The sequence below is a fragment of the Streptomyces sp. NPDC054796 genome, assembly GCF_053611545.1.
Genome location: NZ_JBSHAO010000002.1, coordinates 154,656 through 208,057 on the forward strand (window position 1 = coordinate 154,656; position 53,402 = coordinate 208,057).

General features: G+C 71.5%; 55 protein-coding genes and 4 pseudogenes (2 of these 59 cut by a window edge). 38 read left to right on the forward strand and 21 right to left on the reverse strand.

What is annotated here, in order from left to right; genetic code table 11:
• The 4 genes from ACWGJ2_RS02410 to ACWGJ2_RS02425 all read left to right on the forward strand — a co-directional run.
• Positions 1-1,271 carry the 3' portion of an ROK family protein gene (locus ACWGJ2_RS02410; protein ID WP_453344206.1) on the forward strand. The gene continues 82 nt to the left of window position 1, outside the view, so only the last 1,271 of its 1,353 coding nucleotides appear in the window; its start codon lies off the left edge, out of view; it ends in the stop codon at positions 1,269-1,271.
• A 16-nt stretch (positions 1,272-1,287) separates the two neighbouring features.
• Positions 1,288-2,112 (forward strand): ABC transporter permease, encoded by an 825-nt coding sequence (locus ACWGJ2_RS02415; protein ID WP_453344053.1) that lies wholly within the window; start codon positions 1,288-1,290, stop codon positions 2,110-2,112.
• Entirely contained in the window at positions 2,109-2,888 is a 780-nt protein-coding gene (locus tag ACWGJ2_RS02420; RefSeq protein WP_453344054.1) for an ABC transporter ATP-binding protein, read from the forward strand. The genes ACWGJ2_RS02415 and ACWGJ2_RS02420 overlap by 4 nt, the downstream gene beginning before the upstream one ends.
• Positions 2,889-3,040: 152 nt before the next feature.
• Positions 3,041-4,024 (forward strand): aliphatic sulfonate ABC transporter substrate-binding protein, encoded by a 984-nt coding sequence (locus ACWGJ2_RS02425; RefSeq protein WP_453344055.1) that lies wholly within the window; start codon positions 3,041-3,043, stop codon positions 4,022-4,024.
• An 18-nt stretch (positions 4,025-4,042) separates the two neighbouring features.
• Here the strand turns inward: ACWGJ2_RS02425 and ACWGJ2_RS02430 are convergent, their stop codons facing one another.
• Complete coding sequence (locus ACWGJ2_RS02430; protein WP_453344056.1) at positions 4,043-5,098, reverse strand: helix-turn-helix transcriptional regulator; 1,056 nt, start codon at positions 5,096-5,098, stop codon at positions 4,043-4,045.
• 170 nt (positions 5,099-5,268) lie between these two features.
• On the opposite strand from ACWGJ2_RS02430, the gene ACWGJ2_RS02435 reads away from it, so the two are divergent.
• Together ACWGJ2_RS02435 and ACWGJ2_RS02440 are read left to right on the forward strand one after the other, a co-directional pair.
• Positions 5,269-5,694, forward strand: a complete 426-nt coding sequence (locus ACWGJ2_RS02435) for a VOC family protein (protein WP_453344057.1) — start codon at positions 5,269-5,271, stop codon at positions 5,692-5,694.
• 235 nt (positions 5,695-5,929) lie between these two features.
• A complete protein-coding gene (locus ACWGJ2_RS02440) occupies positions 5,930-7,057 on the forward strand; it encodes a winged helix DNA-binding domain-containing protein (protein ID WP_453344058.1) in 1,128 nt (375 codons plus the stop codon).
• On the opposite strand, the gene ACWGJ2_RS02445 is transcribed toward ACWGJ2_RS02440, so the two are convergent.
• Positions 7,024-8,043 carry a LysR family transcriptional regulator gene (locus ACWGJ2_RS02445; protein ID WP_453344059.1) on the reverse strand — a complete coding sequence of 340 codons (1,020 nt, stop codon included), beginning with the start codon at positions 8,041-8,043 and terminating at the stop codon, positions 7,024-7,026. The genes ACWGJ2_RS02440 and ACWGJ2_RS02445 overlap by 34 nt on opposite strands.
• 122 nt (positions 8,044-8,165) lie before the next feature.
• Here ACWGJ2_RS02445 and ACWGJ2_RS02450 point away from each other — a divergent pair, with 122 nt between their 5' ends.
• The 5 genes from ACWGJ2_RS02450 (at position 8,166) to ACWGJ2_RS02470 (ending at position 14,106) form a co-directional block, all read left to right on the forward strand.
• Positions 8,166-9,410, forward strand: coding sequence for an MFS transporter (locus tag ACWGJ2_RS02450; RefSeq protein WP_453344060.1), 1,245 nt, complete (start codon positions 8,166-8,168; stop codon positions 9,408-9,410).
• A gap of 10 nt (positions 9,411-9,420) precedes the next feature.
• Positions 9,421-9,978 (forward strand): transcriptional regulator, encoded by a 558-nt coding sequence (locus ACWGJ2_RS02455; protein ID WP_453344061.1) that lies wholly within the window; start codon positions 9,421-9,423, stop codon positions 9,976-9,978.
• A 281-nt stretch (positions 9,979-10,259) separates the two neighbouring features.
• Positions 10,260-12,917, forward strand: a complete 2,658-nt coding sequence (locus ACWGJ2_RS02460) for a histidine kinase (RefSeq protein WP_453344062.1) — start codon at positions 10,260-10,262, stop codon at positions 12,915-12,917.
• Complete coding sequence (locus ACWGJ2_RS02465; RefSeq protein ID WP_453344063.1) at positions 12,914-13,597, forward strand: response regulator; 684 nt, start codon at positions 12,914-12,916, stop codon at positions 13,595-13,597. Before ACWGJ2_RS02460 ends, ACWGJ2_RS02465 begins: the two co-directional genes overlap by 4 nt.
• A gap of 95 nt (positions 13,598-13,692) precedes the next feature.
• On the forward strand, positions 13,693-14,106 hold the full coding sequence (locus ACWGJ2_RS02470; RefSeq protein ID WP_453344064.1) for an SCO4225 family membrane protein: 414 nt from the start codon (positions 13,693-13,695) through the stop codon (positions 14,104-14,106).
• A 17-nt stretch (positions 14,107-14,123) separates the two neighbouring features.
• Here ACWGJ2_RS02470 and ACWGJ2_RS02475 read toward each other — a convergent pair whose 3' ends face one another.
• Positions 14,124-15,101, reverse strand: a complete 978-nt coding sequence (locus ACWGJ2_RS02475) for an esterase/lipase family protein (protein WP_453344065.1) — start codon at positions 15,099-15,101, stop codon at positions 14,124-14,126.
• Between the two features lie 748 nt (positions 15,102-15,849).
• Between ACWGJ2_RS02475 and ACWGJ2_RS02480 the strand changes: the two genes are divergently transcribed.
• Both ACWGJ2_RS02480 and ACWGJ2_RS02485 read left to right on the forward strand, forming a co-directional pair.
• On the forward strand, positions 15,850-17,133 hold the full coding sequence (locus ACWGJ2_RS02480; RefSeq protein ID WP_453344066.1) for an extracellular catalytic domain type 1 short-chain-length polyhydroxyalkanoate depolymerase: 1,284 nt from the start codon (positions 15,850-15,852) through the stop codon (positions 17,131-17,133).
• 148 nt (positions 17,134-17,281) lie between these two features.
• The gene (locus ACWGJ2_RS02485) at positions 17,282-18,307 is read left to right on the forward strand and encodes an alpha/beta hydrolase (RefSeq protein WP_453344067.1); all 1,026 of its coding nucleotides are present in this window, start codon (positions 17,282-17,284) and stop codon (positions 18,305-18,307) included.
• A 32-nt stretch (positions 18,308-18,339) separates the two neighbouring features.
• Here the strand turns inward: ACWGJ2_RS02485 and ACWGJ2_RS02490 are convergent.
• Both ACWGJ2_RS02490 and ACWGJ2_RS02495 read right to left on the reverse strand, forming a co-directional pair.
• Positions 18,340-18,573, reverse strand: a pseudogene (locus ACWGJ2_RS02490) (leucine zipper domain-containing protein); the annotation flags it as partial.
• A complete protein-coding gene (locus ACWGJ2_RS02495; RefSeq protein WP_453344068.1) occupies positions 18,570-19,193 on the reverse strand; it encodes a TetR family transcriptional regulator in 624 nt (207 codons plus the stop codon). The gene ACWGJ2_RS02495 and the pseudogene ACWGJ2_RS02490, both read right to left, overlap by 4 nt.
• 125 nt (positions 19,194-19,318) lie before the next feature.
• Here ACWGJ2_RS02495 and ACWGJ2_RS02500 point away from each other — a divergent pair, with 125 nt between their 5' ends.
• Positions 19,319-20,311, forward strand: coding sequence for an aldo/keto reductase (locus ACWGJ2_RS02500; RefSeq protein WP_453344069.1), 993 nt, complete (start codon positions 19,319-19,321; stop codon positions 20,309-20,311).
• A gap of 54 nt (positions 20,312-20,365) precedes the next feature.
• On the opposite strand, the gene ACWGJ2_RS02505 is transcribed toward ACWGJ2_RS02500, so the two are convergent.
• On the reverse strand, positions 20,366-21,298 hold the full coding sequence (locus tag ACWGJ2_RS02505; protein WP_453344070.1) for a helix-turn-helix domain-containing protein: 933 nt from the start codon (positions 21,296-21,298) through the stop codon (positions 20,366-20,368).
• Between the two features lie 87 nt (positions 21,299-21,385).
• On the opposite strand from ACWGJ2_RS02505, the gene ACWGJ2_RS02510 reads away from it, so the two are divergent.
• Complete coding sequence (locus tag ACWGJ2_RS02510; RefSeq protein ID WP_453344071.1) at positions 21,386-21,751, forward strand: MmcQ/YjbR family DNA-binding protein; 366 nt, start codon at positions 21,386-21,388, stop codon at positions 21,749-21,751.
• A 41-nt stretch (positions 21,752-21,792) separates the two neighbouring features.
• Here ACWGJ2_RS02510 and ACWGJ2_RS02515 read toward each other — a convergent pair whose 3' ends face one another.
• Complete coding sequence (locus ACWGJ2_RS02515; RefSeq protein ID WP_453344072.1) at positions 21,793-21,972, reverse strand: hypothetical protein; 180 nt, start codon at positions 21,970-21,972, stop codon at positions 21,793-21,795.
• A 247-nt stretch (positions 21,973-22,219) separates the two neighbouring features.
• Between ACWGJ2_RS02515 and ACWGJ2_RS02520 the strand changes: the two genes are divergently transcribed.
• Entirely contained in the window at positions 22,220-23,074 is an 855-nt protein-coding gene (locus tag ACWGJ2_RS02520; protein ID WP_453344207.1) for a GNAT family N-acetyltransferase, read from the forward strand.
• Positions 23,075-23,169: 95 nt separating this feature from the next.
• Here ACWGJ2_RS02520 and ACWGJ2_RS02525 read toward each other — a convergent pair whose 3' ends face one another.
• On the reverse strand, positions 23,170-24,159 hold the full coding sequence (locus ACWGJ2_RS02525; RefSeq protein WP_453344073.1) for an NAD(P)-dependent alcohol dehydrogenase: 990 nt from the start codon (positions 24,157-24,159) through the stop codon (positions 23,170-23,172).
• A gap of 368 nt (positions 24,160-24,527) precedes the next feature.
• Here ACWGJ2_RS02525 and ACWGJ2_RS02530 point away from each other — a divergent pair, with 368 nt between their 5' ends.
• Positions 24,528-24,992, forward strand: coding sequence for a peptidoglycan-binding domain-containing protein (locus ACWGJ2_RS02530; RefSeq protein WP_453344074.1), 465 nt, complete (start codon positions 24,528-24,530; stop codon positions 24,990-24,992).
• A gap of 75 nt (positions 24,993-25,067) precedes the next feature.
• On the opposite strand, the gene ACWGJ2_RS02535 is transcribed toward ACWGJ2_RS02530, so the two are convergent.
• Positions 25,068-25,601 (reverse strand): DinB family protein, encoded by a 534-nt coding sequence (locus ACWGJ2_RS02535; protein WP_453344075.1) that lies wholly within the window; start codon positions 25,599-25,601, stop codon positions 25,068-25,070.
• A 4-nt stretch (positions 25,602-25,605) separates the two neighbouring features.
• Complete coding sequence (locus ACWGJ2_RS02540; RefSeq protein WP_453344076.1) at positions 25,606-26,313, reverse strand: class I SAM-dependent methyltransferase; 708 nt, start codon at positions 26,311-26,313, stop codon at positions 25,606-25,608.
• A 139-nt stretch (positions 26,314-26,452) separates the two neighbouring features.
• On the opposite strand from ACWGJ2_RS02540, the gene ACWGJ2_RS02545 reads away from it, so the two are divergent.
• From ACWGJ2_RS02545 to ACWGJ2_RS02555, 3 genes are all read left to right on the forward strand, one after another.
• On the forward strand, positions 26,453-27,040 hold the full coding sequence (locus ACWGJ2_RS02545) for a helix-turn-helix domain-containing protein (protein ID WP_453344077.1): 588 nt from the start codon (positions 26,453-26,455) through the stop codon (positions 27,038-27,040).
• An 88-nt stretch (positions 27,041-27,128) separates the two neighbouring features.
• A complete protein-coding gene (locus tag ACWGJ2_RS02550) occupies positions 27,129-27,902 on the forward strand; it encodes a DUF309 domain-containing protein (protein ID WP_453344078.1) in 774 nt (257 codons plus the stop codon).
• A gap of 121 nt (positions 27,903-28,023) precedes the next feature.
• Entirely contained in the window at positions 28,024-28,977 is a 954-nt protein-coding gene (locus ACWGJ2_RS02555; protein WP_453344079.1) for a bacteriocin fulvocin C-related protein, read from the forward strand.
• A 332-nt stretch (positions 28,978-29,309) separates the two neighbouring features.
• On the opposite strand, the gene ACWGJ2_RS02560 is transcribed toward ACWGJ2_RS02555, so the two are convergent.
• Together ACWGJ2_RS02560 and ACWGJ2_RS02565 are read right to left on the reverse strand one after the other, a co-directional pair.
• The gene (locus ACWGJ2_RS02560; protein WP_453344080.1) at positions 29,310-29,870 is read right to left on the reverse strand and encodes a flavin reductase; all 561 of its coding nucleotides are present in this window, start codon (positions 29,868-29,870) and stop codon (positions 29,310-29,312) included.
• Positions 29,867-30,325 (reverse strand): ester cyclase, encoded by a 459-nt coding sequence (locus ACWGJ2_RS02565; protein ID WP_453344081.1) that lies wholly within the window; start codon positions 30,323-30,325, stop codon positions 29,867-29,869. Before ACWGJ2_RS02565 ends, ACWGJ2_RS02560 begins: the two co-directional genes overlap by 4 nt.
• 253 nt (positions 30,326-30,578) lie before the next feature.
• Here ACWGJ2_RS02565 and ACWGJ2_RS02570 point away from each other — a divergent pair, with 253 nt between their 5' ends.
• The 5 genes from ACWGJ2_RS02570 to ACWGJ2_RS02590 are packed head-to-tail and all read left to right on the forward strand — an operon-like array spanning position 30,579 to position 35,235.
• Positions 30,579-31,718, forward strand: coding sequence for an LLM class flavin-dependent oxidoreductase (locus ACWGJ2_RS02570; protein WP_453344082.1), 1,140 nt, complete (start codon positions 30,579-30,581; stop codon positions 31,716-31,718).
• On the forward strand, positions 31,715-32,362 hold the full coding sequence (locus ACWGJ2_RS02575; protein ID WP_453344083.1) for an amino acid synthesis family protein: 648 nt from the start codon (positions 31,715-31,717) through the stop codon (positions 32,360-32,362). Before ACWGJ2_RS02570 ends, ACWGJ2_RS02575 begins: the two co-directional genes overlap by 4 nt.
• Positions 32,359-32,910: an amino acid synthesis family protein gene (locus tag ACWGJ2_RS02580; RefSeq protein ID WP_453344084.1), complete on the forward strand. Its 552-nt coding sequence runs from the start codon at positions 32,359-32,361 to the stop codon at positions 32,908-32,910. The genes ACWGJ2_RS02575 and ACWGJ2_RS02580 overlap by 4 nt, the downstream gene beginning before the upstream one ends.
• A complete protein-coding gene (locus tag ACWGJ2_RS02585; RefSeq protein WP_453344085.1) occupies positions 32,907-33,761 on the forward strand; it encodes an alpha/beta fold hydrolase in 855 nt (284 codons plus the stop codon). The genes ACWGJ2_RS02580 and ACWGJ2_RS02585 overlap by 4 nt, the downstream gene beginning before the upstream one ends.
• Positions 33,736-35,235 carry an aldehyde dehydrogenase gene (locus ACWGJ2_RS02590; RefSeq protein ID WP_453344086.1) on the forward strand — a complete coding sequence of 500 codons (1,500 nt, stop codon included), beginning with the start codon at positions 33,736-33,738 and terminating at the stop codon, positions 35,233-35,235. The genes ACWGJ2_RS02585 and ACWGJ2_RS02590 overlap by 26 nt, the downstream gene beginning before the upstream one ends.
• Before the next feature lie 55 nt (positions 35,236-35,290).
• Here the strand turns inward: ACWGJ2_RS02590 and ACWGJ2_RS02595 are convergent, their stop codons facing one another.
• Entirely contained in the window at positions 35,291-36,028 is a 738-nt protein-coding gene (locus ACWGJ2_RS02595; protein ID WP_453344087.1) for a GntR family transcriptional regulator, read from the reverse strand.
• Between the two features lie 193 nt (positions 36,029-36,221).
• On the opposite strand from ACWGJ2_RS02595, the gene ACWGJ2_RS02600 reads away from it, so the two are divergent.
• The 3 genes from ACWGJ2_RS02600 (at position 36,222) to ACWGJ2_RS02610 (ending at position 39,238) form a co-directional block, all read left to right on the forward strand.
• Positions 36,222-37,751: a purine-cytosine permease family protein gene (locus tag ACWGJ2_RS02600; RefSeq protein ID WP_453344088.1), complete on the forward strand. Its 1,530-nt coding sequence runs from the start codon at positions 36,222-36,224 to the stop codon at positions 37,749-37,751.
• A gap of 111 nt (positions 37,752-37,862) precedes the next feature.
• Positions 37,863-38,216 carry a 5-carboxymethyl-2-hydroxymuconate Delta-isomerase gene (locus ACWGJ2_RS02605; protein ID WP_453344089.1) on the forward strand — a complete coding sequence of 118 codons (354 nt, stop codon included), beginning with the start codon at positions 37,863-37,865 and terminating at the stop codon, positions 38,214-38,216.
• A 128-nt stretch (positions 38,217-38,344) separates the two neighbouring features.
• Positions 38,345-39,238 carry an alpha/beta fold hydrolase gene (locus ACWGJ2_RS02610; RefSeq protein WP_453344090.1) on the forward strand — a complete coding sequence of 298 codons (894 nt, stop codon included), beginning with the start codon at positions 38,345-38,347 and terminating at the stop codon, positions 39,236-39,238.
• Between the two features lie 72 nt (positions 39,239-39,310).
• Here ACWGJ2_RS02610 and ACWGJ2_RS02615 read toward each other — a convergent pair whose 3' ends face one another.
• On the reverse strand, positions 39,311-39,790 hold the full coding sequence (locus tag ACWGJ2_RS02615) for a DUF4231 domain-containing protein (protein WP_453344091.1): 480 nt from the start codon (positions 39,788-39,790) through the stop codon (positions 39,311-39,313).
• 184 nt (positions 39,791-39,974) lie between these two features.
• On the opposite strand from ACWGJ2_RS02615, the gene ACWGJ2_RS02620 reads away from it, so the two are divergent.
• Together ACWGJ2_RS02620 and ACWGJ2_RS02625 are read left to right on the forward strand one after the other, a co-directional pair.
• Complete coding sequence (locus ACWGJ2_RS02620) at positions 39,975-41,552, forward strand: hypothetical protein (protein ID WP_453344092.1); 1,578 nt, start codon at positions 39,975-39,977, stop codon at positions 41,550-41,552.
• Positions 41,553-41,667: 115 nt separating this feature from the next.
• Positions 41,668-42,870, forward strand: coding sequence for an epoxide hydrolase family protein (locus tag ACWGJ2_RS02625; protein WP_453344093.1), 1,203 nt, complete (start codon positions 41,668-41,670; stop codon positions 42,868-42,870).
• Positions 42,871-42,900: 30 nt separating this feature from the next.
• On the opposite strand, the gene ACWGJ2_RS02630 is transcribed toward ACWGJ2_RS02625, so the two are convergent.
• From ACWGJ2_RS02630 to ACWGJ2_RS02640, 3 genes are all read right to left on the reverse strand, one after another.
• Entirely contained in the window at positions 42,901-43,287 is a 387-nt protein-coding gene (locus ACWGJ2_RS02630) for a VOC family protein (RefSeq protein ID WP_453344094.1), read from the reverse strand.
• Positions 43,284-43,598 carry an ArsR/SmtB family transcription factor gene (locus tag ACWGJ2_RS02635; RefSeq protein WP_453344095.1) on the reverse strand — a complete coding sequence of 105 codons (315 nt, stop codon included), beginning with the start codon at positions 43,596-43,598 and terminating at the stop codon, positions 43,284-43,286. Before ACWGJ2_RS02635 ends, ACWGJ2_RS02630 begins: the two co-directional genes overlap by 4 nt.
• A gap of 71 nt (positions 43,599-43,669) precedes the next feature.
• Positions 43,670-44,131, reverse strand: a complete 462-nt coding sequence (locus ACWGJ2_RS02640) for a MarR family winged helix-turn-helix transcriptional regulator (RefSeq protein ID WP_453344096.1) — start codon at positions 44,129-44,131, stop codon at positions 43,670-43,672.
• Positions 44,132-44,232: 101 nt separating this feature from the next.
• On the opposite strand from ACWGJ2_RS02640, the gene ACWGJ2_RS02645 reads away from it, so the two are divergent.
• The 3 genes from ACWGJ2_RS02645 (at position 44,233) to ACWGJ2_RS02655 (ending at position 46,437) form a co-directional block, all read left to right on the forward strand.
• Complete coding sequence (locus ACWGJ2_RS02645; RefSeq protein ID WP_453344097.1) at positions 44,233-44,601, forward strand: VOC family protein; 369 nt, start codon at positions 44,233-44,235, stop codon at positions 44,599-44,601.
• A gap of 262 nt (positions 44,602-44,863) precedes the next feature.
• Complete coding sequence (locus ACWGJ2_RS02650; RefSeq protein ID WP_453344098.1) at positions 44,864-45,271, forward strand: YciI family protein; 408 nt, start codon at positions 44,864-44,866, stop codon at positions 45,269-45,271.
• Positions 45,272-45,279: 8 nt separating this feature from the next.
• The gene (locus ACWGJ2_RS02655; protein WP_453344208.1) at positions 45,280-46,437 is read left to right on the forward strand and encodes an RNA polymerase sigma factor; all 1,158 of its coding nucleotides are present in this window, start codon (positions 45,280-45,282) and stop codon (positions 46,435-46,437) included.
• Between the two features lie 53 nt (positions 46,438-46,490).
• Here the strand turns inward: ACWGJ2_RS02655 and ACWGJ2_RS02660 are convergent, their stop codons facing one another.
• Positions 46,491-47,111, reverse strand: coding sequence for a TetR/AcrR family transcriptional regulator (locus tag ACWGJ2_RS02660; RefSeq protein ID WP_453344099.1), 621 nt, complete (start codon positions 47,109-47,111; stop codon positions 46,491-46,493).
• A 100-nt stretch (positions 47,112-47,211) separates the two neighbouring features.
• On the opposite strand from ACWGJ2_RS02660, the gene ACWGJ2_RS02665 reads away from it, so the two are divergent.
• Positions 47,212-48,087, forward strand: a complete 876-nt coding sequence (locus ACWGJ2_RS02665) for an SDR family oxidoreductase (protein WP_453344100.1) — start codon at positions 47,212-47,214, stop codon at positions 48,085-48,087.
• Positions 48,088-48,130: 43 nt separating this feature from the next.
• On the opposite strand, the gene ACWGJ2_RS02670 is transcribed toward ACWGJ2_RS02665, so the two are convergent.
• On the reverse strand, positions 48,131-49,672 hold the full coding sequence (locus ACWGJ2_RS02670; protein WP_453344101.1) for a PQQ-dependent sugar dehydrogenase: 1,542 nt from the start codon (positions 49,670-49,672) through the stop codon (positions 48,131-48,133).
• 460 nt (positions 49,673-50,132) lie between these two features.
• On the opposite strand from ACWGJ2_RS02670, the pseudogene ACWGJ2_RS02675 reads away from it, so the two are divergent.
• The 3 genes and pseudogenes from ACWGJ2_RS02675 to ACWGJ2_RS02685 all read left to right on the forward strand — a co-directional run.
• Positions 50,133-50,254: pseudogene (locus tag ACWGJ2_RS02675) on the forward strand (transposase); the annotation flags it as partial.
• 128 nt (positions 50,255-50,382) lie between these two features.
• Complete coding sequence (locus ACWGJ2_RS02680; RefSeq protein WP_453344102.1) at positions 50,383-50,598, forward strand: hypothetical protein; 216 nt, start codon at positions 50,383-50,385, stop codon at positions 50,596-50,598.
• Positions 50,585-50,980 (forward strand): hypothetical protein, encoded by a 396-nt coding sequence (locus tag ACWGJ2_RS02685; protein WP_453344103.1) that lies wholly within the window; start codon positions 50,585-50,587, stop codon positions 50,978-50,980. Before ACWGJ2_RS02680 ends, ACWGJ2_RS02685 begins: the two co-directional genes overlap by 14 nt.
• 31 nt (positions 50,981-51,011) lie before the next feature.
• Here ACWGJ2_RS02685 and ACWGJ2_RS02690 read toward each other — a convergent pair.
• A pseudogene (locus tag ACWGJ2_RS02690) lies at positions 51,012-51,313 on the reverse strand (LysR family transcriptional regulator); the annotation flags it as partial.
• Positions 51,314-51,412: 99 nt separating this feature from the next.
• Here ACWGJ2_RS02690 and ACWGJ2_RS02695 point away from each other — a divergent pair.
• Positions 51,413-52,159, forward strand: coding sequence for an SDR family oxidoreductase (locus ACWGJ2_RS02695; protein WP_453344104.1), 747 nt, complete (start codon positions 51,413-51,415; stop codon positions 52,157-52,159).
• Positions 52,160-52,756: 597 nt separating this feature from the next.
• Here ACWGJ2_RS02695 and ACWGJ2_RS02700 read toward each other — a convergent pair.
• Positions 52,757-53,402, reverse strand: a pseudogene (locus tag ACWGJ2_RS02700) (pectate lyase family protein); its annotated part runs 452 nt beyond the window's last position; the annotation flags it as partial.

Below are 53,402 nucleotides of genomic sequence, written 5' to 3' on the forward strand. Positions count from 1 at the left end.
GTAAGCACGGCCCCCTCAGCCGGGCCGAACTGGGCGCGCACAGCGGCCTGTCCCGCACCACCCTGTACGACATCGTCGCCGGTCTCGTGGAGGGCGGAGCGGTGGTCGCCGCCACCCCTCCGGCCGAGGTGCGCAGGCGCGGGCGGCCGGTCGAGAAGCTCAGCCTCAACCCGGACGCCGGGGAGGCGATCGGCATCGACTTCGCCCGTCGCGCGGTCCATGTCTCGGCGATCAACGTCGCCCACGAGATGATCGGTTCGGCCAGCGAGGCGCACGCGCCGGGACTGACCTGGTCCCAGCGGGCCGACATCGCGGAACGTCTCCTCGGCTCGCTCGGCGGCGCTCCCCCGGACGACGAGGCGGAGCGCGGCACGTCAGGCGCGTCCAGTGCGTCGGGGGCGTCCGGCCGGAGGGCAGCCCGGCGCGGCACCCTCCGGCTCGGCGCGCTGAGCGCGATCGGGGTCGGCGTGGTCGGACCGATCGGCGACGTCGCAGATGCCGGGGATGCCAGGGATGCCGGGGATGCCGACGGCTCCGGTGCTGCTCCCTCCGGGGTGCAGGCCCGGTCGCCCGGAGCCGCCGAAGGGCCGAAGGGCCTGTCCGGTCTGCTCCGCGAGCGGTTCGGCGTCCCGGTGCTGATCGACAACAACACCAGGCTCGCCGCGCTCGCCGAGGCGGTGTGGGGCGCGGCCTCCGACGGCGGCGACGTCCTGTACCTGCGGCTGTCCCACGGCGTGGGCGGCGGCCTGGTCGTCGGCGGCTCGCTGCACCGGGGAACGCACGGCATGTCGGGCGAGTTCGGGCACATCACCGTCGACCCCGACGGCGCGCCCTGCGAGTGCGGCGGCACCGGTTGTCTGGAGACCGTCGCCTCGCTCGACGCCGTCCTGCACCGCTACCGCGAGGCCGGAGGCACGGCCGGGGACTTCCCCGCGTTCCTGGCCGCGGCCGAGTCGGGCGACCCGGTCGCGCTGACGGTGCTGGAGCGGGCGGGGACCGACATCGGTACCGTGCTCGCCGCCGTGTGCAACGCGGTCGGTCCGGGCGTCATCGTCATCGGCGGTGAACTCGCGGACGCCGGAGACGCCCTGCTCGAGCCCGTCAGGCGGGCCCTGCACACCCATGTGATGCCGCTGGTCAGGGATCGCGTACGCGTGCGGCGCGCCACCCTCGGCGAAGCCGGCAGCGCGCTGGGCGGCATCGCCCTCGTCCTCCACGAAACCCCCCTGCTCTCCCGCTATCCGCAGCCCGTCACCGAGGAGCACGCGTGAATCCAGTGAGGCACCCATGGCCGTGATCGTCCCTCCCGAGAAGACCACCGTGGCGCAGCCGCCGCAGCCCTCGCAGCGCGCCGCACGCTCCTCCCGGCGACGTCCGCTCGTCCTCAACGCCCTCGCGCTGGTGGCCGGTGTCCTCGTCTGGGCGGTCGTGGCCGCGCTGGGCCTGGTCGAGAACCTGCCCACACCGGCGGCCGTGGCGGGCAAGGCCGGGGACATGGTCGCCGACGGCACCCTCGCGACCGACGTGCTCGCCAGCCTGCGCCGGGTCTTCCTCGGCTACGCGCTCGGCGTGGTCGTCGCCGTGCCCGTGGGCTTCCTCATGGGCTGGTACCCGACGGTGCGTGCCGTGGTCGAGCCCTACATCCAGTTCTTCCGCACCATCCCGCCGCTCGCCCTCATCCCGCTCACGGTCGTGCTGCTCGGGATCGGCGAGGTGCCGAAGATCGCGGTGATCTACCTCGCCTCGTTCATGGCCTGCGTCGTCGCCTCCTTCCAGGGCGTGGTCGACGTGGACCGCACTCTCATCAACGCGGCCCGGGTCCTGGGCGCCTCGGACCGGGTCATCTTCGCCAAGGTGGTCGTCCCGGCCTCCACGCCGTTCATCCTCGTCGGCATGCGCATCGGGCTCGGCGCCTCGTGGGCCACGGTGGTCGCGGCGGAGCTGATCGGCGCCCAGGAGGGCCTGGGGTACCGGATGCAGAAGGCGTCCACCTGGTTCGAGATGGACACCATCTTCGTGTCCCTCATCACCATCGGCGTGCTCGGCCTCCTCATGGACCGGCTGCTGCTGCTCGCCGAACGACGGCTCACCGGCTGGCAGGAGCGACGATGAACAGCAAGATCAGCTTTCGGGACGTGGTGAAGACCTTCCCGCTCAAGGGCGCCGAGTTCACCGCGCTGGACGGGGTGTCCCTGGACATCGCGGACCAGGAGTTCGTCACCGTCGTCGGCCCGTCCGGGTGCGGCAAGAGCACGCTGCTGAGCATGGCCGCCGGGCTACAGGAACCCAGCTCGGGCCAGGTGCTGGTGGACGGGGAGCCGGTGACGGGGCCGGGCCCTGACCGGGGTGTGATCTTCCAGCAGTACGCCCTGTTCCCCTGGCTGACCGTGCGTCAGAACGTGGAGTTCGGACTCAAGCTCGCCGCCGTCTCCGCCGAGGAGCGGCACCGCAGGGCCGCCGACGCGATATCCCTCGTCGGGCTCGACGACTTCGCCGACGCACTCCCGAAGACACTGTCGGGCGGCATGAAGCAGCGCTGCGCCATCGCCCGCGCCTACGCGGTGGACCCGCGCGTCCTCCTCATGGACGAGCCGTTCGGCGCGCTCGACGCCCTCACGCGGGTGCAGTTGCAGGACCAGCTCCTGGCGACGTGGAGCCGCGAGAAGCGCACCGTCCTGTTCATCACCCACGACGTCGACGAGGCCGTGTATCTGGCCAGCCGGGTGGTGGTCATGGCCGCCAGGCCGGGGCGTGTCCACCGCGTCATCGACGTGGACCTGCCCTACCCACGTACCGAGGAGATCCGCCTCTCCGCCGAGTTCCGGCAGATCCGGAACGCGGTGTGGACGTCCGTCTACCACCAGGAGGACGCCGCGCCCGCCGCGTGAGCGCCTCACCTCACAGCGCCTCACCGCACACCACACCACCGGCCTCGCCGGGCACTGCCTCGTCCCTCTCCGGGGCACGCCCACGCCCGCACCCACGCCCACGCCCACGCCTCCGCCCCGTCACCTCCCCTCCCTGATAGGACACCTCCGCCATGCCCGGAAGCACCCTCCGCCGCACGTTGTCGGCGCTCTTCTCCGTCACGGTCCTGACCCTCGCCATGAACGCCTGCTCGACGGGGGCCGCCGAGGACGACAACACCGTCGACTTCGGCTACATAGGCGACTACAACGGCGCCTCCCTGCTGGCCATCGCCCAGGAGCAGGGGATGTGGAAGAAGCAGGGCCTCACCGCGAAGACGAAGGTGTTCAACAACGGTCCAGTGCAGATCCAGGCGCTCGGCTCCGGTGACCTCGACTACGGCTACATCGGCCCCGGCGCGATGTGGCTCCCCGCCTCCGGCAAGGCCAAAGTGGTGGGGGTCAACACGTTCACGTATGCCGACCGCGTCATCGCCCAGCCCGGCATCACGTCGATGAAGGAACTCAAGGGCAAGCGGGTCGGTGTGCCCGAGGGCACCTCGGGCGACATGATCCTCAACATGGCACTGGAGAAGGCCGGGATGACCACGAAGGACATCCAGAAGGTCGCCATGGACCCGTCCACCGTCGTCTCCTCCTTCACCTCCGGGAAGATCGACGGCGCGGGCATCTTCTACCCCTCCATCGACACCATGCGGAAGAAGGTCCCGAAGCTGGAGGAGGTGGCCAGCACCAAGGACACCGGTGACATCTTCCCCACGGCCTTCGTCGCCGGGAACAAGGTGCCGGAGTCGAAGAACACCAAGGTCGTCAAGGTGTTGCAGCAGGCCAACGACTGGCGCAAGAAGCACCCCGAGGAGACCATCGCGCTCACCGCCAAGATGCTGGACGTGAGCAAGGCGCAGGCGACGGCCGACGCCTCGCACGTGGAGACGCTCTCCACCGAAGAGCTGGCGGCGAAGACGAAGAACGGCGAGCTGGACCGCTGGCTGAAGAAGCTCGGGGACTTCTTCGTCCACAACAAGCAGCTCGCGGAAAACCCCGACCCCTCCGATTACTACCTGGGTGACCTCTACCAGAAGGTGCACTCCGGCTGACCGGCCCCGCAGGCCCCGTCACCCCCGTGACGGGGTGGCGGCAGCCGCGTAACGGCGCGCCAGGTGCGCGAAGGCGTCCCTCAGCTCGGCGGGTCCGACGACCTCGATGCCGGCGTCGAACCTGCCGAGGGACGCGGCCAGTCCGGGCCACGACCACGAGCCCATGACGAGCCGGCAGCGGTCGGGGCCGAGTGCCTCGACGACACCGTCGGGCGTGTAGCGGGACACCTCGGCGGCCGGCAGGCCGAGGATCACCTCGCCGCGGCAGGGCCAGTCGCCGCTGCCGTCGGCGCCCCGGAACCTGTTGGCCACAAACGTGGCCACCTCCCCTCCGGGCACGACGCGTGGGGTGAAGCGGGGCCCCGTGGGGGTGCGCGGGGTGATGCGGTCCGCGCGGAAGGTGCGCCAGTCCTCGCGGTCGAGGTCCCAGGCGACGAGGTACCAGCGTCCGCCCCAGGTGACGAGGTGGTGGGGCTCGGCGCGACGCGGCGCGGGCCCGGCACGCCCACCGTCTGCGGCTCCCCCGGGTCCTCCTGTTTCCCCGGCTTCCCCGGCTTCCCTGGCTTCCCCGGCTCCCGGCGGGAGCGCGGGGGTGTAGTCGAAGCGCAGCACCTCGCGGGCGTGGACGGCGGCGCTCAGTGCCATGAAGACACCGCTGCCGACCTGCGGGTACGGGCGTGCCTCTGGCCGCTCGACGGCGGTGACCTGGAGGGTGTCGATACGGCGGCGCAGCCGCGCGGGCATGACCTGCCGGACGGTGGTCAGCGCGCGTGCCGCGGCCTCCTCGATGCCGACGCCCGTCGTCGTGGCGATCTGGAGCGCGACGGCGAGGGCGACGGCCTGTTCGTCGTCGAACAGCAGCGGGGGCAGCTCCGAACCGGCGTCGAGCCGGTATCCCCCGTCGGGCCCCTTGAACGTCACGATGGGGTAGCCCAGCTCCCGCAGCCGGTCGACGTCGCGGCGCACGGTGCGCGGGCTGACGTCCAGCCGCTCGGCCAGCAGCGCACCCGGCCAGTCCCGGCGCGCCTGGAGCAGGGAGAGCAGCGACAGCAGTCGCGCTGAGGTCTTCGGCATGGTTCCCATGCTGCCCGAAGAAGCGGACACACCCTGACCGCTTCCCCTGCGACTGTGTGATCACAGGGCGAGGCCGGAACGGGACGTGCGGACGTCACCGGACACACGCAACCTCACCGGACGCGTCCGGCCACGCCCTGGCAAGCCGGATCAAGAGACAAGGAACCGTCATGTCCGTCAACACTGTGACCCACCTGAACTTCCGGGGCGACGCCCGAGCGGCGCTCGACTTCTACCGGTCCGTCTTCGGCGGAGAGGTGGCCGTGGTCACGTACAAGGACGCCGGAATCGTCCAGGAACCGTCCGAGGCGGACCAGGTGATGTGGGGCCAGGTGGCCTCCGGCAACGGCTTTCGTGTGATGGCCTACGACGTGCCCTCGCACATGCCGTGGGACCGGGGCGAGAACGCGTTCTTCGTGTCGGTGCGCGGTGAGTCGGCCGACGAGATCACCACGTTCTGGGAGAGGCTCGCCGAGGGCGCGGCCGTCGTCCAGCCCCTGGCCCCCGCGCAGTGGGCGCCCCTGTACGGAATGCTCAAGGACCGGTTCGGCGTGACCTGGGTCCTGGACGTCGTCAGCGAGTACAACGCGGGCTGACCGGCACCGCCCGGGGGCGGGCTCCCCGTGCCTCGCCCCCGGGCACACCACCCGACGCACCACGCGGACACGCAGACACGCAGACACACAGACAAGGACCCACAGTGAAGACGCGCGAGCCGGTGTTCGGCCAGGCGGGCACCACCGGCCTCGGACCGATCGACGTGTCCTGCACCCCACCCGGTCTCACCCGCACTTCCCCGCGCCGACGCCCGGCCGAAGGACGGAGCACCGCATGACCCCGACGAGCCGGACCACCCCGAGGCCCGTCCTCGGCGCCCGCGCCCTCAACCGCGCGACGCTAGCCCGGCAGTTGCTGCTCGGCCGCGCCCGCCTGCCGGTCCTCGACGCCGTGGCACACCTGGGCGGCATCCAGGCGCAGGAGCCGCAGGAGCCCTTCGCCGGGCTCTGGTCGCGGCTGGACGCGTTCACCCCGGCGGCGCTCTCCGACCTGCTGACGGAACGGCACGTGGTACGGACCCACCTCATGCGCCGCACGGTCCATCTCGTCACCGCCGACGACGCCGTGGCCTGGCGGTCCCGCCACACGGCCATGCTGCGTCAGCGAGTGCTGGGCACCTACCGCCGCGAGCTGGACGGGGTGGACCTGGACGAGCTGACGGCGGCGGGCCTGGCCGTGATGTCCGACGACGAGCCCCGCTCGATGTCCGAGCTGGCGCGGGCGGTCGTCGAGCGCTGGCCCGCGGCCGGGACACGGCCACTGGGCGAGATGCTGGTCGCCGCGCTCCTGCCGATGGTGCAGATGCCGCCGCGCGGGGTGTGGCGTACGAGGGCGGGGGTGCGCAACGTGCTGCTCTCCTCGTGGCTGGGCCGCGAGATCGACCCGCCGTCCGACGACCCCTCCGATCCGGTGGGCCAGGCACTGGTGCGGCGCTATCTGGCCGCGTTCGGCCCGGCCGCCTCGGCCGACCTGCGCGCCTGGTGCGGCCTCGCCGGGCTGCCCGCCGCTGTGGCCGCGCTGCGCGACGAGCTGGTCGTCTTCCGCGACGAGCGGGGCCGGGAACTGCTGGACCTGCCCGACGCACCACGCCCCGGCCCCGACACACCCGCGCCGGTCCGGTTCCTCCCCGCCTTCGACAACGCGATCCTCGGCTACCACGACCGAGGCCGGATCATCGACGACGCACACCGTGGTCTGTCGGTGGCCGGTGCGCGCGTGGTGCTGGTCGACGGGCGCGTCGCCGCGACGTGGTACGTCGAGGACGGCACGGTGGCCGTCACCCCGCTGCGTGCCTTCTCGCGGGGCGAGCGTGACGACGTCGGCGAGGAGGGGCGGGCGCTGGCGGCGTTCCTCTCCGACGGGGAGAGTCAGCGTGTGCGGGTCGCGGGGGCGCCCGGCTGAGGAGTCCCGTCGAGGGGCAGGCCGGGCGGTCCTGCGGCTGCGGACACCCTCCGGTCCGACGGCGTTGCCCAGGCCGGAAGCCAGACCCTCTCCGGAGAGGGTGCCAGGCTTGCGAGATGGCGGATGACGGCCCGCAGCCCCGGGTGCGGGTGTGTGCCGGGGAACATGAGGGAGAGGGGGTAGGCGAGCGTCGGGTTCACGATCGGGATGCGGCGCAGGCCGCTGCCCGGCGGCCAGGTGTAACGGTCGCGCGCGCCGACGAGGGTGGCCACGTCGGCGGAGTCCGCGAGCGCTTCGAGCAGCACCTCGTCGCCGAAGTGCGGGCCTGCCGCGTCGACGCGGAGGTCGAAGTCGGTGGCGAGCTGATCGTAGAACTCCGCCCATTCGCTCCGGGGCGCGATGCCCGGCACCCAGATGCGGAGCTTGCGCAGCTCGGGTGGTGTGAGTGTGTGTGCGGAGGCGAGCGGATGCCCGGGGCCGACGAGGAGTTCCAGCGGGGAGTCGAAGGCGTGGATCATCCGCACGTCGGGCGGCAGTGTGGCCGGATCGGTGACGGTGCGGAACGAGGCGTCGATATCGCCCGCCTGAACGGCGGCTGCCACCACGTGCGGGTCGTCGACTCTGAGCGTCACCACGTCGAGGCCGGTTCCGGGGTGTGCCCGCCAGTAGTCGTGCAGGACGGCGGCCTGTGCGCTGCGCAGGCCGAGAACGTCGATCCGCAGGGCGCGTGAGCCCGGCCCGACCGCGGCGACGGCGCGGTCCGCACTCGCGACGACGCTCCGTGCGTGCGGGAGAAACGCCTGCCCGTCAGGGGTCAGTTCGACGCCTCGCGCTGTCCGGGTGAACAGGCGGACCTCCAGCCGTCGCTCCAGGGCCGCGATCCGCTTCGAGACCGCCTGCTGTGTCACGCCCAGCTCGTCGGCCGCGTGCCGCAACTGTCCGGACTCGGCCGCCCTGACGAACGATCGCACTGCCTCGGTGTCCATGGGTCCAGCCTATGTACGTCCAACTGATGGTTGTGGCTCGTCGGCAGGTGGTTGTTTGCGCCTGCTCCGGTGCGGCCGGTGTGATGCGGGGGCTCACACACCGGTGGTCGCTGAGGAGACATGTGCGCGTGAAGCTTGGGTCCGATTTCGGCTGGCTGTGGTCGTCCTACGCCGTCAGCGCGTACGGCACATGGGCGGCCTTCGGTGCGTTCCCGCTGGTCGCGGTGCGAGTGCTGCACTCATCAGCGTTCGCGGTGTCGCTTCTGGAGGCGGCCGGGCTCGCCGTCGCGGCGGTGGCCGCGTTCCCGCTGGGGCCGTGGGTGGAGCACAGGGCCAAGCGCCCGGTGATGATCGCCATGGATCTGGCCCGGTGCCTCGCGATGGTGAGTGTGCCGGTCGCGTACGCCCTCGGCTTGCTGTCGTACGTCCAGCTCCTGGTCGTCGCGGTCGTCTCCGGGACCGCGAACATCGCCTTCGGTGCCGCGTCCGGCGCGTATCTGAAACACCTCGTCCGAGGCGATCGCCTCCTTGTCGCGAACGGGAGGTTCGAGGGCACCAACTGGGTCGCGACCGCGGTAGGCCCGCCCCTCGGCGGGGCACTCATCGGGCTGCTCGGCCCGGTCGTCACCGTCATGGCCGACGCCCTCAGCTACCTGCTGTCCGCGCTCGGCGTCCTCCGCATCCGCGGAGGCGACGTCGCGACCCCCCGCGACCCGGCCGCCGGGACGCGCGGAACCCGGCTGCTCACCGGCTGGCGCTTCATCCTCCACGACCCCGCACTGCGCGGCCTCTTCCTCAACTCGATCCTCGTCAGCGGCCTGATCATGGCCACCGTGCCGCTCCTTGCCCTCCTTCTGCTGGGCGAGTACCACTACCCGGCCTGGCAGTACGGCCTCGCCTTCGGCATCCCGGCACTCGGCGGCTTCGCGGGCGCCCGCCTCTCCGCGCGCCTCGTGCGGCGTTACGGGCGGTACCGGGTGATGTCGGTCTCCGGCTGGCTGCGGTCGCTCTTCCCGCTCGGTCTCGCGTTCATCGGGCCCGGTGTACCCGGGCTCCTCACCGTGATCGTCGTCGAGGCCCTGCTGATCACATGCGTGGGCGTCTTCAACCCGGTCTACGCCACGGAGCGCCTGCGCCGGACTCCCGCACGGCACGCAGCGCAGGTCCTCAGCACATGGAGCGTGAGCAGCAAGCTCGTACAGGCCGCCATGATGGTGGCCTGGGGCGTCCTCGCCACCCTCACCGGCCCCCTCACGGCGATCACCCTCTCCGGCCTCCTCCTGCTGGCCGCCCCGCTCCTGCTGCCCCGGCGGGCACACCTGTCCGGGCCCGAACCGTCGTCTCGCGGTGATGGGGCGACAGGATGAGCGCCTCAGCATGGCCAGCGATGAACGCCCGGTCCACCGGCTCGACGCCCGTTCGCTGCGCGCGGTAGCGCATCCCCTGCGGATGCGGTTGCTGGGGTCCTTTTACCACCTGCGGCAGCTCGCCGAGTGCGGCTTCGCCGAGGACGACCCGGAGCGCGGCACCGGCCGGGAACGGTGGTGGAAGTCGGCTCACGAGGGGACACGGATCGACAGCGTCAACGAGTTCTTCGATCACACCGACCCCGAGGTACGGGGTGCGCTGCACCTGTTCCTCCAGGAGATGGCAGCCCAGCACGCGCTGGAACTCGCCTCCTTCCTCGGCGCCTTCCAGGAGTGGCCGACGCCGTGGCGCGAAGTCTCCGACGTCAGCGACTTCCAGCTCAGCCTGACGCCCCGGCAGGTACGGGAGCTGACCACCCGGCTCCATGAGGTCGTCGAAAGCTACCGGGTGGGCGGCGTGGAGGCTGCGCAGAGCGAGCACGACGCACACGCCCTCGCACGCCGTGCGGTGCTGCCCCGGCGTCGTGGCGCTGGTCATGGCTGCGCGACCGTGCCGGATGGCTCCTGATCCAGATGGGGCTCCGGCTGGTCCACTCGCCCACGGTGGTGAGGACTGCGCAGTGGTGAGGACTGCGCGGTGGTGAGACGGGCACTGTGGTGAGACCGGCGCCGCGCGGTCGCTGGTCCACGCGGTGCCCGCCCACCGCCCCGACCCGGCGCACGCGCGCGGCGTTCACGCTCCATCCCGGGACGGGGTGCGAGCGGCCCGTCTCTATCCCTGGTTGGAGTCGGCTGTCCGCCCGTGGCCGGAGGCCCGCGAGCACCCTGCTCGCTAGCCTTGAACACATCATGGAACGAACCGACGACCGGCTTCTGCCGGTCCTGCTGCTGGCTGCCCAAGCCCTGGTGTGGCCAGGTGCCGCGCTGCTGCTCGGCGCCACACCGGCGACCGCCGATCTCCTCGCGGCGGTCCTGGTCGACACCCTGGTGACGGCCGCGCTGTGCGCGCGGCGCACCAGGCCCGTGCCCGTCCTGGTCCTCGTCGTCGCCGCCTGCGCCGTCGGCGCCGGCCCGCTGCCCGCCGGCGCGATGGCGGTGCTCGGCACCGCGGGTGTCGCCCTCGCGCTCCTCACGGTGGCGATGGAGCGCGACACCACCACAGCGGTGCTGTGCGTGGCCACCCTCGCCGTCTGGCAGGTCATATACAACATCAGCCTGCACGGGCTCGGCGAGCGCCAGGGCCTGGACCTCGTGCTGACGGCCCTGCTCTACGCCGCCGCCTGCGGCACCGGTCTGCATCTGCGCCGGCTGCGCACCGCGCGCAGGACCGCCGAGCAGCAGCGGCACCGTGCCCAGGCCGAGCGGCACCGTCTCCCCGCGGCCGAGCGCCGTCGCATGGAGCGCGAGTTGCACGACGTCAGCGCGCACCACCTGACGGCCGTCGTCGTCACGACGGAGGCGGCGCTCGGGCTCGGCGAGCGGCGTCCGGAACTGGTGGGTGAGGCGCTGCGGTTCGCCGCCGACACGGGCCGAACGGTGACCCGGGCCCTCGGTGCGGTGCGGGCTCCGACGGCCCGGGTGGAGGACGTCCAGGAGCCGGAGGAACGGATGCGGGCCCTGGTGGACGGGTTCCGTTCCCTGGGACAGCCCGTCACCTGCGACATCGGGGCACTGCCGGAAGGGTCCGTCGGCGACGCCGCGTACGGGATCGTCCGCGAGGCCCTGACGAACGCCGTGCGCCACGCCTTCGGCGCCCCGACGCGTGTGCGGTGCGCCTACGGCGAGGCGAGCACGGAGATCGTGGTCACGAACGCGGCCCCGCAGACACCGGAGGGCAGCACCCCGCACGGCGCGGGCCTCGGCGGCGGACGCGGGCAGACGATGCTGCGCGGCCGGGCGCGGGAGGCGGGCGGCACGCTGACGAGCGGGCCGACGTCCGACGGGGGGTGGGAGGTGCGCGCGGTGCTGCCGGGGCGGGCCGCTGTGCCGCCCCCGGCGTCCGTGCCACGGTCCTTCCGTGTCGCGCAGTTCGCCGCCGCCTTCGGTCTGTGTGTGCAGCCTCTGGTGCCTCTGGCCGTCATCCGGGGCGAGGAGGCGTCGAGCGGCCCCGGTGTCTCGGCCGGTGTGCTGTTCGCGCTGCTGGCCGGGGCGCAGGCGGTGGCGCTGCTGTGGCTGCGCCGCGCGCCACGCACCGCGTCGGGCGCGCTGCTCGTCCTGGCCGCGCTGTGGCCCGTCGCGATGGCCGAGGGCGGGTACGCGGGGCCGGTGTCCCTCCCCCTGGCCTTGAGCGGGCTCGCCACCTGCACGATGCTCGCCGTGCACGCGGCACGCGGCGCGGCGAACGGCCACGCCGCCGAGCGCGGCGCCCCGCCACGGACCGAAACCTCCGCGAAGAGCACACCCCTACCGGATGTCGGCGCCACACCCGGCGCTGACGGGGCGAAGGGGGCGGCTGCGAAACGCGCGGTGCCGAACCGGGAGGTGCCGAACCAGGACTCTGGCGAGCCGTCCTCCCGGAGCACATCGGCCAAGGGCCGTACGGCACGTACGTACGCGCACACGGTCCGCCGGTTCACCGACGGGCGGCCATGGGTGTTGCCCGCGGCGGCCGTCGCGGTGCACACCGCCGCCGCCTTCGTGGTTCTCGCCCGGAACGGTGACGGCGTGTCCGCCGGGACGGTGGCCGTGAGCGCGTGCGCGGTGTCGGCCGCCGTGGCGGGCGTGGCCTGCGTTGCGGGTGCACGGTACGGGCAGCGGGAACGGAGTGAGCGGGGCGCGCACGAGGACCGTCTCACCGCGTGGACGCGGGAAGCGGTCCGCGAGGCATGGGCCGAACGCCGCCGCATCACGGCCGGGCTGGAGACCACCGTGCTGTCACGTACGGCCGAGGTGATCGAGGAGGCGGAGGCGGGACGGTTGCCGCAGGCCGCGCAGCGGGCGCGTGACGCGCTGACCGCCATGCGCACGCTGCTCGACGCTGTCCGCGACGGGCAGGAGCACGGCGAGCTGCGGCCGCAGCCCACGCTCCAGGCGCTGGACCTGCTCGCCCACCAGTGCCGGGCGACCGGCCGCGAGGTCGAGGTCCATGTCTCCGGCCGGGTGCCGGAGCAGTTGCCGGCCGAGGTGGATCTCGCGGCCTATCGCGCCGCCGAGACGATACTGACGGCGGGCGAGCCGGTGGGGGCAGGAGGCCGCCACACGCCCACCGCGCTCGCGCTCGACGTCGCCGACGACACCCTGCTTCTCACCGCGACCGGCGCACACCGCGCCACCCGGCCCGCGGTGCGCGAACGCCTGGCCACGCGCGCCGCCGCGCTCGGTGGCATCCTGACCAGCGACCCCGAGGCGGGCACGGTCCTGCTGCGCCTGCCCCTGGGCCCGCCACATGCCACCCCCGCCGCTGGCGGGAGCGCCACCCCCGCACCCGCGCCGGGCGAGAGCACCACTCCCGCTCCGGAGCACACGAACCGCACCCCGGACGGGGCGCACGAGGAGGACCCCCGATGACGCTCACGGTGATGGTCGTCGACGACCAGATCGTCGTACGCGCGGGCTTCGCCGCCGTCATCGACGCCGAGCCGGACATGAGCGTCGTGGGCGAGGCGGGCGACGGCGCCACCGCGGTACGCCTCGCCGCCCAACTCGCGCCCGACGTCGTGGTGATGGACGTGCGGATGCCGGAACTGGACGGCATCGCCGCCACCCGGATCCTGACCAGCGGGGAGAACGCCCCTCGCGTCCTGGTGCTGACCACCTTCGATCTCGACTCCTACGTCTTCAACGCGCTGCGCGCCGGTGCCTCCGGTTTCCTCCTCAAGGACGTGCGGGCCGGTGAACTACTGGACGGCATCCGGACCGTGGCCTCGGGGGACAGCGTTCTCGCGCCCTCCGCGACCCGCAGGCTCATCGGCCACTTCGCCGACAGCCAGCCGGACCGGCCCTCGGCCGACAGGGACGCGGGCGTCCTGGACCGGCTGACGGCGCGGGAGCGCTTCGTGCTCACCCTGATCGCCTCCGGTCTCAACAACGCGGAGATATCGGAGGAGTTGAACATCACCGTCGGCACCGTCAAGTCCCATGTGAACGCGCTGCTGCGCAAGCTGGGGCTGCGTGACCGGGTCCAGGCCACGATTCTCGCCTACGACCTGGGCCTGGCCCGGCCGAACCCTCCCGGCACCCACCTCTGACGGCCTTCCTGCCCTACCGCCCGCGCACTGATCCGTAGCACGACGCATCGGCCATCGGCCCGTACACACCGCCCGGTACCGAGCGGACACCAGCCATGACCAGCACCATCACGATCAACACCACCATGACCAGCACCACCGCACACGAGGAGCACACCACCATGAGCAGCGCCAACCCGTCCCGTTCCGCCGTGCGTGTCGTCCGAGACGCGCTGAGCACCGTCCTCGCCCGCGTCTATCTCGTCGCCTGCCTCGCCCTCCTCGTCTGGGCCCTCGTGATGGGGAACATCGATTCGCCGGACGCCTCCCTGGCAGGGGTCTGGCCCGTGTTCGCCACCGCGCCGGTCAGCCTCGTCCTGCTGGTGCTGCCGGATCACGCCTCGATGCTGTTCGTCGCCGTCGGTCTCGGCGCCCTCGTCAACGCCGTCTTCATAGGCTGGTGTGTCCGTGCCCTGAGCGGCCGTCGCGACGGCACGACGTCGGCCGGACAGCCCGGCACCCGCCGCTGACCCCACAGACTGTGCCGTCAACTCACGATCGGGGGCACGTATGTGCAGCGTGGCGTGGGCGCGTGGGCGGGGTCGAGGGCCCTGTGCACGTGGTCGAGCGCGACCGGGTCGTAGGGAATCCCGAGATGCTCGGTGTGGTCCTCGGGGCACTCGTCCTGGAGAGTGATGTTGCGTACCGTCGCGCCCGGTCCGGGCTTCAGGTACTGATTCTGGTAGGGGGTGGCGATTTCGTCGTACCGGGAGACGACGGTGGTGTAGGCGATGCCCGGCATGGTGTCGCCACCCCTGTCCAGGCGGCGGTTGACCGCAGAGCCGATGGCCTGGTCCGGCACGGCCTGGCCGAGAGTGGCCCCCACCGCGCCCAACAGGCCGAGCTGCTCGGCGAGGGTCATGAGTCCGCTCGCCGTGCTGCCATGGTTGCTCGGAGCGATGCCGATCAGGCGGTGGACCTTGTTCTTCCACGGCGCGGCGCGGTCGGCTCCGCCCTCGTACTTCAGGTACCAACGGGGCAGCACGCCGCCGCCCTGGGACCATCCGACGACGTCGACCTGGCGAGCGCCGGTGGCCGCGCGCACCTTGTCGACATAGGCGGCGACTTCCTTGGCGGAACGCGGGATGGCCGCCGTGGCCTTGAACACCGAGCCCCGGGGGGCACCGAAGTTGAGCGCGAAGACGCAGAAGCCCGCCCTCTTCAATTTGGGCGACAGCTCGTTCCAGGAATTGAAGGCGTTGGTGAAGGTGCCGTGGAGGAGCACCACGGGGCGCGGATGGGCGGCGGTGGGGCGGCATCCCCAGTCGTTGGCGCCGGGAGGCGAGGCGTCGGGGCGGCTCAGCGAGGCGATGAGGGCTACGGGGAAGGTGTCGATGCCACGGGGTACGGGGTCCGGGCCGTTGCCCGGCCGTGCCCCGGCAGCAACGGCACCGGCCGTGGGGAAAGTGAGGGTGAGAGCGATACCGGCGGCGAGGACACCCAGTCGGCGGGTACGGCGGTGCACGGTGATTCCTCCTGGCGGAAAAGGGCTCCGGGAGGCTCACAATCACCTTCTTATTCTTTGAAATGGCAGTAGAAACACTTCAAGTCACTGGAACAGCGGGATAAGTATCGTTATCGCGCCGTGCGACGCGTCCGAGGTCAGCACATGCTGATGGGGCGAAGACCGAGCGCGCGGCGCCGGCGGGGATCGGCCCACCCGAAGCTCGGGGTCGCCCGCCGCATCGCGTTATCGAGCTGACACAACTGCGGCTCTGACGGTGAGGTGCGTGCCGGGGGTGATGCGCGGGGATTGACGGGTGTTCAGGCTGCGCCGATAGTTTGTGGGAGCGGTCCCACAGACTGCTGGCAACACGGCGGCCTTCCCGGAGACGCCCCCCGGATGCCCTGGCCTCGGCCGTTCAGCCGGGGAGCGAGGAGGAGCACCGCCCCCGGGAGCACCGCTCGTCGCGGGACGGGCCGCCGCCGGGCCCTGAGCGCTGCCGCCCACCTGGTACGGGCGGACCGCCCTGCCCCGACAGCGCCAGGACACGGAGGGACGCGCGCCCCATGGCCGTCGCATCAGAGCCGATGCCACGGCAGGCACAGCAGTCATTCCCTCATACCCGCAGCCGGGAAGGGTCATGGACGTGGCCAACAGACGCACGAACACCGTCAGCCGTGTGAACAACGTCAGAGGCACGAGGAGCACGCGCCACGGGAGGCGCACGAGAGGCACGAAAGGCACCGGAGCCGGAGGCGCCGCCCGCAGGATGATCGGCACCCTCGTCGCGGCTCTTCTGCCCATGCTCGCGGGAATGCTGATCAGCGCCCCCGCCGCCCCCGCCGCCTCCGCCGACACCGCCGCCCCTACCGCCGCCCTCACCGAGGTCACCAGCTTCGGCAGCAACCCCAGCAACCTCCGGATGCACCTCTACGTGCCGGACAGCGTCACCGAACGGCCCGCGGTGCTGGTGGCCCAGCACTGGTGCACCGGCACCGGACCGGTCTTCTACGCCAACACCGAGTTCGCCTCGCTGGCCGACCAGTACGGCTTCATCGTCATCTATCCGTCCGCCACCCGCAGCGGCCAGTGCTTCGACGTGTCCTCCCCCGAGGCGCTGCGCCGCGGCGGCGGAAGCGACCCGGTGGGCATCCGCTCGATGGTCGACTACGTGACCCGCACCTACGACGCCGACACGGAACGCGTCTTCGTCACCGGTGTCTCCTCCGGCGCGATGATGACCAACGTCATGCTGGGCAACTACCCCGACGTGTTCGCGGCGGGTGCGGCGTTCAGCGGCGTCCCGTTCGGCTGCTTCGCCACCACCGACGGCTCCGGCTGGAACAGCGCCTGCGCCAACGGCACGATCACGCACACCCCGCAGGAGTGGGGCAACCTGGTCCGCGGCTCGTATCCGGGCTATACGGGTCCCCGCCCGCGGATGCAGATATGGCACGGCACAGCGGACGACACACTCCGCTACCCGAACTTCCAGGAGCAGATCAAGCAGTGGACCGACGTCCACGGCGTCAGCCAGACCCCGGCCATGACCGACACGCCCCAGCCCAACTGGACCCGCACCCGCTACGGCGGCACCGGTGACCAGGCTCCCGTGGAGGCCATCAGCTTGCAGGGCGTCGGCCACAATCTGATCGCCAGCGGTATGGCGGCCCGCGCGATCCACTTCTTCGGCCTCGACGAGGGCGGCCCCGGGCCCGGCCCGGATCCCGAGCCCGGCGACTGTGAGATCGCCGTCACCACCAACACCTGGAACAGCGGCCTGACCGCCTCGGTCACCGTCACCAACACCGGTAGCGCCCCCGTCAACGGCTGGTCACTGGGCCTCACCCTACCCGGCGGCCAGAAGATCACCTCCGGCTGGAACGCCACGTTCAGCCCGAGCGGCGGTCGAGTCACCGCGACCAACGCCGCGTACAACGCCGCCATCGCGCCCGGCGCCAGCGTGAACATCGGCTATCAGGCGACCCACACGGGCGACTCGGGCCCGCCCACCGCCTTTGCCCTCAACGGCTCGTCCTGCACGACGGCCTGACGGCGCGCGCCGCCCGACCCCGGCCCCGACCCCGGCCCCGACCCCGTCCGCGGTCCCGTCCCGAGGGGCGGGGCCGCGGCCCTTCCCCCGCGCCGCCTCCTCCCACCTCTCACGCGGTCACCGCCCGCGCCGTCCGTCTGGAGACACCATGCGCCGTGCCACACGCCGTACCGTCCTGACCGGAGCCGCCGCCACCGCGGCCGGTTCCCTCCTCCCGACGCCCACCGCCCGGGCCGGGACCGGGCGACAGGGCCCGCCGGGGGTGCGGGAACGCGCCCGCGTCGTCGCCGAGGAACGACGGGACGCGCGCACCCTGGACGTCACCATCGCCTCGCCCGCGCTGGCCGGGAACGCGACGGTCCGGCTGCTCCTGCCGCCGGGCTGGCGACCGGGCACACGGCAGACCTGGCCGGTGCTGTATCTGCTGCACGGGGCCTGGGACGGCTACGACTCATGGACCCGGGAGACGGACGTCGCGGACTTCACCCGGAACACGGGAGTGCTCGTGGCCATGCCGGACGGCGGCCGCGCGGGCTTCTACAGCGACTGGTGGAACGGCGGGACCGGCGGCGCACCACGCTGGGAGACGTTCCACCTCGCCGAGCTGCGCCGGATTCTGGAACGGGACTACGGCGCCGCGCGGGCGCGCGTCATCGCAGGCCTGTCCATGGGCGGCTTCGGCGCCCTGTCGTACGCGGCCCGCCACCCGGGCATGTTCCGCGCGGCGGCCTCCTACAGCGGGGTGCTGCACCCTCCGTACACCGGACCGCACGAGCCCAGCGCCTACGACGGCCCGGCGTTCCTCCGCATGATCCTGGAGGACAACGGCCTCGACCCGCTGGCGCTGTGGGGCGATTCGAAGGCTCAGGCCGACGTGTGGGCGGCGCACTCCCCCGTGGACCTCGCGGCGCGGCTGACCCGGATCCCGGTCCACGTCTCCAGCGGCGACGGCACCCCGGGCCCGCTGGACCCGGCGGGCAACCCGCCCGACCTGGACGTCGAGCCACTGTGCGAGATCATGAGCGCCGCCCTGGTGAGGAGGCTGCGCGGGCTCGGCGGCGATGTCACCGCGCACTTCTACGGGGCGGGCAGCCACCTCTGGGGCTACTGGGAACGGGAACTGCACGCCTCCTTCCCCATGCTGATGGACGCGGTGGGAGTCCGGTGCCGGTGACGACGGCGACGCGCTCACGGCGGACGGCGACACCGTCGGCACGTTCGCGCTGAACGAGTCTGCCAGGGGGAGCGGTGCGGGCGGCTGGAGCGGTCGTACATGCCCGCTTCGCCGTGCCGCTGGTAGCGCCCGGCCCAGCGGGCGGCGGTGGTGTGGGCGACCTGGAAACGCTCGGCCGCCCGTCGCAGCGGCCAGCCGTCCTCGATGACGCACCGGGCCAGACGCCGACGGCCGAACTGGGCTGCCGTCGGTCCGGGGGACCTCAGCGCGCTCGAGGGAAGAGCCGCTCGACAGCGGTCACCACTGCGGCGCGGCGGGCGGCGGTGGTGGGGTCCACGGCGTGTGCGGCGGCGGCCTCGCTGAGTTCGGGTTGGGCCGCCCAGGTCATGGCGATCTGGTTGACCAGGGCGAGGACGTCGGCCGGGTCCCAGGCGGGGTCGAGCTGTCCGGCCTGCTGCACCTGGCGGAGCCGGTCGATTTTGCGGGCGATCACTGCCTGGGTGGGATCGTCGGCATCGGCTGCGGTGCCCGGCAGTTCGAGGCGGCCCCAGGTGATCAGGCGATGGTGGTCGGGGCGGGCGACGAAGTAGTCGAACAGGCGGCCCGCGTAGCCAGGGAGGTCGGTCGGGTCTATCTGGGTGGCCTCGGCGATGACGACGTACTCCCGTGCGGCGACGTCGGCATAGAGCGCGTCTTTGCTGCGGAAGTAGGCGTAGACGCGTTCTTTGCTGGTTCTGGCGAGCTTGGCGATGCGGTCCACGCGGGCGCCGGCGATGCCGTGGCGGGCGAACTCCTTCATGGCAGCGCCAAGAATGCGCTCGCGCGTAGTGTCGCCGCCGGCCGCTGCGGGCGTCGCGGTCCGGCCGGAGTCGCGGGACTGGGACATAGCACCAGGATAGAGCACCGAACCGTTTGGTTTGGCATCGCGGGCGATCGGCGCGTAAGGTCAAACAGAACAGTTCGGTTTGGCCCTTTCGGGTGAAGCCGGCGAACCACTGAGGGAGTGCACTCATGCAGCACCGCAATCTGGGCTCTCAAGGCCTGCGCGTCTCGGCGCTCGGCCTGGGGACCATGGGCATGTCCATGGCCTACGGCGCCTCGAACGACGACGAGGGCATCGCGACCATCCGCCGCGCCCACGAACTCGGGATCGACTTCTTCGACACCGCCGAGATGTACGGCGCCGGGACCGGCAGCAACGAGATCCTCCTGGGGAAGGCGGTCAAGGACTTCCGCGACGAGGTGGTCCTCGCCACCAAGTTCGGCTTCGACATGACCGCCCCGCCGCTCAGCCCCGGCTTCGACAGCCGCCCCGAGAACATCCGCAAGGTCGCCGAGAACAGCCTGCGCTACCTGGAGAGCGACCACATCGACCTCTTCTACCAGCACATCTCCGACCCCGCCGTTCCGGTCGAGGAGGTCGCCGGCGAGGTCGGCGAACTGATCACCGAGGGCAAGGTGAAGTACTTCGGCCTGAGCAACGTCGGCCCCCAGTACATCCGCCGCGCCCATGCCGTCACCCCGGTCTCCGTGCTCCAGTACGAGTACTCGCTCTTCGAGCGGGAGGTGGAGGAGAAGATCCTTCCCGTCCTGCGTGAACTCGGCATCGGCCTGGTGCCCTACTCCCCGCTCGGCCGCGGCTTCCTCACCGGCCAGGTCAAGCCCGCCAGCGAGTACCCCGCGGACGACATGCGCAGCCGGGACGAGCGCTGGCAGGGCGAGAACTACACGTACAACCTGCACGCCACCGACCAGCTCAAGGAGCTGGCTGCCACCAGGGGCATCACCACCGCCCAGCTCGCGCTGGCCTGGCTGCTCGCCCAGGGCGAGGACGTCGCGCCCATTCCCGGCACCCGCAGCACCACGCGCCTTGAGGAGAACGCCGGCGCCGTCGACGTCCAGCTCTCCGCCGCCGATCTGGCCCGCATCACTGAGATCCTTCCCCACGGCTCGGCAGGCAGCCGCTACCCCGCAGCGATCCTGTCCAGCTTCACCACGGACTGACCGCGCCGGGAGCCATCGCCTCCTGACGGGCAAGGGGCCTGCGCCGCGTTTCCGTCACGCGTCGGTCCTCACTGCGCGGGCCGCGAAGGCGGCCGGGGTGAGACCGGTGCGGTCGCGGAAGAAGCGGCCGAAGTTCGCGGGGTCGGCAAAGCCAAGGTGGCCGGCCACGGCCCGGGCATCCCATCGGGCGCTTCCCAGCAGGCGCCGGGCTTCGAGCAGGCGCCGCTCGTCGATGAGCTCACGCACTCCCTTGCCGGTGGCTTCCCGAGCGGCGCGGCTGAGGGTGCGGACCGAGCAGCCGAGCAACTCTGCGTAATCCGCGGCCCGGCGCAGTTCGCGGAAGTGCAGCTCCAGGGCGTCCGCGAATCGCCGGTAGGCGTCACCACGGCTTCTGCCGGCACCCGTGTCGGCGGGGGTGATCCCGGGGGCGTTGGCGAGGCGCAGCAGCAGCGATTCGAGCAGACTGCGCCGCAGGGCGTGGTGGACGTCGAGGGGGCGGCGCCCGAGTGCGCGGTGTTCGTCCAGAAGCTGGAGTGCCGTCTGCTGGAGCCAGGCGGCGTCCTCGGGGCGCGGGCTCAGCACGGCAGGAGCCTCGTGTGCGGTGAGCGGGGCCAGTAGGCGGGCGATGTCGGACCGCAGTACATCCGGTTCGAACAGGATGAACGGGCCGCGGGCGGCGCCGGGCGGATGCCAGCACTGCGTGTGCCCCGGGCGCACCCACAGCCACTGGCCGGAGGCGACGGTCCGCGTGAGGTGGTCGACGTCGTGCCGCAACTCTCCCTCGGTGACGGCGATGAGGTAGTGGAAGGTCGCGCGGCCCGGACGTGGAGGGTTCCACGGCCAGTCGTCGTGCTGGGCGAAGAAGTCCTCGACGGTGCTCACTTCAAGGCCGTACGGGGTGCCGACCGGGGGCTGGAAACCGTACAACGGGACCGCGGCCGGTCCGGCCTGTCCGCTCGGGCTGGGGTGTCGCTTGTCGACCATCACGTGTCCGCAGCCTACTGCCCCATTTGTCCGCCTCGAAGGAAGAATGGGTGTGCCGCCGCGACCACCCCGTGAGGAAGGCAACGCCCCATGAACGGAACGGCCCTGCACAAGACCGCCGCCGACTGTGCCGAGGAGCTTCCCGGAGCCCAGCTGGAGCATCCCTTCGGCGATGACTGGGAGGTCTTCAAGGTGCGCGGCAAAGTGTTCATGCTGATGACCGAGGTCCCGGGGCGTCCCGTCGTGATCCTCAAGGCGGACCCCGGTGAGGCCCACGCCCTGCGGGAGCAGTACAGCCACATCACCCCCGGATACCACATGAACAAGAAGCACTGGATCACGCTGGAGGGTGGGGACGGCGTCGACGAGGAACTCGTCCGAGAGCTCGTCACCGACTCCTACCGACTCGTCGTCGCCCACCTGCCCAAGGCCGAGCAGCCCGTCGAGACAACGTGAACTGTCCGGTCAGGGTGCGCAACTGCTTCTGTGCCTGTGGCTCACAGAAGCAGTTGGGCGCCCTCGGAGAGGAGGCAGTGTGCATCGCCGGGAAACTGATTGTGCTGGTCCGGCCAGAGGATCTGCCATGCCGGTGGAGTGGCGTCGTAGAGGTCATGGACGAGCACGAGGTTCTCCGGTGCGTAGGCCGTGCGCGCGAGCGCGGTCTCCTGGTCGTGCATGGGGTGCTCCGGTGGGGTTGGTCGTCGGGTGCGTCGCATGCTGCGCCCGCCTGTCCCGCCCAGCCCTGGTGGTACGGGCGGACCGGCTGGTGCGGAGAACGGTCGCATACAGGTCCGACACCCGGCCCGGCGCACGAGCCCCCTCGCCCCCTCGCCCCCTCGCCCCCTCGCCCCCTGCCACGCTCCCCCGGGCCCGCCTCGTCGGAAAACCACGGGCGTGCCCCGCGAAGGCGCGCGAATATGGGGCATGCGCCCGGACGACTGGCACCTCATCCACGACGTCGACACCTTTCTGGCCCGCGCGGGAGACTTCCTGCGCTCACGCCCCGCCCCGCACACCATCCCTCTGACGGTGACCGAGACGCTGCGCACGCGCGGCCCGCACACATACGGCGCCGAGGACCCCGTCTTCGGCATCCTGGGGAGCGCGGGCGAGGTCCGCGCGACGTTCTTCCGCACCCCGCCCCAACGCCTCAACCTCACCCCGCTCGCCCCCGACGAGTCCGAAGCGCTCGCCCGACGTCTGGCCGCCCTCGGTCACACCGTCCCCGGTGTCGGCGCGGACCGCGACACCGCCGCGGCCTTCGCCGCCGCCTGGCAGCGGCACACCGGCGCGGCGCCGAAGCTCCGCGAGCGCCAGCGGCTGTACCGCCTCGGCTCCCTCGCCGCACCGGAGCCGCGCCCCGAGGGCCGGGCGCGGGTCGCGGGCCCGCAGGACCGCGAGCAACTCGTGCGCTGGCACCGGGAGTTCGACGGGGCCATCGGCGCGGCCCTGTCCACGTCCGACGGCTCCTGGGCCGACGCGCGCATCGCCGACGGACGTGTCACGTTCTGGGAGACCCCGGACGGCACTCCCGTCTCCATGGCGGGTGTGACACCGACGGTCGCGGGCCAGGTCAGGGTGTCCCCCGTCTACACCCCGGCCCCGCTGCGTGGCCGCGGCTACGCGGGCGCCGCGACGGCGGAGGTCAGCCGTGCGGCGCTGGCGGCGGGCGCGGCGGAGGTGCTGCTGTTCGCCGACCTGGCCAACCCCACCAGCAACGCCCTGTACCAGCGGATCGGCTACCGCCCGGTGACGGACTTCGCGGTGTACGACCTCTAGCAACGCCACCGGCCGACGCAGCGGTCCGGCCAGGGGACACTCCGGCACACCGCCTCCCGCCACGCTGGTGGTACCGGGCCCGGCTTCCCCCGTGTTCACTGCACGGTGATCACGGCCTTGCCCCGGGCGTGGCCCCCCTCCACATGGCGCACGCCCTCCGCCGTGTCGGCCAGCGGATAGGTGCGGTCGACCACCGGGGTCAGTTCGCCGGACTCGATGAGCACGGTGACGGCGAGCAGATCCTCGTGGGCCGGTCCCGCGGGGACCGCGGGAAGGATCGGGCGGAGCCGCTGCCGGACGAACGTGTTGGCCGCGGCCACCCGCAGTGTGGAGCCCACAGCGCCGAAGACGTGCCCGGGCGAGCCGCCGCCGTTGGCGACCAGGGTCCCCGTCGGGGTGAGCACCCGGCGCAGCCGGCCAGGCGGGTGGTTGCCCACGTTGTCCAGGATCACGTCGTAGCACACGGGCCCTGCGGTGAAGTCCGCCTTGGTGTAGTCGATGACGTGTGCGGCGCCCAGTGAGCGCACCAGCTCGACGTTGCGGGCGCCGCACACCCCGGTGACCTCCGCGCCGAGGGAAACGGCGATCTGCACGGCGAACGAACCCACGCCGCCCGCGGCCCCGTTGACCAGCACGCGCTGCCCGGCCCGCGTGCGGCCCACGGTGCGGATGCCGCGCAGCGCCGTCGCAGCGCCCACCGGTACGGCCGCGGCCTGTTCGAAGGTCAGCTTCGTGGGCTTGGGCACCAGCAGCTCCGCCGGGGTGCACGCGTACTCGGCGAAGGAGCCCTGGCAGAAGCCCAGCACCTCGTCGCCGGGCTGGAGTCCTTGTACGCCGGTGCCGACGGCCGCCACCTCTCCGGCCGCGTCGAGGCCCGCCACCCGGTGCTTCGGCCGCGTCAGCCCCATGCCTCCGGCCAGCCGTGCCACGTACGGGTCGCCGCGCATCATGTGCCAGTCGTACGGGTTGAGCGCGGCGGCACGCACCCGTACCAGCACCTCGCCCGCGCCGGGTCCGGGCCGGTCGGTGTCCGTCAGCCGGAGGATGTCCGGCGGGCCGAAGCGTTCCTGGACGATCGCCTTCATCGGGTCTCCCCCACCTCGTGAGCGATGGCCGCTCGCTGTCCCCTTGGGATACGGCGTACACCATCGGGTCCGGGTACGCCAGCACAGCGGTTCCCGGGGCAATGGAGGATGTGTGCCAGGTTCGTCCACTTCCGCACATCCGGATCGGCGAGCCGCTCCTCTGCGCGTCTTCAGCCGGTCAGGCACAGACCGGGGCACTCGGTTCCCCCCTGTGTCCTGCGCCTTTCAGTCAGAGCCGAAAAGGCTGGTTGACCAGGCATATGTCCAGGACGCTGAGGCAACGAACCGGCGCGCGGAAGGGTGCTCCGTGGGTCACAGGAGCCATGGCGGCTCACCGCGGGCCATGCGCATCGTCAACAGGAGGAACCATGTTCCGAGGCCGCCTGCCTCGTACTCGCACCAGAACCGCCCTCTTCGCGGCAGCCCTCACCGCGAGTCTCCTCGGGGGCGGGATCGCTGCCGCGCCCGCCGTGTCCGCCGCGTCGACTCCGACATGCAACGGCGTCAAGAAGGTGACCCTGGACGCCGGAGCGACGACGGTCAAGCAGCCCTACTACACGGGCACAGGCAGCAGGAACTGTCAGCTCATGAACGGCAACTCAGGGTCGGCCGTCAAGGAGTTGCAGTTCAATCTGATCCACTGCTACGGCAAGAGCACCGGCGGCCACGACGGCATCTACGGGGACGCGACGGAGCGCGCCGTGCGGGAAGTCCAGGCGGCGGTAGGAGCCGACGTCGACGGCATCTACGGTCCGGAGACCCGCAAGGCCATGAAGTGGTACTACTACGTGAACGGCGATCCCGCCCGTGCATGCATCAAGGCGAACGTCTGACGAGCGGCAGGCCGCCCGCCCGTCTCCTCATGGCGGGGTCATGAGGAGACGGGCCGCGCGCCGCACGACGGCCGTTCAGCGGCCCGTCGAGCCGTCGATCCGCTCGCGGAGGATGTCGGCGTGGCCCGCGTGCCGGCCGGTCTCCTCGATCATGTGCACCAGGATCCACCGCATCGAGGGCCCGGGGCCCCGTCGCGCGGGCCGCGGCGCGGGGAGGGTCAGGTCCGGGCAGGCGTCGATGACCTCGTTGGCCCGCTCGACGCTCTTCCGGTAGTCGGCCAGCACGCCGTCGACGGTGTCCTCCGTCGACGGCCGCATCGTCGCACGCCAGTCGTCGGCGTCCTCACCGAGGAAGGCGAACCGTTCGACGGACGCCAGATGCTTGAGCAGCCCGAGGAGGCTGGTGCCCGAGGGCACGCCGCTCTCTCGGACGTGTGGTTCCGGTGTGCTCGCGACCTTGTCCGCGACCGAGTTCCGCAGATAGTCGAGGAAGCCTCGCAGGGTGGCCTTCTCGTCGGCGCCGGTCGACGGGGGTCCGGTGTCCTTCGTGCGGGTGCGGTTGGTGGCCCCAGTCGGGGTCCGGGGGTGCTGTGCACTGTTCTCCGGCATCGGGTCACTCCGTTCCGGCGGTGTGCTGGATGAGCAGGACGTTGTCGGTGACGGTGGCGGTCTCGCCCGCGGGTCCGGTTGCCCGCCGCTGGGGCATGTCGGCGCGCAGGACGGACCACCGAGCGGGGTCGAGGGCGAGTTCGGCGGCGACCTCGTCGGGTGTGGGGTAGTGGATGTCCGGGTCCTGGTTCCACGACCAGGGCGCGGTGGATCCGTGGTCGACGATCAGCAGCAGACCACCGGGCCGCAGGGCATGTGCGGCGGTGCGCAGGACCCGGCCGCGGAGCAGCGGGAACGGGGTGTGGAAGTATTGGGCCGAGACGAGGTCGAACGTACCGTCGGGGAAGCTGCTGCCCAGGTCGTGCTGTTCGGTGACGACCCGGTCCCCGATGCCCAGGTCGCGGGCACGTTCCCGTACCCCGTCGACGGCGGTGGTGGAGATGTCCACGGCGGTGACGTGCCAGCCCAGTTGGGCGAGCCAGATGGTGTCGCCGCCCGCGCCGCAGCCCAGGTCCAGCGCCGTACCCGGGCTCAGCGCCGTGCCCGGGCTCAGCGGTGCGGCGGTCCCGGCGAGCAGCGGGTTGACGCGTGCGCCCCAGGTGCGCTGGGTGCGGTAGTGGCGTTCCCAGAACAGCTCGGCGTCCTGGCTCCCCGCCTCCGTGCCGTTGTCCGCGGCATCGGTGCTGGGTCGCCGGCTTCGGGTGGAGTCCATGTGCGGTGCCCCTTCGTGTGCGTCGGCCGGCGTGCCGAGCGTGTTCCGCTGCGTGCGTCCGGCGCCGGTGAGGTACCGACAGCATTGGCGCCGCCGTTTCCCCCTTGCAAGAAAAGTTGCGGATCCGCATCATCGGGTCATGGACAACCCCTCGGAAGACGTCTTGGCCGGAGTCGGGCCACGGCTGCGTGCGCTGCGCCAGGCGCGGGGCGCCACGCTGGCGGCGCTGGCCGACGAGACGGGGCTCACGGCGAGCACCCTGTCCCGCCTGGAGAACGGCAGGCTCCGCCCCACGCTGGAACAGTTGCTGCCCCTGGCCCGGGCGCACGGTGTCCCGCTCGACGATCTCGTCGCGGCGCCGCCCACCGGCGACCCGCGCGTGCATCTGCGTCCTGTGCGGCGGTCGGGGCTGGTGATGGTGCCGCTGACCAGGCGGGCAGGCGGCATCCAGGCGTACAAGGTGATCCACCCGCCCATCGGCCGGGCACCCACCATGAAGCTCCAGACCCACGAGGGGTACGAGTGGTTCTACGTCCTCGACGGACACATCAGGTTCGTGCTCGGCGAGCAGGAGTTCCGGCTCGGGGTCGGTGAGGCCGCCGAGTTCGACACCCGCGTACCGCACTGGATCGGCAGCGCGGACAGCCGTCCCGCCGAAATGCTCGCCCTGTTCGGCGCGCAGGGCGAGCGCGCCCATCTGGCACCGTCCGCGCATCCGCACACCTGACAGCGCTCGGCGCGCGTGACGGGTCGTTAGGGTGCCAGGTGGAGACCGGTGCGGTCGGCGACCGGTGCGTGTGCGAAGGGGTGACCGAGTGAGCGAGTACCGTCCCGAGGGCGGCGACCCGGCGTGCTGGGCCGGGCTGGTGTGCCCGGAGTGCGGGGCCGTCAGGGAGACGACGGATCCGCTGGCGCCGTGTCCCCGTTGCGGCACCGTGCCGGACACGGACCTGGATATGGAAACGGACACGGACACGGACACGTCCCCGGGTCCGGCGTTCGAGGCCGCGCCGGGGCCCGAGGCACCGGGGCCGGAGCCCGGGGCCGGGCCCGTCGCACGGCCCGCCACTCCGTCACCACGCACCCGGCGACGGGACCGGGACCGGGACCAGAACCGGAGCGGGGTTCGCGACCGTGACCGCGATCCGGCGACGGGACGGGCCCAGAACGCCCGCCCCCGCGACGGGCTCGGGCGCCCGCTCCCCTACGGTTCGCCGGGCGTCGCCCGCGCCCCGGAAGGTCTCGTCCGCACCCCGCCGGAGACCCTGTCCGAGGCCCAGCGCCTCATCGACACCGGCATGCCCTTCCACGCACACGAGGTCCTCGAGGACGCCTGGAAGACGGGACCCGACAGCGAACGCGCCCTGTGGCGGGCGCTGGCCCAGTTCGCCGTCGGCCTCACCCACGCCGCCCGCGGCAACACCTCCGGCGCCACCTCGCTGCTCCTCCGCGCCGCCGACGGCCTCGCCGCGTTCACCGACGACCCACCGCACGGCATCGACATCGCGGCGCTCACCGCCTGGGCCCGCGAGGCCGCCGCCTCCCCCGCCACGGACCTCACCCCTCCCCCGCTGCGCCGCACGGAATGAGACGCGGCGGCGATGCGGAATGGCGTTTTCCATATCTTGTCGCGCACATGCAGCAGTGGGACGCTCCCCGCGCTGAGTCACCCCGGCAACAACAACGCCGACAAGAACAGGGAGAACGAGGATGTCCGAACGACACACGCCGGAACGATGGGTCCTGGCATTCGACGGCACATGCGGCACATGCGCGGCGGTCTCCAAGGCGGTCGAGCGCGCCAGCGAGGGAAAGCTGGAGGTACTGCCGCTGACGCACCGTGAGGTTCAGCGGTGGCTCCGGCTCGACGAGAAGCCCCGGACCCGGTGGGCACCGACGCTTCTGCGCGTCCGTGACGAGCACGTGCGCGCGTGGACGCGCCCGCTGATGGCCGTGCAATTAGCCAGGCGGTTGGGGCCGCGCTCAACACTCCGCGTACTGCAATCCCTGGGACAGCTACGGTCCGAGGCACGGAACACGCCCGCACGGGCGGAGGCGGAAAACGCCATCGGAAGGAAGCGGTTCCTGCAACTGTGCGGTGGCGTGGGAGTGGCGGCCACGCTGACCCTCACCGGCCAGACCCCGGCCTTCGCGCAGTCGGAGGCGGCCACAGCCCGCAAATGGGCGGCGGCCAACAGCGCCGGCCTGCCCCGCACCTACGCGGGAATCACACGGCACACCATCCCGTACCGTAAGGCGATCCTCGCCGAACTGTCCCCCGAGGAGCGGGGACACGTATGGATCGAGCACTTCAACCAGTACCGCGCGGCGCGTCCGGAGCTGACCTCCGCGCAGAACGCGGTCATCGAGGACGCCTCCCGGATCTTCCGGCGGGTGTTCCACTACGAGAGGTCACGTGCCACCGAGGCGGTACGGGAACTGGAAGCCGCGGCGAAGCGGGAGTTCGGGCGCGACGAGGCCCATGCGCTGCTGGCCAGGCTCGGCCCGGCCGACGCCGCTGCCGCCTCTCCCCCGGTGCTGTGCGAGTGCGCGACGGACAGCGACTACTGCGGGACGCAGTGCTATCGCGGTGGGTGCACCCTCGTCGAGAACGACTGCGGCACCGGCTGGCTCTTCGACTGCAACGGCCTCTGCTCCTTCTAGGGGTCTCCTAGGGGTCTCCTCCCCGGCCGCTACGACGTTCGGCGGCCGTTCCGCCTCGGTGTGACGGCCGCTCCGGCGGCCTCGTCGCGAGACGAGGGGACCGCCCGGGCATCGCGTCGCACACCGGAGGCACGTCCGTAGGGGCATGGGCAGACAAGTCGGGCCGAGCGCGCCGTCGACGTCACCGTCCGGTGCCGGTAACAGCCGGTGTCCGGGACCCCTGCGGACCATCGCCCGTGCGGCACGATCGGCTCACCCCGGCCCCGGCTCCCGGCTCCGGCCCGGCTTCCGGCCGGGAGCGCGCCGTCCGTCGGCTCACGGAGTCCGCGAGGTCAGGTGGCCGCCTGGTCGAGGCGGCCTCCGTCGTAGAAGCCTCCGGCGCTGTAGATGAGGGGCGGCCGTTCGGAGGAGGTGGCCTCCACGACGCGTCCGACGAAGACCGTGTGGGTGGCGGTCTGTATCCGCTCCTCGATACGTGCCTCCATGGTGGCCGCGCTGTGGTCGATGAGGGGTGAGCCGTGTGCGGCGCGGGTCCACCTCAGTCCGGCGAACTTGTCCTCGCTCTTGCGCGCGAAGACGGACGCCACCGGCAGTTGGTCGGCGGCAAGGATGCTGATGCCCATGTGGTGTGCGCGGAACAGCGGCTCGTAGGTGGAAGACGTCCGCTGGACACAGACCATGACCAGCGGCGGGGTGACCGAGAGACTGCAAAAGGCGTTGACGGCCAGGCCCCGGGGACGGTCGCCGTCCATGGCGGTGACGATGGTGACACCCGTCGCGAACTTCCGGTGCACACCCTTGATCTGCTCCTCGGGCACCTCCTGCGGCACGTCCTGACCCGCTTCCCGGGACGTGGCCCCTGCGACCGCCGGTGCTCCTGCCGTGGGGCTCATGCCGTGACCGCCTTTCCTGCGCGCTTTCCGCCGAGCGTCTCGAACGCGCTGCTGAGGGGGATGATGCCGAGGGCGTGCAACATCTGCCGGGGGTCCCAGGTGACCCACTCCTCGGTGATCATGCCGTCGTCCACCGTCGAGAAGGTGGCGCCGGAGACCGTGAGCCGGCGTCCCGTGGGAGGCACGTCGAGCAGCGGGCCTGTGTGGGTGCCGCTGCTGTGCCAGCGGATCGCCAGCCGGTCGCCGTCGCGCACATAGTCGTCGATCACGGTCCGCAGGTCGGGCATGCCGCCCCGGGACGCCGCGATGCCCGCCTTGAGGTCCTCCAGTCCCTGCTCGGTGCGGCCGTGTCGGATGTATCCGGGGGTGAGCAGCCCGTCCAGCGCGTCGGTGTCGCCGTGGTTCCAGGCCGCTTCCCACACCCTGCCGACCCGGCCCTTCAGGTCGATGCCCATGCCGTGCCCTCCTGTTGCTCGCGGGATCTGTGGTGTGCCAGGAAGTTACGAAGAGCTTTCTTGCATGTCAATGGGATCGGCACCCCGATCACCCTCCCACGGTCTGCTTCTTGCCCCAACAAGCATCTAAACTGGGCTTATTTGCAAGGGATCAAGTGCTTCCCTTTGACCCCTTGACCGGCTCGGAACGTCGATCCTATGTTCCTCTTGCATGCAAGAGACGGCCTAGTCCGCATGGATGAGAGGCAGATTGATGCGTTTTTCGATCTTTCACGCGCTCGGGGCCCCCGGGCAGCTCGGCGACTACCACCGCCTGATGCGGGAGGCCCGCGAGTACGCGGTCGCGGCGGAGCAGGCCGGTTTCTGGTCCGCCTGGTACACCGAGCACCACTTCGGCCACGAGGGCCAGGAGCTGACGCCCAACCCGGTGCTGATGGGCGCCGACATCGCCGCACGCACGGAGCGGCTGCGCATCGGCCAGGCGGCGAGCATCGCGACGTTCTGGCACCCGCTGCGCCTCGCCGAGGACCTCGCCCTGCTGGACCAGCTCTCGGGCGGACGGGTCGAGGTCGGCGTCGGACGCGGTCTCTACGGGCGAGAGGCGGTGAACCTCAACCCGGCGGCCGACCCGCGCGACCAGGAGCAGAACCGGGCCCTGTTCGAGGAGACGATGGAGGTCATGCGCAAGGCGTGGTCCGGGGAGTTCTTCGACCACCACGGCCGCTTCTTCCGGTTCCCCGAGCCAGGGGTGCGGTGGGACCACCCGCTGTCACCGGCCACGGAGGAGTTCACCACCGACGGTGTCATCGACAAGCTGAAGGTGGTGCCGCAGCCGTACCAACGCCCGCACCCTCCGCTGTGGCAGGTCATCGACTCGCCACGGTCCATCGAGTCCTCGGCGCGGCAGGGCATCCAGGGCATCTTCTGGCTGCCGCCGGTCTCCGCGCTCAAGGAGCGTTTCGCGCTGTACCAGCGCACGGCGTCCGAGGCGTCCGGGCGCCCGTACGCCCCCGGTGAGGGCTTGGCCCTCGTACGCGACGTGTACGTGGCCGACACCATGGAGCAGGCCCGCGCCGAGTTCGAGCACGCGCTCATGCAGACCTACCAGTGGGTGACGCACTGGCGCGGTCTGTCGAACCTGATGGAGGCCGGTGAAGAGCTGGGCCCACAGCACGAGTTGAGCTTCGACTTCCTGGACGAGCGCAACCTGCTCGTCGGCACGCCCGAGCATGTGGCGGGCAAGATCGAGGAGCTGCGCGACGAAGTGGGCCTGGAGCACCTGATGCTGTGGACCACCCACCCGGGCCTGCCGCACAAGCACGCCATGCGCAGCCTGGAGCTGTTCTCCGAGAAGGTGCTCCCCCGGTTCTCCGGCGAGGGGGACCGTCCGTGAGCGGCATCCGCCGGGTGGTCTCCTCCTGCGAGGAGCTGACCGGCGAACTGGGCACCGCCGTGCACCAGCCCGTACGGCGCGGTGCGGTGGCCATCGCCGTGCGCAATCCGTGGGCGGGACGCGGCATCGTCGAGGACCTACAGCCCGAGGTCGAGGAGCTGGCCCCCGTCCTGGCCAGGGAGATCGCCGACCGGCTCACCGCCATGCTCGGCGGTGCGGAGTCCATCGCGTCCTTCGGCAAGGCGGCGCTGGTGGGCCTGGACGGCGAGGCCGAGCACGGCGACGCGCTCATCCACACCCCGTACTTCGGGAACATCCTGCGCGAGCTGCTCGACGGCACCTCGATCATCGCCTTCAGCGAGGAGCGCTCCCCGGCGGGCGCCACTGTGACGGTACCCATGTGGCACAAGACGGAGGCCGCCACCCGCTCGCACTACGCCACCACGCAGATCCGGGTGCCCGACGGGCCACGGCCCGACGAACTCGTCGTCACCGCGGCGGCGGCCACCGGACCACGGCCCAACGCCCGCATCGGCGACCGCCGCACCGACCCCGCGGTCACCCTGCACACCCTGCACACCCTCAACACCGTGAACGCCCCGCAGGACGCGAACACCGCGCACGCCCTGGAAGGACAGCGATGAACCTCCGCAAGACCCTCACCCTGATCGACGAGGTGCACACCGAGGGCGGCGAGCCCGTATCGCCCGCCGCGCGCACCGCCGTCGTCGCGGCCGTCATCGACAACCCGTGGGCGGGCCGGGGCTTCGTGCGCGACCTGGCGCCCGGCATCGACGAGGTGGCACCCCGACTGGGCGCGCTGCTGGCCCCGTTGGTGGTCAAGGCGCTGGGGCAGCCGGTCGAGGCGTACGGCAAGGCGGCCGTCGTCGGGCTGAACGGCGAGGTCGAGCACGGCTCGGGGCTCATCCACACCCTCAAGTTCGGCGACCACTTCCGCGAGGCCGCCTCCGCCACCACACTGCTGCCCGCACTGGAGAAGGTGGCCTCGGCCGGCACCGTCTTCGACATCCCGCTCAAGCACATCACCGACGCCACCGTCCGCTCGCACCACCAGAGCGTGGAGGTCCGCATACCCGACGCGCCCCGCGCCGACGAGATCGTCATCGCGCTCGCCGCGGCGGCCCAGGGACGGCCCCAGGCCCGCCTGGCGCCCCTGGCGAGCGAGCAGTGAGCGGCGGGCCGACGACCGGCACGGCCACTGGTACGGCCGGGGAGACACGAGCGGCCGAAGGCGCGCCGGTCGCCACACTCGCCTACGAGGACCACGGCCGGGGCACACCCCTCGTACTGCTGCACGGCGTCGGCCTCGACCGGCACATGTGGGAGCGCATCCTGCCCGCTCTGGCAGCGCGGCACCGGGTCCGCGCGGTGGATCTGCGGGGCCACGGCGCCTCGCCCGCCGCCGCTCCCGGGCTGACGCTCGCGGACATGGCGCGCGACGTACTGGCGCTGACCGACCGTCCGGCCCACCTCGTCGGCTTCTCGCTCGGCGCGCTGGTCGCCACCGAGGCCGCACTGCTGGCGCCGCGTTCGGTGGCCTCGCTGACCGTCGTCAGCTCCGTGGCGCGGCGCTCCGCCGAAGAGCGCGAGTCCGTGCTGCGGCGGCTGGACGCGGCACGCGAGGACTTCACCGCCTCCGCCGACGCGGCACTCGGCCGCTGGTTCGCCCCGCCGTGGCGGGCGCGGGAACCGCGGCTGGCCGAGCGGGTCAGGGAGACGCTCCTGGGCCAGGACCGCGCCTCCTATCTGGCCTGCTACGAGGTGTTCGCGCACGCCGACGCCGAACTGTGGCCCCGGCTGGGCGGCATCGGCGCGCCCACCCTCGCCGTCACCGGGAGCGAGGACCCCGGCTCCACGCCCCGGATGACGCGGCGGCTCGCGGAGGCCGTCCCCGGCGCCCGGTACGCCTTCGTCGCGGGCGCCCGCCATCTGCTGCCACTGGAAGCACCAGAGACCTTGTCGAACGAAATCATCCGACACACCACGGAGGTGGACCGTGCCGACGGCACCGCCACGCCATGACCACTACATCGACGGCGCCTGGGTGCCTCCCACCGACGGCGCCTACCTCCCCAGCACCAACCCCGCGACGGGCCGGGTCTGGTACGAGAGCGCGCGCGGGAACGCGGAGGACGCCCGGCGTGCCGTGGACGCCGCGGCCACGGCCTTCGAGAACCCGGCCTGGCGGGACCTGCCCCAGCCCCGGCGCGGCGCGCTGCTGCGCCGCTTCGCGGAGCTGATCGGTGAGCACGCCGAGGAACTCGCCCGCACCGAGACCCTCGACAACGGCAAGCTGCTGACCGAGATGCGCGCCCAACTGGCCAGCCTGCCGGAGTACTTCCACTTCTACGCGGGCCTGGCGGACAAGCCGCACGGCGAGACCGTCCCGGCCGCGCGCAGGGAGATCCTCAACTACACCGTGCGCGAACCGCTCGGGGTGGTCGTGGCCATCACCCCCTGGAACTCCCCGCTGCTGCTGACGGCCACCAAGATCGCCCCGGCGCTGGCCGCCGGCAACACGGTGGTCGTCAAGCCGTCGGAGCACACCAGCGCCTCCCTCCTGCAACTGGTGCCGCTCTTCGAGAAGGCGGGCTTCCCTCCCGGGGTGGTCAATGTGGTGACCGGGTACGGCGACGAGGCCGGCGCGGCCCTGGTCGAGCACCCGAAGGTCGCCAAGGTCTCCTTCACCGGAAGCACCGGGACCGGCTCCCGGATCGCCGCGAGCTGTGCCTCCCGCTTCGTGCGCACCACCCTTGAGCTGGGCGGCAAGTCGCCCAACATCGTCTTCGACGACGCGGACGTGGCCAACGCGTCCACGGGCATCGTGGCCGGTGTGTTCGCCGCCGCGGGGCAGACCTGCGTCGCGGGCAGCCGCGTCTTCGCGCAGCGTGCCGTCTACGACGAGGTGGTCGAGCGGGTGTCGGCCAGGGCCGGGGCCATCCGGCTCGGGGACCCCCTGCTCCCTGAGACACAACTGGGGCCGCTGGCGATCGAGAGCCAGCGCGACCGGGTCGAGGAGTATGTGCGCCTCGGGCGCTCCGAGGGCGCACGTGTCACGGCGGGCGGGCAGCGTCCGGACGCCGGACCGGGCCTGGCCGAGGGCTACTTCTTCCAGCCGACGGTCTTCGTCGACGCGGTCAACAGCATGCGCCTGTGCCAGGAGGAGATCTTCGGCCCCGTGGTGGCCGTCATGCCGTTCGACACCGAGGACGAGCTGATCGGGCTGGCCAACGGCACGGAGTACGGGCTCGCCGCCGGGGTGTGGACGCGCGATCTCGCGCGCGCCCACCGGGTGTCCGCACGGCTGGACGCGGGGACGGTGTGGGTGAACACCTACCGCTCGATGTCGCCCATGTCGCCGCGCTCGGGCTTCAAGTCCAGCGGCATGGGCATCGAGCACGGCACCGAGGCCATGCGTGAGTACACCCGTCTCAAGAGCGTGTGGATCAACACGGACGAGGGTCCGGCCGAGGACCCTTTCGTCTTGCGCTCATGACGGGCCCATGACGGACTCATGGTGGGTCATGACGGGCCATGACGGTGCGACCGGCTCATGACGGTGTGTCCGGCGTGGCGGCGCCGTCGGAGTCGGAGGACTGCGTGTCGAGGCTGTTCATGAGCGCCCGGTGGCTGGCCCGTACGTGCTCGCGCATCACGCGCTCGGCCCCCTCGCCGTCCTTGGCCTGGACGAGTTCGAGCACGTGGTGGTGCTCGGACTCCGAGCGGGTCGGGCGGCCCGGCTGTGAGAGCGAGGTGTGCACGAGACGGTGGTAGGCGAGCTGGTTCATCAGCGTCCTGTAGTGCTCGGCGAGCTTGGCGTTGTCGGCTCCGCGCATCACCAAGTCGTGGAACTCGTGGACGAGTTGGGCGTACTGGTCCTGATCGCCCTTCGCCACGGCCGCGTCGGCACGCTCCAGGTTCTCCTCCAACTGCGCCAGCTCGGGAACCCGGCCGCGCTGGGCCAGCAGCCGGGCCGCCGCACCCTCCAGCAGCTCCTTCATCTGGAACAGCTCGGTGATCTCGCGCCGGGAAGGTGCCGAGACGAACGTGCCCACCCGGGGGCGGATCACCACCAGTCCCTCCGTCTGCAACTGCTTGAGCGCCTCGCGCACCGGCGTACGGCTCACCCCGAACGCCTCCGAGAGCACGATCTCCGAAAGACTCGTCCCGGGAGCCAGCTCGCCCGAGATGATCCGGCCGCGCAGCTCGCTGATGACGCGGCTGCGGACGCTCGTGCCCCCCAGGGGCTGCTTACGGAAGGCCGACCTGGTAGCTGAAGTATCTGGCATGGCACAACAAGCTAGAGAGCACCTTCCCGCGCGTCAAGGCGATGACCGTCGACCGCTGAAAGATCCGTAGACTCTTGGCTGATAGCCGCAGTACGGGCCGAAAATCGCGGTCGCCCACACTCGCTCGCGCGTACCCGCCGCACTTTTCCGACTGGTATGCAACACCCTCATCACATCCTCCAGGGAGCCGCACATGAACCCCGTGTCCACGGGTCTGCCCGACGCAGCGCAACCACCCGATCTCGGTTACCGGGACAACATCGCCCAGGTCGAGCCCTATGGCATCGACCACATTCCCGACGCCGAACGCCACGGCAAACCCAGTTCCCAGTTCTTCATCTGGTTCGCCGCCGGGCTGAACTTCCCCATCATGCTGCTCGGGTTCAGCGCCGCGTCCCTCGGCCTGTCCATGACCGCCGCGGTGACGGCCATCGTGACCGGGGCCCTCGTGGGTGCCGTCGCGATGGGCGTGCTGTCCCGCATGGGCGTCCACCTGGGTGTTCCTCAGCAGATGCAGGCCCGAGGGCCCCTCGGGTTCATCGGCAACCTGCTGCCCGTGGCCTACATCAACGTCTTCGCGGGTGTCGGCTGGGCCGCCGTCACCATCATCCTCGGGGGCAAGGCTCTCGGCGTACTGATCGGCGTCCCCTTCTGGATCTGCGCGGTCATCCTGGCGGCGCTCCAGCTCACTGTCGCCGTCTTCGGCTACAACATGATCCACTACCTGGAGCGGATCCTCACCTTCGTCCTGCTGGCGCTCTTCGTGCTGGTCACGGCCGTTTCGCTCCAGCGTGGCAGCTCCTTCCTCGAAGCCGACCCGTCGGCCTCCGGCTACACGGGACCCACCGGCGGCTGGGTGACCCTCGCCGGGCACTTCCTCGCCTTCCTCATCGCCTGGCTCCCCTTCGCCTCCGACTACTCCCGCTATCTCCCCTCCACACCCCACATCAGCCGCCGCGCCGGTGTGCTCACCGCGCTCGGCAACTTCCTCACCCTCTCCTGGCTGGGTGTGACCGGCGCCGTCCTCGCGGGTGCCTCCGACGCGACGGATCCCATCGTCGCGCTCAAGGAGCTGACCGGGCCGTGGGCGGTCCCGGCGATGCTCGCCATCCTCCTGTCGTCCTTCTCCCAGAACTTCCTCAACGTCTACGGCGGCGCCATCTCGCTCCAGACCCTGGGCCTGCCCTTCCGCCGCAGCACATGTGTCACCCTCATCTGTGTCGCCGCGCTCGGTGTCAGCCTCTGGGCGGCCGACGGCATCTACACGTCCTTCGAGGTGTTCCTCAACCTCACCGCCTACTTCATCGCCCCCTACGTGGCGGTCCTGCTCATGGACTACTACGTCGGGCCGCGCAAGGACCGCTCGCGCATCCCTGAGCTGTTCGACCGCAACCGCCTCTTCGAATGGGGCTTCGTCGCCTGGGTCGCGGGCGCCCTGGCCGCGGTGCCCTTCTGGAAGTCGCACGTCTACACCGGCTTCGTCGCGGCGAGCCATCCCGAGTGGGGCGAGCTGTCCTACTACGTCGGCTTCGCCGTCGCGGCGCTGGTCTACCTCGTCACCCGGAAGCTGCCGCCCCTGTGGCACCGCTCCCCCGGCCCGCGCCCCGCTGACGGGAAGCCGTCGGCCCGCGCGGCGGACGAGGAGAACCGGTCCACGACGGGCACCGTGAACGCGACGGACGTGACGAACACGACGGGCACGACGAACACGACGAGCGGCTGACCCGCCCCCTCGGGTATCCGCCCCTGAGCTGCGGCTCGGGGCGGATACCCTCGCCACGAGTCCCCGGTACCGAGCCCCCGAGCCCTGATCCCCGCCTCACGAGGAGTCCTCATGCCGCAGATCACCGTCGACCACTCCGCAGCACTCACCCCCGTCCTCGACCAGGCCGCCTTCGCCAAGGACCTGCACACCGCCGTGATCGAGATCGCGTCGGCCAAGCCCGAGGCGTGCAAGACACAGTTCCGTCCCAGCGCGTTCACGGCCGTCGGCCACGACGCCGAGGGGCACGCGGTCCTCCACGTCGCGATCGGCCTGCTCGCCGGACGCACCGACGAGACCAAGGCCCGGCTGACCGAAGCGGTGCTGGAAGTGGCTCGTCAGCACGTACGGCCGGAGGGCATCGCCCTGCACGTCTCCGCCGAGACCCGCGACCTCGACCCCTCGTACCGCAAGTTCGACGCCTGAGACGCTCCGCGCGGGCGGTGTCATCAACATGGTCGTCACCGTCACACGTAAGCCAACTTAGGTTACCCTTACTTCTCCGGGGGCAGGCGGTCGGCACGGTGGCCGCACGAGGGGGAGGGGATCGGCGTATGGCCTCAACTGCCGGCGGGGCAGCGCATGTTCAGGGCCGCACGGAGTGGGTGCCCACGCGCGACGGGCGCACGCTGCACGCCCTGGTGCTGCCAGGCCCCCCGGACACCGGCACACCGACCGTCGTCTTCGAAGCGGGCGCCGCCGCCACCCGTTCCTCCTGGGCGCTGGTGCAGCCGCTCGTGGGCACCTGGACGCGGGCCGTCGTCTACGACCGCGCCGGTCTCGGCCGCAGCCCCGCCGACCCGGTCTCGCGCACGATGCGCCGCATGGCGGACGACCTCCACGATCTGCTCGACCACTTCGGGCCCGGACCGTACATACTCGTCGGACACAGCGCGGGCGGCCCGCTCGTGCGCCTCGCCGCGGCCGGACGCCTCGACCGGGTCCGCGGCCTGGTGCTGGTGGACCCGACCGACGAGGGCGCGGACATGCTGTTCGGGCCGATGTTCCGGCGGGCCGAACGCGCGGCCATCGCCGTCAACCTGCTGCTGGCCAGGCTGCGGCTGCTCGGTCTCGCCTACCGTTCGACGGCCGCGCCGCTGCCCGAGGACGCGCGGCGCGACATGAAGCGGGACGGGTTCACCGTCGGCCTGGTCAAGACGCACCGCGCCCAGGCCCGCACCTTCCTCGACGAACTCGCCGCGTTCCGCGACACCCCGCCCGAGCTGGCCGGTGTGCCCGTCACCGTCATCTCCGGCGCGCTCACCGGCGGCGGCATGAACAAGGCCGCACGCCGCGCCGCCAACGACTCGCACGCCCGCTTCGCGGCCGGGTCCGCGCACGGCAGGCATGTGCTCGCTCCCCGGTCCGGGCACTACGTGCCCCTCACCGACCCCGGCCTCGTCGCCGAGGAGATCCGGCTGATCGCCACCACGTCCCCGGCGACGTGACATGACACCCGCCCCGCCGTGGCAGGCCTTGGCACGGCGACACGTGGCAGGGCGACGCATGACGGGGCGACTTCAGGCGGCCGGAGGGCCGGTCGGGCCCGGTACCGGTGCCGGAGGCGCCCCACGGCGGAAGGCCGCCCAGTGGCGGGTCTCGGTGTCCGAGACCTCCTCCACCTGCTCCAGCAGACGCTGCCGGGCCGCCTCGTCCCGCCCCGCCTCACCGAGAAGCTGATAGCGCCGCACCGCCGTGTGCAGCCGCTGCCACGCCTCGGCAGCGATCACATAGCGCTCCGTGTGGTGGAACACCTGCCGGAAGCCGCCGATGAAGACCATCGCGCCCGCCACCGCCGCCGTGAACAGCGAGGGCGCACGCAGCCCCGCGGCGACCACGGTGGCCGCCCCCATGGCCAGCGAGCCCAGTTCCACGCACCAGTGCCACCGCCGCGAGCGGTCGCGGGTACGCGCGTACCACCGCAACTGCTCCAGGGCGTAGGAGAGCACCGGGTCTCCGTCGTCCGCGCCCGAGGGCGTCCCCGTTCCATGTGTCCGCACCCCCGCATGCTGCCCGCAACCGGCCCGCCCGCGCCACCTGTTGAGGACACCGCCTGTACGCGCACACCGTGCGCGAGGTGCCCGCCCGGGAGGGCAGCGACACTGCCCGCCCGCCCCTACCGCCGTCGGCGCGCCATGCCGTATGCATGACGGGCCACCTGTCGCCCCCGCGGAGAGGTTCCGGATGCGTGCGCACGAGTCGGGTGAGGCTGTCGGCCAGGAGCGGTCCGGCGCGGCACCGAGCCCTCGCCGTCCCGCCACCACCCGTGCACCTGAGGTCATCCACGGGCCGGACGTCGCCCAAGAGCCGGACGCCGCACCCTCCCCCGCGTCGGTCCCGGCCTTGCAGCGCAGCATGGGCAACGCGGCGGTCACGCGGATGCTCCAGGCCCGGGCCCGGCGACGGGATGCCGCACCCACCACCGGCACGCCCGTGGTCCAGCGCGTGACCAGCCCCGCCGAGGAACAGTTCAACAAGGCGGGGTACTCCCTGGCGTTCCTGTCCGTGCCCGCCGAGGAGTTCGGTGAGGACGGGACGGCCCCCGACAAGCCGGACACGGCCCGTGTGGGCCGGCCGAGGGCCAGGGAGATCGAAATCCTCCGCACGCCGAAGGACTGGGCACCACCGCCGGCTCGGGGCCGTCGGGCCCAGCCGCAGACCAGCATCAGGGCCAAGTTCCGCTCCTCGTTCTTCACCTACGAGGTGGAGCTGGTCAACGATCCCCAGGGCGCCTCGCACGGCAACCCGAGCCTCATCGATCTGAACGCGCCCTTCGAGATCCGCTCCTGGGTCCTCCGGGGCTCCCAGGGCAGGTCGCAGGGCAGAACGTACGCCTTCGGCGACAGGTGGGCCCACAACCCGGTCTACTGGGCCGCGGCGGGCGGTTTCGACCGGCAGCAGGCCGAGAAACTGGCGGACGGCCACGGTCTGGACCCGGACACGGAACTCCTCACGACCGACGACGACTTCGACGAGCACCGTCTCCTCCCCCACGCGGACAGTCAGCCGTTCCTCTACTACGTGCCGCAGAGGCAGGACCCGAGGTTCAGGACGGACAACCGTCAGTTCCTGGGGGCGGGGGAGTTCGACGCCCTGCCGGACCCCAAGCGGAACGCCACGGCCGTCTCGGTCCCGCCGGAGGTGGACCGGAGGGACGGGGGCCGGAGCACCGCCAAGGCGATGGGGAACACACAGGCACACCAGTGGATGGGGCCCGGGATGGGCGGCGCGCCAGGCGTGCTCGCGGCGTACGAGTGGTGCCATCTGATCGGTGACGGGGACAACGGCCCCGACATCTGGCAGAACCTGGTGATCGGTTCCAACGCCGTCAACACCGAGCAGCTCGCCATGGAGACGGCGCTGCGGCGGCACGTCACACGGCTGCGCTGGTACGGCTACGGCATCCAGATGCGCGTACAGGCCCAGATGGAACCGGCTCCCGAACAGACCAACCCGGCCACCACCCTGCCGTCGGTGTCGGAACCGCTCAAGGCGCGCTGGATCAGCTACCACATCTCCATCGTGCCCCTGGCCACCCCCGACACCGACCGGCCCGTGGCAGACGTCCACCGTCAGATCATGGACGCCGACCGCGGCACCATCACCGAGGCGGAGTTCTCCTACCTCCACCACGAGGTGCACAACAAGATCAAGGCGGCGATCGACACCGCTGTCGCCGCGGGCCCCGCAGCCGGTGGCCCCGCGCCCGGCGGCCAGGGCGGGGGCGGCCCGGCGAACCCGCTCGCGGGCAGCCTGACGTGACAGGGCAGCAGGAGCAGGGGCAGGGACGGGGCGCGGCAGGCCGCGGCTCCCGCCGGCCGACACGGCCCGTCGGCAAACGCCGTGGTGAGCGCGGACGGACGTAGCATGCGCAGGCATGATCACGATGTCCGACGAGAGCATCCGCCCCTTCCGCGTCAGCATCCCGCAGGACGAGCTGGACGACCTGCACGCGCGCCTGGACCGCACCCGCTGGCCCGACGAACTCCCCGGCGTCGGCTGGGCGTACGGGATCCCCCGCGGCTACCTCAAGGAACTCGTGCGGTACTGGCGGTACGAGTACGACTGGCGTGCCGCCGAGGCCGAGCTGAACGAGTGGCCGCAGTTCACCACCACGATCGACGGGGCACACGTCCACTTCGCGCACATCCGGTCACCGGAACCGGACGCCACCCCGTTGCTCATGACGCACGGCTGGCCGGGCTCGATCGTCGAGTTCACCGGCATCGCGGGCCCGCTCACCGACCCGCGCGCACACGGCGGCGACCCGGCCGACGCGTTCCACCTCGTGCTGCCGAGCATCCCCGGCTTCGGGTTCTCAGGGCCGACGCGCGAGCAGGGCTGGGAACCGCAGCGGGTGGCCGCCGCGTTCGCCGAGCTGATGGAGCGCCTCGGCTACCCCCGGTACGGGGTACAGGGCGGCGACTGGGGAGCGGGCATCTCGCGGGAGATGGGCCGTACGCTGCCGGACGAGGTCATCGGCGTGCACCTGAACCTGCTGCCGAACGCGGCCATGACGCGGGAGCCCGACGCGCGGTTGCTGGACACACTGACCCCGCACGAGCGCCGCCGCACACTGGCCTCCTGGAAACGCTTCCAGGAGTGGAGCCGCGACCGTCAGGGTTACGCGGACATCCAGTCCACCCGGCCGCAGACGCTCGCGTACGGCCTGACCGACTCACCGGTGGGCCAACTGGCCTGGATCGTCGAGAAGTTCAAGGACTGGACCGACTCACGGGACCGCCCGGAGGACGCCGTCGACCGGGACCGGATGCTGACGAACGTGATGCTGTACTGGCTGACCGGCACGGCCGGATCGTCGGCGCGCATCTACTACGAGCGCGCACACGCACACTACTGGGGTGCCCCGCCCGAGCCGTCCACCGCGCCGACCGCACTCGCCGACTTCCCGTGGGACAACTACATCCCGCTGCGGCACATCGCGGACCGTACGAACAACATCGTGCGGTGGACGGAGTACGACAGGGGCGGGCACTTCCCGGCCATGGAGCAGCCGGACCTGCTGACCGGCGATGTGCGGGCGTTCTTCCGGGCACTGCGCGAGGAGGACGGCTCCTAGCGAGGGCCCAGCGCCAAGCGCCCGGTGTGCCTACTTGACGTGCACGATCTGGATCAGGTTGCCGCAGGTGTCGTCGAGGACGGCGGTGGTGGCCGTGTCCATCTCCAGCGGGTCCTGGGTGAAGGCCACCCCGAGCGCACGCAGCCGGTCGAACTCGGCGCGTACGTCGTCCACGGCGAAGGAGGTGACCGGGATGCCGTCCTCGGCCAGTGCCGTCTTGTACGCCTGCGCGGCGGGGTGGCCCGAGGGCTCCAGCAGCAGTTCGGTCCCTTCGGGGTCCTCGGGCGAGACCACGGTCAGCCACCTGTCGGTGCCCAGCGGGACGTCGTGCTTCTTCACGAAGCCCAGCATGTCGGTGTAGAAGCGCAGGGCCTTCTCCTGGTCGTCGACGAAGACGCTGGTGAGGTGGATTCTCATGGGGTGCTCTCCGGTGCCTCGGGGGGTTCGTGGGTGCCGGGCGGTCTGAGCCATCGGGTCACGATGTGCTCGAGCGGCCCGGTGTTCAGATCGTGGAACTTGTAGCGGCCCTGGCGCCGCACGACGACCAGCCCCGCGGATTCCAGTACGGCCAGATGCTGGCTGATGCCCTGACGGGACAGGGACAGGCCGTGCTTGGACACCAGCCGCGCGCATATCTCGAACAGACTCTGGCCGTCCCGCTCCGCCAGCTCGTCGAGGATGCGCCGACGGGTGGGGTCGGCCAGCGCCTTGAAGACATCCTCCGCCATGACCGCCACCATAGGCAAGTAGCGACTTGCCTATCAAGCGGGGCACCTCACGAGAGGCACGCCCCGCCGCCTCACTCCTCCAGGGCGCGCGCGATGCGGTCGAAGTCCGCGAGGAGGTCGGCCAGGCGCCCGCCGGGGACGGCCTGGACCATGCGCGCCTCGACGGCGTAGACGGCCGCCTGCGCGTCGCCGAGTCTGCGCCACCCCTCGTCGGTGAGGCGGGCGGGCCGCGCCCGGCCGTGGTCGACGGTGTCGGGGCGGCGGATCAGGCCCGCCTCCTGGAGTCCGCGCAGCACGACGTTCATGGACTGCCGGGTGACGAAGGTGGCGCGGGCGAGTTCGGCGTTGGACATGTCGGGCCGCAGGGCGAGGACCTCCAGGCAGGAGTACTGCGGGACGGTCAGACCGTGCTCGCGCAGCGCCTTGTCCATGGCGCCGCGCAGCGCCGCGTGCGCGCGCTTGAGGCGGTATCCCACGTGTTCCGTCACGTCCTTGGCGGGGTGCGGCGGTTCGGCTCTCCTGTCGTTCTCCATGTCAGCATTTTGACATCCAGGAGCACCGGGCCTACCGTCGGTGATGTCAAAGTCCTGACATCAACTACTGGCCCACACTGCCGGTGACCCGAGGAGAACCCATGACGATCAGCATCGACGGCCCCGACTTCGTCGCCCTCCAGGTGCGTGACCTGGAGGCGGCGGCCGCCTTCTGCGAGAAGCACCTCGGGCTGCGCCGCACCCCCGCCTCGCCCCCCGGCGCGGTCGTCTTCGACACCAAGCCCACCCCGTTCGCCGTGCGCGAGCCGCTGCCCGGCACCGACCTCGACGCGGGGCGCCCCGGCCTGGGCGTCGCGCTCTGGTTCTCCACCCCCGACGCCCAGGGCCTGCGCGACCAGCTCACCGAGGCGGGCGTCGAGGTCCTGACCCCGCTCAGGGACAGCCCGTTCGGCCCGATGTTCTCCTTCGTCGGCCCCGAGGGCTACGTCCTGACCGTCCACGGAGCCTGACCATGACCGCCGCCTCCCCCGGCCGGCTCGCCCGGATCGCCGACGCCTGGCGCCCGTTCCGTAGCCGGGTGGCTCTCCTCCTGCGCAACCGCGCGCAGGAGGAAGGAGCGGCCACTTGAACGGCCTCGTGAACAGCCGCTCGGACAGCCCCGGGAAGATTTCTCAGGAAATCCCGGACGCCGATGTCGAGAACCCTCGATCGGCTCCGTCTCCATGGTGAACGCGACCACAATGGGGCGCACCAGCACCGAGGAGAATCACCATGGCCAAGTACCTGCTGCTCAAGCACTACCGCGGCGCCCCGGCTCCGGCCAACAACGTGCCGATGGACAAGTGGACGCCCGAGGAGATCTCGGCCCACATGAAGTACATGAAGGACTTCGCCGTCAAGCTGGAGGAAACTGGCGAGTTCGTCGACGGTCAGGCGCTCGCCCCCGAGGGGGCGTGGGTCCGGTACGACGGTGAGGGCCGTCCGCCGGTCACCGACGGCCCGTTCGCCGAGACCAAGGACCTCATCGCGGGCTGGATGGTGATCGACGTCGACAGCTACGAGCGCGCCGTCGAGCTGGCCGGGGAGCTGTCGGCAGCGCCCGGTGCGGGCGGGAAGCCGATCCACGAGTGGCTGGAGTTGCGTCCGTTCTACGGCGTGTCGCCCACCATCACGGAGTGACCGCGCCGATGAACGAGGCCCTGCTCCGGAGCCTCACGCCGGGCGTGCTCGGAATCCTCGTCCGCCGCGGAGCCGACTTCGCGGCGGCCGAGGACGCCGTGCAGGACGCGCTGGTCGAGGCGGTCCGCGTCTGGCCGGACGGCGAGCCGCGCGACCCGAAGGGCTGGCTGGTCACCGTGGCCTGGCGCCGGTTCCTCGACGCGACCCGCGCGGACGCCGCCCGGCGGCGGCGCGAGGACCTCGTCGACGAGGAGCCGGCGCCGGGGCCCCCGCCCACGGTGGACGACACGCTCCAGCTCTACTTCCTGTGCGCCCACCCGTCGCTGACGCCGTCGTCCGCTGTCGCGCTCACGCTGCGTGCCGTGGGCGGACTGACCACTCGTCAGATCGCCCAGGCGTACCTCGTGCCGGAGGCGACGATGGCGCAGCGCATCAGCCGGGCCAAGCGCACCGTCTCCAAAGTGCGGTTCGACCAGCCCGGCGACGTCGCCACCGTGCTGCGCGTCCTGTATCTGGTCTTCAACGAGGGCTACTCGGGCGACATCGACCTCGCCGCCGAGGCCATCCGGCTCACCCGGCAGCTCGCCGCCTCGATCGACCACCCAGAGGTGGCGGGGCTGCTGGCCCTCATGCTGCTCCACCACGCCAGGCGCGCCGCCCGTACCGCGTCCGACGGCAGTCTGGTGCCGCTCGCCGAGCAGGACCGCGCGCGGTGGGACACGGAGTCGGTCGCCGAGGGTGTCGCGATCCTCCAGGCGGCCCTCGCCCGCGACCGGCTGGGCGAGTTCCAGGCCCAGGCCGCCATCGCGGCGCTCCACGCCGACGCGCTCACCGCGGAGGAGACGGACTGGGTGCAGATCGTCGAATGGTACGACGAGCTGGTGCGGCTGACCGGCAGTCCCGTCGTCCGGCTCAACCGCGCCGTGGCCGTCGGGGAGGCCGACGGGCCGCGCGCGGGGCTGGCGGCGCTCGCGGGGCTGGACGATTCCCTGCCCCGCCACACCGCCGTGGCCGCCTACCTCCACGAGCGCGACGGCGACGAGGCGAAGGCGGCACGGCTGTACGCCGAGGCGGCCCACAAGGCGCCGGACCTCGCCGAACGCGGGCATCTGACGCGCCAGGCCGCCCGTCTCAACGCGCGGCTCGACGCCCGCCGGAGCGGCTGAGGGAGGCCGTCGGCGCGGGCCGCCCGACCGGGGACGGGCCGGGCGGCCCGGCGTCAGCTCGCGGCCGGGCTCTCCGGGTTCTCCGGATCCTTCGGGTCCTTCGGGTCCTTCGGTTCCTTCGTCAGCGCGTCCATGAGCAGGCCGACGAGCCGACGGGCCTGGTCGCGTGTGCCGTACTGCACGGAGTAGGCGACGCCGCCCATGAGGAACAGGACGTCGTCGGAGGTGACGTCGCCGCGCAGACTGCCGTCCCGCGCACCGGCCTTGAGGAGCGCTTCGACGGCATCGGTCAGGAGTGCGCGACTGTCGGCGTACGGGTCGACGCCGGAGGCGATGACCGCGTTGAGCGCGGCGGACATGCCGATCTTGGCCGTGGCGTAGTCGAGGAAGTGCTCCATCCACTTCCGGGTGGCCTCGGCTGCCGGGTGCTCGGCGAGGAGATCGGCCGCCCTCGCGCACACGCTGGTGAGCTGGTGGCGGTAGGCGGCGTCGATGAGGGCTTCCCTCGTCGGGAAGTGCCGGTAGAGCGTGCCGATGCCGACGCCCGCCCGCTTGGCGATGGCCGCGGGCGCGGTCTCCAGCCCCTCGTCGGCGAAGACCTGCGCGGCGACCTCCAGGAGGCGTTCCCGGTTCTGGAGCGCGTCGCTCCTGGTCCGACGGGGGGTGGCGGGCATGGGGTTCCTCCGGTGCCTGTCCTCGATTGCTTTCCGGAACGTGTTCCGCTTAACCTCTAACCGGAACGCGTTCCGTTACCACTCTACTCCGGGAGCCCCCATGTCCAGTCCTGCCTCCGCCCCCGCCTCCTCCCCCGCCGGGCAGGGAGTGCGCCACTGGTTCATCACCGGGGCCTCCGGCGGCCTGGGCCGCCACCTCACCGAGCACGCCCTGCGGCACGGCGACCACGTCACCGCCACGGTCCGCGACGCGGGGGCTCTGGACGGCCTGCGCGAGACGTACGGCGACCGGCTGACCGTCGAGATCCTCGATGTCGCCCGGCCCGCCGACGTCGACGAGGTGATCGGCAGGACCCTCGGCGCGGGACGGGTGGATGTCGTGGTCAACAACGCCGGATACGCGGTCGTGGGCGCCGCCGAAGAGATGACCGTCGAGCAGATCCGCGACCAGATAGAGGTCCTGCTGCTCGCCCCGATGCTCATCACCCGCGCGTTCCTCAAGCCGATGCGCGAGCAGGGCGGCGGCCGGATCATCCAGATCTCCAGCATGGGCGGCCAGGTCGGCAGCCCCACGCACAGCGCCTACCACGCGGGCAAGTGGGGGCTGGAGGGCTTCACCGAGAGCGTCAGCCGCGAGGTCTCCGGCTTCGGCATCCACCTCACCCTGGTCCAGCCGGGCGCCACCCGCACCGGCTTCGGCCCGGCCCTGCGCTACACCGTCGAGACGGACGCATACCGCGACAACGCCGTGGGCCGCACGCGACGCTTCCTGTCGTCGGCCGACGAGAGCGTCTTCACCGGCGACCCGGCCAAGCTCGCCGCCGTCATCCACGGGACCACCCGGCACCCGGACCCGCCACTGCGCCTGGCGCTCGGCTCCGACACCTACGAGGCCGTCCACTCCGCGCTCACCGAACGGCTCGGCGCGCTCGAAGCCCAGAAGGACCTGGCGGCCTCCGTCGCCTTCACCCGCTGATCCGGCGCCGGACCAGCGGGTGAGGCGTCACGGACCTCGGCCGTCAGTCGGCGACGACGCAGTTGCCGCCGTTCAGGGCGAAGCCCGTCGGCGGTGAGGTGTTTCCGGCGTGACCGGCCAGATAGCCGAGCTCGACGCTCTCCCCTGGCTCGATCGTCCCGTTGTACGAGGCCCCGTCCGCGGTCACGGCGTTGCCCTGCTGGGTGAAGGTGGCGCCCCAGCCCGAGCTGACGCTCTGACCGCCCGCGACGTTGAAGGCGAGCTGCCAGTTGCTGACCGGCGTGGTGCCGGTGTTGGTGAGGGTGAGCTCGCCCTTCAGACCCGTGCCCCAGGCGTTCCCCGAGTACGCGACCCGGCAGGTGCTGGTGCGCTTGTCGAAGGAGACGCGGTGCAGGCCGCCTGGCAGGTCGTTGACGACGTACAGCTCGCCGTCCACCGTGGCGCCGAACGAGGTGACCTGGGTGGGCATCTCCCCGATCTCGGCCTGTTCGTAGCCGCCCTCACCGTCCGAGCGCAGCGCCCACACGGTGTTGGAGCAGTAGTCGGTGGCGAGGTAGGTGCCGCCCACGAGGTCCGCGTACTCCTTGCCCCGGTACACGGTTCCGCCGATCACCGAGCAGCCGCCGGTGTACGGGGAGTAGGTGAAGACCGGTGCGGTGTGCTTCTCGCCGGGGAGGCAGTGGGTCTCGTCGAAGACCTCCCACCCCTCGTAGCAGGACCAGCCGAGGTTCTTGCCGCCCTCGCCGCGCGCGAGGTGGTCGATCTCCTCCCAGCGGCCCTGCCCGACGTCGCCGATCCACAGCGAGCCGTCCGCGCGGTCGAAGGAGAACCGCCAGGGGTTGCGCACTCCGTACAGCCAGATCTCGCCGCGGGCGCCCTCCTTGCCGACGAAGGGGTTGTCCTCGGGGACGCAGTAGGCGAGGTCGCCGCAGGAGCGGCTGACGTCCAGGCGGAGGATCTTGCCGAGCAGGGTGTCGAGGCGCTGGCCGCTGCGGAACGGGTCGCCGGAGCCGCCGCCGTCGCCGATGGCCCAGTACAGGTATCCGTCGGGCCCGAAGGCGAGCTGGCCGCCGTTGTGGTTCCCGTACTCGGCGTGCTCCTGACTGAGCAGCACCTCCGGGTCGCTGCCGTCGAGCCGCTGGCGGGCGAGGGTCACGGCGCCGTCGGGCAGCGCGGTGTACGCGAGGTACAGCTCCTGGCTCTCGGCGAAGTCGGGTGCGAGCGCGATGCCCAGCAGCCCGCGTTCGTTCGCGGAGGAGTCGATGCGCGAGGTGAGGTCGAGCAGCGGTTCCTCGGCGAGTCCCGTCTCCGGGTGGTAGACGCGGACCCGGCCGGGCTTCTCGACGACGAACAGCCGGTCCGTGCCGTCGTCGGGGGCGACGACGGCGGTGGGGCGCCGCAGCCCCGAGGCGACCTGCGTGGTGGTCGCGGTGACCTCGGCGAGCGGCACGCGGCCGGTGTCGGCCGCTTCGGTTGCGGTGGCGGGGGCGGGGGCCGGGGCGGGGGCCGCGGTGGCGGCGGGCGAGAACAGCAGCAGCGCGAGGGCGAGCAGCAGGCCGGATAAGGACGAGCGTCTTCTGGACATGTCGGCTCCGGGGGGCGGGGGGCTTCTTGGTGACGGACGGCACGAGAACGCCGTCCGCACAGCGGAACCCGGCGCTCCGATGCCTCACTGGGAACGTAGCGGCTCCCCCGCCCGCACACCAGAGCCCCCTCGGCCCTTCCGTGCCCCCCGGCCCCCGCACACCGTCCGTCTCGCGGGAGGCCGCACCGGGACAGCGCGCGGCCCAGCGCGCCTCGCGCCGACGGACCGCGCCCCGCCGGATGACGGTTCCGGTGGGGCGCGGGGCCGGTCGGATCAGGCCCCGTGTTCAGGCCGGAGGGCTGTACGGCCGTACGGCTGGAGGGCGCCTGAAAAGCCAGTCGGCGGGCCCATCTGGCGAGGCGACGTACCAGGAGCATGGCCATGGCGAGGCAGATGGCATTCTCCGAGCAGACACGCGAGTACTCGTAGTCCTTCGACAGGCGGCGGTGCCCCCACCCGGGCCCGGGCCGAGCGGAAACCACCGTCGCGGCGCCGCACGTCGACCTGCGCGAGATCATGAACGCGATCTTGTATGTGGACCGCACCGGGGTGCAGTGGCGCTACCTGCCGCATGACCCTGGCTCTTCGGGCCGCTGCTCCTGGTCGGGTGGCCACTCCGCCGCACCGTGTTCCGAATTCGGCCTTGTCGACGTGGCGGCGCTCCCCGAACCTGGAGGGCAGCGTGGCGGCCAGCGGAGAAGTGGCGGCGCATGAGCGGAGCTGAGGTTCGAGTCGCACCGGGGAGCCGCCTGCTCCTCACGGTCGAACGCATCGAGGTGTTCAGAGCCCGGAACCAGACAGGGGACGGCAACAACAGCAACGACAGCAACGGGGACCACAGCCGGGACAGCGACACCCGGCCCGACACCCCCGGCCATGTCGAGGGGTCACGCACGGTGGAGCGGGCTCCGTATGCGTCTTGGTGACCTGGTGAACCCCTCGTCGGCCGAGGGATTACTCCAGCGGACACTGGGCGTGGAACCCGCGCTCTTCCACGGGGACCAGCACCGGTTCGACAGCCTCATCTCCTGGGACGTCCTGAGCGACATCGTCTCCCGGGCGAGCCCCGACAGCGCGCAGATCCGCCTCAACCAGGACGGGCAGAAGATCGCCGAGCCGGACTGGATCCACACCCACCTCTCCTCCGACGGACGTGTGTTCCGTACCGTCAGGACCCGGGAGTTCCACGAGCTGCTCAGCAAGGGCGCGACCCTCGTCGTGGACGCCGTCGACTGTACGCACCGCCCGCTGGGCAGCCTGGCCCGCAAACTCGAACGGGACCTCGGAACGCCCGTACAGATACGATGAATATAGGACGGTTACGGAGAAAACGCCCTCTCAGTCCTTCGGCGCAGCCGACAGCGATGGTACGGGGCTGGACGGCGGCTCTGGCCGTGTAAGCGGCTTGCTCGGCCCCGTGGAGCAGTATCCCGTTCTGGGAAGAAAGGCCTGACCGGCGTCGGTGAGGCTGCTGCCCTGCGGCGAGCGGTCGAAAAGCCGGACACCGAGATGGGCTTCCAGTCGCTGGATCTGGCGGCTCGGCGACGGCTGCGCCAGGCGCAGCTTGGTGGCGGCCCGACCGAAGTTGCCGTACTCCGCCACGACCGTGAAACAGCGCACGAGCCGCAGATCGACGTCCATTCGCTCAGGGTGCGCCGCGCGCCGTCTTACGCCTGGGGCATGACGGTATACGGAACAGGCCTTGGACATGGTGTGCGGGTGGGTATTTGGCTTGAGGGCATGACCACTTATGACGGCAAGAAGATCGTGATCACGGGCGGAAGCAGCGGTATCGGCCTGTCTACGGCCCAGTTGTTCGCGGACGGTGGGGCGCACGTACTGATCACAGGCCGTACCCGCTCCTCCCTGGACACCGCGTTGGAACAGTTGGGGAACAAGGCGATCGCCGTCCGTAGCGACGCCGCGTCCCTGACGGACATCAAGGCGCTGGCCGACACGGTCCAGGAGCGGTTCGGCGCAGTGGACGCGCTGTTCGTCAACGCCGGCGTCACTGCGTCCGTGCCGTTCGACTCGACGACGGAGGAGATGTACGACGAGCTGTTCGGCATCAACGCCAAGGGCCCGTACTTCACGGTGCAGGCGTTGGCGCCGCTGTTGCGCGAGGGAAGCGGCGTGGTTCTCACCACGTCGGTGGTGAACGTCCTGGGCCTCGACGCGCTCAGTGTCTACTCGGCGAGCAAGGCAGCCCTGCGGTCGATGACACGCACCCTGGCCCGCGAGCTGCTGCCGCGCAAGGTGCGCGTCAACGCCGTGAGCCCCGGCCCGATCGACTCGGGCATCCTGGACCGCTCCGCGCTGCCCGCCGATGTCGTCGAGGCGACGAAGGACACCCACCGAAGCTCCATTCCGATGCAGCGGCTGGGGTCGTCCGAGGAGGTGGCTGCCGCCGTGGCGTACTTGGCGTTCGGTGCAACCTTCTCGACGGGAACGGAGTTCCCTGTCGACGGAGGGGCTTCGCAACTCTAGTGCTGTGACCGCGTAGGTTCAGCGAGTTGAGTGCGCTCAGTCGAGCAGTGCCGCCGTCCACACCCACGCCGTCCGGCGGAGCAGACCGTCCAGGTCCCCGCGTCCGGCGCACCACAGCAGCACTCGGACGGGCTCGCCGGGCGGGGGCGTCGGGGAACAGTCGGTCGAGCACGGCCGCGCGTTCGCGGCGCCCTTCTTGCGACGGTCGACGTCCCACAAGGCGTCGTCGCCGACCGAGTAGCAGCCGTGGAAACAGCGAACTCCGTGGGTGCGGTGGTAGGTCGCGAGATGGCGCTCTGGGTGACCGGCAGGAGACCAACACGAGCCAGCGGTGGCCGGATGCCGAGCGCACCGAACTCATCTACCGGCACCCGGTTCCCGCCCGCAGAAGCCAGCAGCATCATCGCGCGCCGAGACCGCACCGAACTGGTACTTCCCCGGCGCGCGATCTGCTGCGGCTTCTATCCCTCCTGGTCGGTCGACCTGCGTACACGGACAGGCTCAGCCACCACCCCCTCCCAGCAGCCGGATCGAACGTCACCGCACATCCGACCGACCGGACCACCGATCCGGCGAACTTATGCGGTCAGCGCACTAGCAACTGCCGTTCGACTCCGCGAGCCCCTTGCCCGCTCCCGCCGTCCTGCTCACGATGTTCGGCACACAGCTCGTCTGGTCCAGGCTGTAGGAGTAGGGAATGCTCACCGAGGTGTTGGACTTCGGGTCGGGACCCGCCGGGTTGTTCTCGTCACCGGGGCTGGACCAGGTCACATTGTCGAAGGTGTTGCCGCTGACCTGCCAGTACCCGGCCTCGTCCGTGTAGAAGGTGCCCAGGACGTCCTTCGAGTCCTCGAAGTAGTTGCTGTCCACCTTGGCACGTGCCCCGGCACGGGAGTTGATGCCGGACTCGTTCAGGCTCACATAGTGGTTGTTGTACATGTGGGCGATGCCGCCGCGCAGCAGGGGCGCGCGGGAGTCGATGTTCTCGTACTTGTTGTGGTGGAAGGTGACGAACCCGTTCGAGACGTCGCTCTCGCTGGATCCGATGAGCCCGCCACGGCCGGAGTTGCGCAGGGTGCTGTAGGACAGCGTCACGTACTGGGTGTTGTTCTTCATGTCGAAGAGGCCGTCGTACCCCTCGTCCTCGCCTCCCGACGCCTCAAGGCTGACGTGGTCCACCCACACGTTGCGGACGTTCGACTCCATGCCGATGGCGTCACCGCCGTTGGAGGTGGGCGAGCCC

Coding starts and splice junctions, on each gene's coding strand:
- ACWGJ2_RS02415 (WP_453344053.1), top strand. CDS start 1,288: ATGGCCGTGATCGTCCCTCCCGAGAAGACCACCGTGGCGCAGCCGCCG.
- ACWGJ2_RS02420 (WP_453344054.1), top strand. CDS start 2,109: ATGAACAGCAAGATCAGCTTTCGGGACGTGGTGAAGACCTTCCCGCTC.
- ACWGJ2_RS02425 (WP_453344055.1), top strand. CDS start 3,041: ATGCCCGGAAGCACCCTCCGCCGCACGTTGTCGGCGCTCTTCTCCGTC.
- ACWGJ2_RS02430 (WP_453344056.1), bottom strand. CDS start 5,098: ATGCCGAAGACCTCAGCGCGACTGCTGTCGCTGCTCTCCCTGCTCCAG.
- ACWGJ2_RS02435 (WP_453344057.1), top strand. CDS start 5,269: ATGTCCGTCAACACTGTGACCCACCTGAACTTCCGGGGCGACGCCCGA.
- ACWGJ2_RS02440 (WP_453344058.1), top strand. CDS start 5,930: ATGACCCCGACGAGCCGGACCACCCCGAGGCCCGTCCTCGGCGCCCGC.
- ACWGJ2_RS02445 (WP_453344059.1), bottom strand. CDS start 8,043: ATGGACACCGAGGCAGTGCGATCGTTCGTCAGGGCGGCCGAGTCCGGA.
- ACWGJ2_RS02455 (WP_453344061.1), top strand. CDS start 9,421: ATGGCCAGCGATGAACGCCCGGTCCACCGGCTCGACGCCCGTTCGCTG.
- ACWGJ2_RS02460 (WP_453344062.1), top strand. CDS start 10,260: ATGGAACGAACCGACGACCGGCTTCTGCCGGTCCTGCTGCTGGCTGCC.
- ACWGJ2_RS02465 (WP_453344063.1), top strand. CDS start 12,914: ATGACGCTCACGGTGATGGTCGTCGACGACCAGATCGTCGTACGCGCG.
- ACWGJ2_RS02470 (WP_453344064.1), top strand. CDS start 13,693: ATGACCAGCACCATCACGATCAACACCACCATGACCAGCACCACCGCA.
- ACWGJ2_RS02480 (WP_453344066.1), top strand. CDS start 15,850: ATGATCGGCACCCTCGTCGCGGCTCTTCTGCCCATGCTCGCGGGAATG.
- ACWGJ2_RS02485 (WP_453344067.1), top strand. CDS start 17,282: ATGCGCCGTGCCACACGCCGTACCGTCCTGACCGGAGCCGCCGCCACC.
- ACWGJ2_RS02495 (WP_453344068.1), bottom strand. CDS start 19,193: ATGTCCCAGTCCCGCGACTCCGGCCGGACCGCGACGCCCGCAGCGGCC.
- ACWGJ2_RS02500 (WP_453344069.1), top strand. CDS start 19,319: ATGCAGCACCGCAATCTGGGCTCTCAAGGCCTGCGCGTCTCGGCGCTC.
- ACWGJ2_RS02510 (WP_453344071.1), top strand. CDS start 21,386: ATGAACGGAACGGCCCTGCACAAGACCGCCGCCGACTGTGCCGAGGAG.
- ACWGJ2_RS02515 (WP_453344072.1), bottom strand. CDS start 21,972: ATGCACGACCAGGAGACCGCGCTCGCGCGCACGGCCTACGCACCGGAG.
- ACWGJ2_RS02520 (WP_453344207.1), top strand. CDS start 22,220: ATGCGCCCGGACGACTGGCACCTCATCCACGACGTCGACACCTTTCTG.
- ACWGJ2_RS02525 (WP_453344073.1), bottom strand. CDS start 24,159: ATGAAGGCGATCGTCCAGGAACGCTTCGGCCCGCCGGACATCCTCCGG.
- ACWGJ2_RS02530 (WP_453344074.1), top strand. CDS start 24,528: ATGTTCCGAGGCCGCCTGCCTCGTACTCGCACCAGAACCGCCCTCTTC.
- ACWGJ2_RS02535 (WP_453344075.1), bottom strand. CDS start 25,601: ATGCCGGAGAACAGTGCACAGCACCCCCGGACCCCGACTGGGGCCACC.
- ACWGJ2_RS02540 (WP_453344076.1), bottom strand. CDS start 26,313: ATGGACTCCACCCGAAGCCGGCGACCCAGCACCGATGCCGCGGACAAC.
- ACWGJ2_RS02545 (WP_453344077.1), top strand. CDS start 26,453: ATGGACAACCCCTCGGAAGACGTCTTGGCCGGAGTCGGGCCACGGCTG.
- ACWGJ2_RS02555 (WP_453344079.1), top strand. CDS start 28,024: ATGTCCGAACGACACACGCCGGAACGATGGGTCCTGGCATTCGACGGC.
- ACWGJ2_RS02560 (WP_453344080.1), bottom strand. CDS start 29,870: ATGAGCCCCACGGCAGGAGCACCGGCGGTCGCAGGGGCCACGTCCCGG.
- ACWGJ2_RS02565 (WP_453344081.1), bottom strand. CDS start 30,325: ATGGGCATCGACCTGAAGGGCCGGGTCGGCAGGGTGTGGGAAGCGGCC.
- ACWGJ2_RS02570 (WP_453344082.1), top strand. CDS start 30,579: ATGCGTTTTTCGATCTTTCACGCGCTCGGGGCCCCCGGGCAGCTCGGC.
- ACWGJ2_RS02580 (WP_453344084.1), top strand. CDS start 32,359: ATGAACCTCCGCAAGACCCTCACCCTGATCGACGAGGTGCACACCGAG.
- ACWGJ2_RS02595 (WP_453344087.1), bottom strand. CDS start 36,028: ATGCCAGATACTTCAGCTACCAGGTCGGCCTTCCGTAAGCAGCCCCTG.
- ACWGJ2_RS02600 (WP_453344088.1), top strand. CDS start 36,222: ATGAACCCCGTGTCCACGGGTCTGCCCGACGCAGCGCAACCACCCGAT.
- ACWGJ2_RS02605 (WP_453344089.1), top strand. CDS start 37,863: ATGCCGCAGATCACCGTCGACCACTCCGCAGCACTCACCCCCGTCCTC.
- ACWGJ2_RS02610 (WP_453344090.1), top strand. CDS start 38,345: ATGGCCTCAACTGCCGGCGGGGCAGCGCATGTTCAGGGCCGCACGGAG.
- ACWGJ2_RS02620 (WP_453344092.1), top strand. CDS start 39,975: ATGCGTGCGCACGAGTCGGGTGAGGCTGTCGGCCAGGAGCGGTCCGGC.
- ACWGJ2_RS02625 (WP_453344093.1), top strand. CDS start 41,668: ATGATCACGATGTCCGACGAGAGCATCCGCCCCTTCCGCGTCAGCATC.
- ACWGJ2_RS02630 (WP_453344094.1), bottom strand. CDS start 43,287: ATGAGAATCCACCTCACCAGCGTCTTCGTCGACGACCAGGAGAAGGCC.
- ACWGJ2_RS02635 (WP_453344095.1), bottom strand. CDS start 43,598: ATGGCGGAGGATGTCTTCAAGGCGCTGGCCGACCCCACCCGTCGGCGC.
- ACWGJ2_RS02640 (WP_453344096.1), bottom strand. CDS start 44,131: ATGGAGAACGACAGGAGAGCCGAACCGCCGCACCCCGCCAAGGACGTG.
- ACWGJ2_RS02645 (WP_453344097.1), top strand. CDS start 44,233: ATGACGATCAGCATCGACGGCCCCGACTTCGTCGCCCTCCAGGTGCGT.
- ACWGJ2_RS02650 (WP_453344098.1), top strand. CDS start 44,864: ATGGCCAAGTACCTGCTGCTCAAGCACTACCGCGGCGCCCCGGCTCCG.
- ACWGJ2_RS02655 (WP_453344208.1), top strand. CDS start 45,280: ATGAACGAGGCCCTGCTCCGGAGCCTCACGCCGGGCGTGCTCGGAATC.
- ACWGJ2_RS02660 (WP_453344099.1), bottom strand. CDS start 47,111: ATGCCCGCCACCCCCCGTCGGACCAGGAGCGACGCGCTCCAGAACCGG.
- ACWGJ2_RS02665 (WP_453344100.1), top strand. CDS start 47,212: ATGTCCAGTCCTGCCTCCGCCCCCGCCTCCTCCCCCGCCGGGCAGGGA.
- ACWGJ2_RS02670 (WP_453344101.1), bottom strand. CDS start 49,672: ATGTCCAGAAGACGCTCGTCCTTATCCGGCCTGCTGCTCGCCCTCGCG.
- ACWGJ2_RS02680 (WP_453344102.1), top strand. CDS start 50,383: ATGAGCGGAGCTGAGGTTCGAGTCGCACCGGGGAGCCGCCTGCTCCTC.
- ACWGJ2_RS02685 (WP_453344103.1), top strand. CDS start 50,585: ATGCGTCTTGGTGACCTGGTGAACCCCTCGTCGGCCGAGGGATTACTC.
- ACWGJ2_RS02695 (WP_453344104.1), top strand. CDS start 51,413: ATGACCACTTATGACGGCAAGAAGATCGTGATCACGGGCGGAAGCAGC.